Raw genomic sequence first — 55351 nt, 5'->3', positions numbered from 1 at the left:
GGTCTTCGAAGTCGAACGTCCAGATCCCGAAACGCCCCAGTTCCATCTGTCTCTCCTCAGGTCGAGTCTTACATATCGAAGTATCGCAGATTTTCGATATGTTATTCCCGAGAGGCTCAGATGGACCGTCCGAGCAGGTCGACGAGCTGCGCGATCCGCTGCTCGTCACGCCGGTAGTGCGTCCACTTCCCCACCCTGGTGGACTGGACGAGCCCGGCGCGCTGCAGCAGCGCCATGTACGCGGACACCGTGGACTGCGCGAGCCCGAGCTTCGCCTGGAGATGGCTGACGCAGACGCCGACCTCGTTCTGGTCGGCGATCGCCCGCTCCGGCGGGAAATGCCGGTCCGGTTCGCGCAGCCAGCCGAGCACCTGGAGCCGGATCGGATTGGCGAGCGCCTTCAGCACCTCGACCAGATGCTCGGTGTCCTGGACGGGTTCAGCGTGTGCGGTCATGGTCCTTCGAGCTTAAACCCCGCTGAGCCTCGCGGCCCGCCCCTTGGCCCCGCTCGCCCAGCAAGCGCCTCGCGCGCAATCGACCGAGTCGAGGGATCCGGTGTCGAAGGCCTTCCAGTGCCGTCCGCCGTCGGGGCTCACATCGCTCCCGCCCGGGCCGACGGCGATGACGGTGTTCCCGAGCCACGCCAGGCCGGAGCGATAGCCGACGGGGGCTTCCGACGGTGTCCGCCAGGTGCGTCCCTTGTCCGCGCTGAGCGCGACCGCGGGGCCGGGCGCGTTCGGCGCCGCGTAGTCGCCGCCGATGGCCACGCCGTGCCGCGGATCCCGGAACGTCACCGAGAAGACCCCGGCGGAAGCACCACTGGGCAACGGAGTGTCGGCGGCTTCCCAGGTCCGCCCGCCATCGCCGGAATGCAGGACGCGCGCGCTAGCCCCGCCGCCGGTGGCGATCCAGGCGTCGCGCGGACCCGACGTGGTGAGGCACTGGCCGCTGGCGGCGAAACCGAACTCGCCGTCGAGCGCGGGGACCATCCCCTCGGCGGGCACGGGCGCCCAGCTGCGGCCGCCGTCCGAAGTGGACTGCAACCGGAACTTGCCGTCCACCGGGTCGCTCATCGCGAGACCACGCCGGTGGTCGAAGAACGCGACGCAGTCGTAGAAGGCGGCCGGGTCACTGTTCTGGAAGGACAGTCGCCAGCTCTTCCCACCGTCGTCGGTGCGGTAGATCCGGGACGCGTCACCGGGCCCGATGGACAAGGCGACCGCGTGGTCGGCGTCGAAGGCCTCGATGTCACGGAAGTCGAGCGCTTCGGTGCCGGCCGGGGCGACCTGCTTCCAAGTGCGGCCGCGGTCGGTGGTGCGCAGGATGGTGCCCCTGCTGCCGCTGACCCACGCCGTGCGCGAATCCACCGCGGAAAGCCCGCGCAACTGCGCGTCCGTTCCCGTCGGGGTCTCCGTCCACGTCGGCTCGGGGCACTCCGGTGCGGCGTGGGCGACGCCGGTGAACACCATCGGGACGACCGCACCCAGCAAGACCAGCAACGCACGGCGCATCGGCGCACCTCTCCCTCGGTCGAAAATCGCGCGGGCCACCCTAGCGTGGCTGACTGCGACCTGGCGAGACCCGCGTCAGCCAGACTCCCGCGAAAGATGCCTCTGCACCTTCTCGACGGTCGGGAAGAGCAAGCGGTGGGCGACGACGAGGTTGACGATCGTCAGAATCGTGGCGAGCACCGGCAGGAGTGTGTACATCACGATGCCGGGGGTGAATTCAAGGCGATCTTTCGCCTCGTATCGACCGGAACCCGCAACCCCCGAGACATAAAAGATCAAGAAGACCACCGTCGTGAAAAATGCTCCACCGAACATTCCCGCTTCGATGCCACGCAGAAGGATGGCCGTCTTGGTCTCGACGGCACCTGTCCTCACAGAGAACCGCGACAGCATCATGCCAACGCCGGAGAGGAGGAGGAAGGCAGCAGTCAGTGTCGCCATTCCCATGGTGAGGACATTGGCCCCATCAGTCGAAGTAGGAAGAATCCTTCCTTCTATCTGTATCACGACAATGAGCACCAGGCCGACAGCGCTTGTCCCCATCCCGAGACTGGTGGCGATTTCGCGAATGGTTCTGATCATGCCTGGTGGCAGCCACCGGTAAGGCTCCGTCGGCCAGACGGTCGGATATGTCACGACTGCCGCTTCCAGTCCGTCGAATGCGACATCGATTCCGTGTTGGTCCTGGGCCAGGTGTTCCCCAGCGCAGTGACCTTGTCCAGAATCGCGGCCTGTTCCACACCGATGCTGTTGGTAAGCGAATCAACCGCACTGATGGTGGTGAAGATCGAGGCGATACCCGCGCCGATCACTCCGATCAGAATGACGACCGCAGCCGGAATTCCGACCACGGAGATGGCACTGACAACGGCAGCGGCGGTAGCGATCGCCAGCCCCGCGAGGGTTCCGTATATCTGGATCCAGAAGCTCTCGAGACCGTTGGCGAGGTTGACGAGCGAGTTCCGGATCTGCAATCCCAGATCCTTGAGCGAGTTCAGTCCCGCGACTTGAGCGGGCACGGTGGCCTTGTAGGTCTCGGCGGCCTTGCCGCTCCATTCGATGTTCGTCTGGAGCTTGTCGAGGGATACCGAACCGGCGATCTCGCCGATGCTGTTACCGATCCGCTCCGACCACTCGGCCGCCACTTGCCTCAGCTTGGCGGGATCTCCTCGATCCGTGGCGAACCTCTTGCTCGCGTCCCACAGCTCGGTCACTTTCTGGTTGAGCTCGTTCATGACCCGGCGGATGGGTTCGATCAAATCCGAGAGGACGCCGGGCACCCAGCTCATCACGCTGTTCACCTGGTCGAACAACTCGCGGATCTTGTCTTCGATTTCACGAAGCTTTTCCATCGACTGATCGATGACCGGATTCACTCCAGCGGCCGTCATGGCGGATTCCCCTCGCTTCGGTCACTGGCCGCGGCCGGCGCGGTCGATGTCGAGCGCATGCTGGTCTTCGTCGTGTGCGTACCGATCGGCAGCCGTGCGCAAACTGGAAGACAATGCGCGGAAGTTGCTCCCAGCCTGGTCGATCATGTCCTGGATGAGTGCGCGGGCCTGGTTGTATTGCTTGTCGAGACCCTTCGCCGCCGCGTAGGACATGACGTCCCGTGGTGTCAGACCCAAGGGATCGATCGCGGCCCGAGGAGGAGCGAGACCGTCCGCGGCAGCGTCCCATAAGTCCGCATCCGAGCGAAGCGCGTCCAGCGCCAGCGCGATGTCGTAAGCGTCCGCCATCAGACCTGCTCCCCATCGACCGACGGTTCGAGGCCGACACGGCGCGCCATCCGGTGCGGGTCGAAGAGCATTCCCATGATCTCGGCGATCGCGGGGCCTTGTGGACCATCGGCGAGACCCGGTGGAGTACTCGCCTTGCGAAGCTGACGAAGCACGTCGAGTATTTCGCTCTCGATCTCGCCCGTCCGCACCTGCGCCAACCACGACGGGTCGATCTCCATGGCGACGATCTGCCCATTGGTCATCTCGCCGCGGACATGGCCACCGCCGCTCTCAACGGTGATGCGGCGATTGACGACCGTGGCGGCTCGCTGGGTGAACTTCGCCAACTCGGCGGTCGCGGCTTCCACGAGCCGAAGCATGTCTTGGGTACTGAGCCGCGACTCGTCAGCGGCGGACGCGGGTGTCGCGCCGAAGGTGGGCATGGCAGGCGGATTGCCGGCGACATCATCCACCTGCCGCCCCAAAGCGGCGATGGTGGCGGCGTTCGCCGCCCCGGCCACGGCACGGTGCAACCCACGCGGGTCGACCGACTGTTTCCACTCCTGCTCGAGGACCACTGAGAGGACGTCGGCGTTCGGTGACACGACCACGGTGACGACACCGTCCTGATCCTGCCCGCTGATCCGGTCCTCCTCGGGAACCGGCTCAATGGCTGACGACCGTGGTGGATCGTCGTCCTGTTCCAGCTCGGCCTCGAAGGCCCATCGCTCGTCGTCCATCCTCGCCCTCCCCGGCTCAGAACCAACAGCGATCAACACCGTACTCGGAGTGATGGTCGCGTGTCAGCCGGTTCTGAGCCGGGTGTCGATCAGAGCGAGGAGATGAGCCTTTCGACCCGTTCGTCCACCGAGCGGAACGGGTCCTTGCACAGCACTGTCCGCTGCGCCTGGTCGTTCAGCTTGAGGTGCACCCAGTCCACGGTGAAGTCGCGTCCGGCGGCCTGCGCGGCGGCGATGAAGTCACCGCGCAGCTTCGCCCGCGTGGTCTGCGGCGGGGTGTCCTTGGCCAGTTCGATCTCGCCGTCGTCGGTCACCCGGCGCACGAGACCCTTGCGCTGCAGCAGGTCGAAGATCCCGCGGCCGCGCCGGATGTCGTGATAGGCCAGGTCGAGCTGCGCGATCCGCGGGCTCGACAGGTCGAGGTCGTGCTTGGCGCGGTAACGCTCGACCAGCCGGTGCTTGATCGCCCAGTCGATCTCGGTGTCGATCTTGCTGAAGTCCTGCTGCTCCACCGCCTCCAGCGCCCGGCCCCACAGCTCGACGACGCGCTCGGACTGCGGCGAGGAACCGGTCTCCTTGACGTGCTGGACGGCGCGGGCGTGGTACTCCCGCTGGATGTCCAGCGCGGACGCCTCACGACCGCCGGCGAGCCGCACCTGGCGGCGGCCGGTGAGGTCGTGGCTGATCTCTCGGATGGCCCTTATCGGGTTGTCCAGCGTGAAGTCGCGGAACTGGACGCCCGCCTCGATCATCTCCAGCACCAGGTTCGCCGATCCGACCTTGAGCAGCGTGGTCGGTTCGGCCATGTTGGAGTCGCCGACGATCACGTGCAGGCGCCGGTAGCGCTCGGCGTCGGCGTGCGGCTCGTCACGGGTGTTGATGATCGGCCGCGAACGCGTCGTCGCGCTGGAGACGCCCTCCCAGATGTGTTCCGCTCGCTGGGAAAGGCAGTACACCGCGCCGCGCGGCGTCTGCAGCACCTTGCCCGCGCCGCAGATCAGCTGCCGGGTCACGAGGAACGGCAGGAGCACGTCGGCGATGCGGGAGAACTCCCCCGCACGGGTCACCAGATAGTTCTCGTGACAGCCGTACGAGTTGCCCGCCGAGTCGGTGTTGTTTTTGAACAGGAAGATGTCGCCGCCGATGCCCTCGTCCGCCAGCCGACGCTCGGCGTCGACCAGGAGGTCCTCGAGGATCCGCTCGCCCGCCTTGTCATGCGTGACCAGCTGGACGAGGTCGTCGCATTCGGCCGTGGCGTACTCGGGGTGAGAGCCCACGTCGAGGTAGAGCCGCGAGCCGTTCGACAGGAAGACGTTCGACGAACGCCCCCAGGACACGACACGCCGAAACAGGTAACGCGCCACTTCGTCCGGGGAGAGCCTGCGTTGCCCGTGAAAGGTGCACGTCACCCCGAACTCGGTCTCGATGCCAAAGATCCGCCGCTGCATCCCACCAGAGTAGGCGGTGAGGACCCACTGACGGTGCGCCGTTCGGGCGGCGACACGCGGTCGGTACGTTGCATTCGGTGAAAGGTGTGCGGGAAGTCCCGATCGGGTATCACGCACATGACATCCCGGCCCGGAAGTGGGGAAACCGTGTTAAAGCAGCTCAAGCGCCCTTTCCGCAAGGTCGGACGGACCGACCGGCGGCTGATGGCAAGGAGCGCGGCACTGCCGAGGACCAGGGCCGACGACGTGATCACGTCGCTCTCCAAAAGTGCGGACAAATCCAAGCTCTGGTGGTGTGTCGCAGTCTTGCTCGCGGCGAAGAAGGGCCCGACACGCCGAGGCGCGCTCCGCGGCGTGGCCGCCATCGCCGGGGCGAGCGCGGCGGCGAACCTGATCGGCAAGCCGTTGTTCCCCCGCCGTCGCCCCGCGGCCGAGGAGGTGCCGATGCACCGGCGCCTCGTCCGGCGCCCGACCTCGTCGTCGTTCCCGTCCGGACACTCGGCGTCGGCGGCCGCCTTCGTCACGGCCGTCGCGATGGAATCGCCCAAGACGGGCGCGGCCCTGGTGCCGCTGGCCGCCGCCGTGGCCTATTCCCGCGTCCACACCGGCGTCCACTGGCCCAGTGATGTCGGCGTGGGGATCAGCATCGGCGTCGGCGCCGGCCTGCTGACGCGGCACTGGTGGCCCTTGAACCCCGACGTCCCCGGCCGCACCGTGCACACCGCCGAGGCGCCCGAAATGCGCGACGGCGAGGACATGCTCGTCCTGGTCAACCCGCATTCCGGAATCGACGGCCAGGACCCGACCGAGGAAGCCCGCTTCGCCTGGCCCAAGGCCACCATCCTGTACCCGGACTCGAAGCGCGACCTGCGCGATCAGCTCTGCGACGAGATCGCCGCCCGCGACAACACCGTGCGCGCCCTCGGCGTCGCCGGCGGAGACGGGACCGTCGCCGCGGTGGCCGCCGTCGCGGCCGACCACGACCTGCCGCTCGCGCTCATCCCGGCGGGCACGCTCAACCACTTCGCCCGCGACGTCGGCATGCGCTCGATGCCCGACGCGGACGCCGCCACCGAAGCGGGCAACGCCGTCGGCGTCGACCTCGGCGAGGTCGAGATCAACGACGACGATGACCACCGTTACTTCGTCAACACCGCCAGCCTCGGCGGATACCCGGAAATGGTGCGGATCAGGGAAAAGCTGCAGAAGCGGCACCCCAAGTGGCCGTCCGCGGCGATCGCGCTCGCCAGGACGCTGCGTCGCGCGAAGCCGCTGGAAGTGACGCTCAACGGCAAGAGCACCAGCATCTGGCTGCTGTTCGTCGGCAACGGCACCTACTCGCCCAAGGGGTTCGCACCGTCGCACCGTCCGGCACTCGACACCGGCCTTCTCGACGTCCGCTACCTGCGAGCGGACCTGCCCTACTCGCGGGCGCGGTTCATTCTCGCCACGATCACGAACAGCCTCAACGCCAGCCACGTGTACCAGGAACTCGACGTCCCGGAACTGCATGTCCGGCTGCTCAACGGCAATCGCCGGGTCGCCACCGACGGCGAGGTCGGACCGCTCGGCAACGACTTCCTCTTCCGGTCGCGGCCGAGCGCGCTCACGATCTACCGGATCTAGGCGGTGCCTCCGGCAGCGCCTAGGCCTCCAGCAGGGCGCTGCCCAGCGGCGTCAGCGAGTGCAGCACGGCGTTGCGGTCGCGTTCGGTGGTGATGAGCCCCGCGCGCCGCAACACCGTCGCGTGCTTGCTGACCGCCGACGGGGTCACGCCCAGCCTGGCCGCCAGCTCCGAAGTGCTGCACCCGACAGCGAGGACGGCCAGCGCCGCCGCCCGGGTCGGCCCGAGCAGGTCCGCCAGGGCGGTGTCCGGCGATCTCCGCACGTCACGGCCGTACGCGGTCGACGGAGCGGCCTGGCGCACCGACGGATACAGCAGCCGGACCGGTGTCTCGGCCGTCGCCGGGACGATCACCGGGCAAACCGCGAAGTAGGTCGGCGAGAGCACCAGCCCGGTGCCGCCCGCGCCGCAGGAACCGACGATCCCGTCGACGACCTCCAGCACCGGGGACGCCCAGCGCACCAGTGGCCGCAGGCTCGTCAGCACCGCGTCCACCCCGTCGTGCACCAACAGCTGTGCCCGCATCCCGTGGTCCGCGTCGACCTGCGCCCGTGCCGGTTCCCAGCCCGGCGCGAGTGACAGGTCGAAGTAGTCCTGCAACGCCTGGACGAGCTTCGGCAGCCCGGCGGTGTCCCCGTCCGGCAAACCCGCCGCCCAGGCGGGCAGCTCCCGGTTCGCCGGGAGGTCCCGCAGCGCCGACTTCAAACACACCGAATCGGTCCGGGCGATCTCCGCGAGCCCCGCCTCCAAACCGCCTTCGTCCGTGTCCGGAACGAGGAACGGCGGGATCGGCGTGTACGGACGGCACAGCCACAGCAGGACCGAAGCCGACTCCCCGAGCCCGAGCCGGACCCGGTGCCGCCATCGGTTGAACAAGGCCGAGCCCGCGTCCCGCCGCTGCAGGATCTGCAAACTGGAAACCAACTCGGCCAAAGGATCGGCTTCGGACGCGAGCCGGACGCGCGTCAGGTCCTGCAACGTCAGCTCGATACGCACGGATGTCCTCGCCTTGATCCGGGTCTTCGCCGTGAAATCGTGAGCCAGCCCATTCCGTTACATCGCTGAACTGCCTTTTTGCCGCTGCCGGAAATCTCCTCGACGGCCGTGGTTCAGACCTGAATGATGTTCACAGAAGGTCCGCTTCTCGGGGGTTTACGCGGAACCTTCCACGAGGGGGAATCACCGGCAGGCCCAAAGGCCGCGTTCGTCGCGGCTCGACGACGCCTGTCGCTCCCCTTCACCTCACTGGGAGAAAACGCTTTCCACAAAGGGGAAAGAAAATGACCAAAATGAAGCGCCTGGCGGTAATCATCGCCGCCGCGGCCGGTGTCCTGACCCTGGCCACCGCGCCCGCCGCAACCGCGGCCCCGCAGCCTCACGGCGACGGATTCAAGACCGTCACCGTGAACGGCTTCAAGCTCATCCCCGTCAAGCGCACCTCGACCGGCGCGCGCACTCAGGCGGCCGGTGTCGCCGACGCGGACATGTTCCTCATCCCGTCCGGACTGGACGCGAACAAGTGCTGGGACGCCGACCTGGGCACCCTCAACCGCAACGGCACCAAGATGCAGGTCTGGGACTGCAACTTCGACGCGGACCACCAGGCGTTCTACATCACCGACAACCCCGAGGGCTTCACCCGCTTCCAGAACGTAGCCAGCGGCCGCTACCTGGACGCGGACCTCGGCACCATCAACAACAACGGCACCATCGTCCAGCTGTGGGACTACATTCCCGGTGCCAAGAACCAGTGGTGGGGCGGCACCGTCAACCCCGAGGGCTACGTCCGGTTCCAGAGCCCGAGCAGCGGCCGCTACCTGACCGCGGAGGGCAACTCGGCCTCCAACGGCACGCGGCTCCAGCTGTGGAGCTTCATCGCCGGCGGCCGCAGCCAGTGGTGGGGCACCGGCCCGGCCTGACATCAGACCGGCGGCTGAATGTCCGTGAAGGCCTCCTTCCCTACTCTCAAGGTAGGGAAGGAGGCCTTCACGTACTCGAGGCTCAGTCCTTCTTGGACTCGCCCTCGGGCTTGGCGCCCTCGGACTCGTCGTCCTTCTTCGGCTCTTCCGGCTCGGCGGGCAGCAGCGCGTCCAGCGCGGCTCCGGCGACCCGGCGGAACTTACGGCCACGCCGCTCCCGCTCGAGAACGGCCACTTCGAGCTTCACCGGATCCGAGTCACCGTTCGCGGGCGCCGGGGTGTTGTCGCGCAACGCCTTCACGGCGACCCCGAGTGCCACGTCCAGCTCCAGGTCCGGCTCGTAGCTCTCCTTCAGCTTCGTGGTGAGCGTGTCGGCCTGACCGCCCATCACGACGAACTTCGGCTCGTCGAAGATCGAACCGTCGTAGGTCAACCGGTACAACTGGTCATCGGCGGCGGTCGCGCCGACCTCGGCGACGCAGACCTCCACCTCGAACGGCTTCAGCTGTTCGGTGAAGATGCTGCCCAGCGTGGCGGCGTACGCGTTCGCCAGCGCACGCGCGCTGACGTCCCGCCGGTCGTACTGGTAGCCCTTCAGATCCGCGTGCCGGATACCGGCGACGCGGAGGTTTTCGAACTCGCTGTAGCGGCCCACGGCCGCGAAACCGATCCGGTCGTAGATCTCCGACACCTTGTGCAACGTCGCCGAGGGGTTCTCGGCCACGAACAGCACGCCGCCGCGGTATTTCAGCGCGACCACGCTCCGGCCGCGCGCGATGCCCTTGCGCGCGAGCTCCGAACGCTCCCGCATCAACTGCTCGGGAGAGGCGTACAACGGCATCGTCACTGTGGTGCTCCGCTCTTTCTGGCTCTCATCGGAAAGGGACAGGGAGGACGGCTAGCGCCCGCGCTCGGATCGCGCGGCCACGATGGCCTCGGCCACCGCGGTCGTCTGCTCGAGCGGCAACGCCACCGCACCCTGTTCCGCGGTGACCGTCACGATCGTCGGGAAGATCCGGCGCACCAGATCCGGCCCGCCGGTCGCGGTGTCATCGTCCGCCGCGTCGTACAACGCCTCCACCGCCACCCGGATCGCGCCTTCGGCGTCCGCGTCCGGGTCGTGCAGCTTCTTCAGCGAGCCCTTCGCGAACAGCGAACCCGAACCGATGGCGTGGTAACCGGCGCTCTCCTCGTACCGGCCGCCCGTCGCGTCGTACGAGACGATCCGGCCGGCGTGCTTCGCGTCCTCCGCGTCGAGGTCGTATCCGACGAACAGCGGCAGCACGGCCAGGCCCGCCATCGCCATCTCGAGGTTGGACTTCACGAGCCCGGCGAGTTTGTTCGTCTTGCCGTCGAGCGAGAGCGAAACACCCTCGATCTTCTCGTAGTGCGCCAGTTCGACCGCGTACAGCCGCACCATCTCGATCGCCAGCCCGGCCGAACCCGCGATACCCACCGCCGAGTACTCGTCGGTGACGTGCACCTTCTCCATGTCGCGCGAAGCGATCAGGTTGCCCGACGTCGCCCGCCGGTCACCGGCGATCAGCACCCCGCCCGCGAACTTGACCGCGACGATCGTCGTACCGTGCGGCGCGTCCAGCCCGCCCGCCCCGGCCGCGACCCGCCGTTCCGGGAGCAGCTCGGGCGCCTGCGCCCGAAGGAAGTCCGAGAACGACGAGGTCGCCGACGAGAAGTACGCGGCGGGCAGCGCCGACTTACCCGAGGTGTGTTCCATACGTGCTCAAAGTTCCAATCTGTGTGATCCGCCGGCTCCGCACAGGCGGCCGCACGGGGCCGCCGGAAACGAGTTACTCGCCGCCCTTTTGCACGTACGCGCGGACGAAGTCCTCGGCGTTCTCCTCGAGCACGTCGTCGATCTCGTCGAGGATCGTGTCGACGTCCTCACCGAGCTTCTCGCGCCGCTCCTGGCCCGCCGGACCGCCGTCCTCGAACTCTTCGTCCGAGTCGCCGCCGCCGTGCTTTTCGATCTTTTCCTGAGCCATCTCGCCTCCCGGTGTGGCCGATGTTTCCTAGCCTACCCAGCGGTCCCGACATTCCGTGGGATCCGTGATCGCTTAACCCCGATGAAAGGAAATCCCGCTAGTCCGAACCGGTGAGCGCCTCCACCAGCTCCTCGGCGGTCGCGGAGTCGTCCAGCAACTTCCCCACGTGGGCCTTCGTGCCCCGCAACGGCTCCAACGTCGGGATCCGCACCAGCGATTCCCTGCCGACGTCGAAGATGACCGAATCCCAGGAAGCCGCGGCGATGGAGTTGGCGTACTTCTCCAGCGTGCGGCCCCGGAAGTAGGCCCTGGTGTCCGAAGGCGGGGTCGTGATCGCCTCCAGCACCTCCTCCTCGGTCACCAGGCGCTTCATCGAACCCCTGGTGACGAGCCTGTTGTACAGACCCTTGTCCAGCCGGACATCCGAGTACTGCAGGTCGACCAGCCGCAATCGCGGCGCGCCCCAGGCCAGCTGGTCCCGCGCGCGGTAGCCCTCGAGCAACCGCAGCTTCGCCGGCCAGTCCAGCCTGTCCGCGCATTCCTGGGGGTCCCGCGCCAGCGCGTCCAGGATCTCGCCCCAGACCCGCAGGACCTCCTTGGAGGCCTCGTCCGCACCTGTCCGCTCGAGGTTCGCCGAAGCGATCTCGTGGTAGGCGAACTGCAGGTCCAGCCCGGTGTACTTCCGCCCGTTGGCCAGCGACACCTTCGCCTTCAGCGTCGGGTCGTGGCTGATCTGGTGCACCGCCCGCACCGGCTCGTCCAGTTTCAGGTCGTCGAACCGGATACCCGCCTCGATCAGGTCCAGCACCAGCGCCGTCGTCCCGACCTTGAGGTACGTCGAGTACTCGGCCAGGTTCGCGTCGCCGATGATGACGTGCAGGCGGCGGTACTTGTCCGCGTCGGCGTGCGGTTCGTCGCGGGTGTTGATGATCCCGCGCTTGAGCGTCGTCTCCAGGCCGACCTCGACCTCGATGTAGTCCGAGCGCTGCGAAAGCTGGAAGCCGGCTTCCTCGCTCTGCTGCCCGACCCCGACGCGGCCCGAACCCGTCATCACCTGACGCGACACGAAGAACGGCGTCAGCCCCGCGATCACCGCGGTGAACGGGGTCGAGCGCTGCATCAGGTAGTTCTCGTGCGTGCCGTAGCTCGCGCCCTTGCCGTCGACGTTGTTCTTGTACAACTGCAACGGCGGCTGACCGGGGACGGTGGCGGCCTTGCGCGCCGCCTCCTCCATGACCCGCTCGCCCGCCTTGTCCCAGATGACCGCGTCGCGCGCGTTCGTCACCTCGGGCGCCGAGTACTCCGGGTGAGCGTGGTCGACGTACAACCGCGCGCCGTTGGTGAGGATCACGTTCGCCGCGCCGAGGTCCTCGACGTCCGGGTCGTGCCCAGGGCCGCTCGGACCGGTCAGATCGAAACCACGGGCGTCGCGCAGGGGCGATTCCACCTCGTAGTCCCATCGTGCCCGCCGGGCCCGCGGGATGTCCGCCGCGGCCGCGTAGGCCAACACGACCTGGGTCGAGGTAAGTACCGGGTTCGCCGTCGCGTCGCCCGGCACCGCGATGCCGTACTCGACTTCGGTTCCCATGATCCGCCGCATACCCACCACCCTACGGGGTCGAGGCCGTGCGACGATGCCCCCCATGTCAGGCAGTGACGAACTCGTTGCGCTCTATGACCTCGGTGGAACCGAGGTGGGAGAGGCCACTCGCTCCCGGGTCCGAGCCGAAGGGCTCTGGCACGCGGCGGGCGTGGTGTTGGTCCGTTCGAGTGACGGAGGCTCGGTCTACGTGCACCTGCGCACCGCTACGAAGGACGTCTATCCCTCCACTTGGGACTGCTGGGCGGGCGGCATCGTCGCCGCGGGCGAGACCCCGGAGGACTGCGCCCGCCGTGAACTGGCTGAAGAACTGGGTGTTCACGGAGTGGAACTACGGCCGCTTTTCGTCCACGTCACCGACGACGACACGATCCGCTGTCACAACTTCGCCTTCGAAACGCGCTGGGACGGCCCCTTCGTCCATCAAGAGTCCGAAGTGGTCGAAGGACGATGGCTGACGCTGGACGAGTTGCGTTCGTGGCTCGACGATCCGGAAAGCCGGTTCATCCCGGACGGCCGCCTCGGCGCCCTGGAGTGGTTCCGGCGGCAAGCCGCCCGCTAGGCCGAACGGAGGCGTTGCGCGACGACAGGCAACAGCCGCCGGGCCGCGTCGGTCGCCCGCGCTTCGGTCCCGGCGGTCACGCTGAGCGCGGAGACGAGCTTCCCCTTGGCGAGCAACACGGTGCACGTCGTGCCTTCGCACCAAGCCCGCTGGACTTCGACACCGGACTGCTTCGTCAGCGTGAGCTTCTTGCCATCGCAGTCCGCCTGGGCGACGACGTCCGACGCGTCACGGTCGGTGTACTCGGTGACCTGGTGCTCCAGCGTCGAGCCGCTCGCGTAGGACCACGCGGCCGAGCGGCTCGTGCCGCGGGTCAGCCCGGTCAGACAGCCGGACACCTTGCTCTCGCCGGGAACGACCTCTTCCTCAGCGAGGTCCTCGTCGGTCAGCAACGCGGCGGAAACGGCAGCGGGGACCGGTGCCTTGGTCGACGGCTGCGGAACCGGGGCGGCCTGCGGTTTCACCGAAGGTTGGACCGGCTCGACCGTGGGAGTCGGGGTGGGGTCGTCGTAATAGGTGTCCAGGTCGTTGGGGCGATCGGCGCAGCCCGACAAACCGAACAGCGCGACCGTCGCCACCGCGATTACCTGCCGATGACGCACCCTCAAGCCTCCCCGCCGGACGTTTGCCGCGAGACTAGTCCAGCCCCTCAATGCCAGCCGAGGCAGGACCTGTGCCGCCAGTAGGCGACCGGTTCCTCGGCGAGCGCGGCCAGCTCCGCGAGTTCGTCCGCGGTCAGGTTCGCCTTCGTGGCAACGAGATTCTCCGCGAGCTGCGCCGTGCTCGACGGGCCGATGACCGCGACCGGCCGCCAGTCCTGCGCCAGGACCGCCGCGATCGCCACCGCGTCCGGGCCCGCCTCGTGGACCCGGGCGATACGCGCGAGCGTCGGCGGCGGCTCGACCACCAGCCTTCCGTTCGCGACGGTTTCCTTCACCAGAACCTGTTTCCCGGCCGCGCGGGCCTCCGCGAGCGCCGGGCCGACGGAGGGTTCGAGCAGGTTCCACGTCGACTGCACGGCACTGAAAACCGGCGTTCCGGACACTTCCAGTTCGAAGGCCCGCCGGACGGCGTCGGCCTGCGCCGGCCCGGACGTCGAGAACCCCACCGGGACACCGTCGGCGGCGAGCTCGGCCAGCACGCCGACGAGCCGCTCGTCGGTGAACAGCGGACTGTCCACAGTGAGCGAATGGACCTGATAGAGCGAGACCGCTTTCCCCAGCAGCCCAACGGTTTCCGCCCATTGCTCGGCGAACCTTGCCGCGGTGTGCTCCTTGACCTCGTGCACTTCCGCGTCGAGCTTCCACTCCCCCACGTAGCGGTAGCCCCATTTACTCGACACCGTCACGTCCGCGTGGGCGCGATCGGCGAGCCATCCGGCGAGGAACTCCTCCGAAGAACCATACGAACGGGCGACGTCGATCCAGCGGACGCCGGCGCGGTACGCGTCGTCCAGCACGTCGTAGGTCGCCGCGCGCATCGCCTCGATTTCACGGCCGGGTGGCAGCGCGTCGACCCGGCCGAGGTTGATGTACGCGGGCCTGCCGAGTGCCGCCAGCCCGACGGCGATTTCCGAGTCTGTCACCGGACTCCTTCGTTCTTGTGGCGGAGGATGGCGAGCCATTGACTCGAGTTCTGCGCCTGCCGGTGGAGCTTTTCGAGGCGGGCCGCCGGAGCCCGAACGTAACCCTTGCCGAAGACCGGCGCGATCTGGCGGAGGCTGGCGCCCTCTTCCCTGGCGGCGAGCAGCGCCCAGTCGGACGCGTCGGCACAGGCCGCGGAGGCGCGTCGCAGCTCACCCAGGATCTCGATGAGTTCCGGAGCGCTCACCTCCCCGGACTGGACGGCCGCCGCCGTCGTTTCCAGCCACGCCAGGACATCGGCTTCGGTGATCGGCGCGCGCGGGCGCCCGGAAGATTCGCTCACAGCGCGGAAGTATAGGGCGTTATACGCTCCCCAAGGGTGACCACCACGCCGTCGAGACCCGGCCGGTTCCCGGGCACCCGCCCCGCCAGGAGCGACGGCGAGCGCCGCACCGCGCCGAACGGATCTTCGGCCAGCCCCGTCTGCAGCAGGAGGTCGAGCAGCGCACGGCCTTCCCGTCCCGCCACGACCACCTCTCCCCCGGCCGAGATCTCCAGGTCGCCGAGCCAGCCGTAGGACGCTGTCAAGGCACGTCCGGGAGCGGGGATCGTCACCCGGAGGACTTCGACGACCCTGGTCCAGAAGTCCGGATCGCCCGGGACGAAGCATTCGAGCCAGGCGGCAGCGGGGTCGGCCGAACGCTGGAAGCTCTCGGGACTCGCGGGGTCGATGCGTCCCGAACCGCCGGCCAGGGTCCCGTCGGCCAGGACGTGCAGGCTCCAACGCTCACTGGCCCGTTCGTGCCCCGACATGCGCAGCTCACGGCCGGGCGCGGCGATCCGGCCGTCCAAGCCGTCGGGCACCTTCCCGGCCGGAAGCCCCACCCCTTGGGCGGGCAGAAAGACCGGGCCGAGGTCCTCTTCCGGCGACGCGTCACCGTTGACGATCCGGCCTTCGGTGAGACCGCTCAGTTCTTCGCGACCGGCGAGCCATGCGACCGGATCCGATGCCGAGGCGAGGTCGTCCGCCCAGGCCACCGCCGGGCCGATGAGGGTGAGCAGGCCGTAGCGGTCGAGTTCGCATTCCCAAGGCACGCCGTCGATCCGGCCGAGTGCGCTCGCCGCGCCGGCGGGCCAGGCGACGACCCGGCGTTCGACCTCCTGCACGAACCCGGTCCCGCCACCGGTGGTGACCGCCGCCTCGAGCGCGGCGGCCGGATCGGACCACTGTCCGGAGATCCGCCCGCGCCGCGCGGTCGAGAGCACCGTCCCGTCCGGTGCGACACGCACCCACCATGCCTTGCGATCGCCTTCGTAGATCGTCAGCCGCAACTCTCGGCCGGACGGGGTGAACCCGAGCCGGGCGGCCTCGATCCGCTCACGCCGCTGAACGTCGTCGCGGCCGCCGAACCAATCCCAGCGATCCGAGTCGTAAAAACTCTTGCCCATGTGCCGCAACGTAGCCGAGGCGTCGGACACATCGTCCGAAAACCGCTGGAGCACGCGATGGATTCCCGATTCACTGAACTCGAAGTCGAAGGCTCAGGAGAAGGACAATTGGGACGTTTCGGTATCTCGCTACGATTCGCGGCACTCGCGATCGTCTGGGGCGCGAGTTTTCTTTTCATCAAAGTCGGGCTCACCGGCCTGTCGCCCGCCCAGGTGGCGCTCTCCCGCGTCTGCCTCGGCGCGCTCGCGCTGATCGCGATCGCCGCCTGGCGCCGCAAACCACTCCCCCGTGATCCGGCGGTCTGGGGCCATCTCGCGGTCGTCTCGGTGTTGCTGTGCGTCATCCCGTTCCTGTTGTTCTCGTGGGCGGAGCAGTACATCTCCTCCGGGCTGGCCAGCATCTTCAACGCGACGACACCGCTGATCACCATGCTCATCGCCGCCGCGGCGCTGCCGTCCGAACGCTTCACGAAGGCGCGCACGACCGGTCTCGTCCTCGGTTTCCTCGGCGTGCTCACCATCGTCGGGGTCTGGCAAGGGATCGACGTCTCGCACGAGCTGACGGCGCAACTGGCGTGCCTCGGCGCCACGACCTGCTACGGGATCTCGTTCGTCTACGTGCGGCGGTTCATCTCGTGGCGAAACCTCGACGCGCCGACCATCGCGCTCGGACAGGTCTGCTGCGGCGCCGTCGTGATGCTGGTGCTCGCGCCGTTCATCGCGACGACGCCGGTGCGCCTCGACACGACGATCGTCCTCAGCATGATCGCGCTCGGGGCGCTGGGCACCGGGCTCGCCTACGCCTGGAACGCGTCGATCATCGCGGCGTGGGGCGCGTCGAACGCGTCGGCGGTGACCTACCTCACACCCGTTGTGGGAGTACTGCTCGGCGTCCTGGTACTCGACGAGCCGTTGGCGTGGAACCAGCCCGTCGGCGCGCTGCTCGTCGTCCTGGGGATCCTGGCCGCACACGGGCGGCTGAGTCCGCGCAAGAAGGTCGAAGAACCTGTCGCCGCATGAAATACCGAAGGGGCCCTTCGCCGCGTGTGTCGCGGTGAAGGGCCCCTTCGGTTCTCGCCTTACAGGTACTGACCGGTGTTCGTGGCGGTGTCTATGGCCCGCCCCGAATCCTGGTTCTTGCCGGTGACGAGCGTGCGGATGTAGACGATCCGCTCACCCTTCTTGCCGGAGATCCGGGCCCAGTCGTCCGGGTTGGTGGTGTTGGGCAGATCCTCGTTCTCCGCGAACTCGTCGACGATCGCGTCCAGCAGATGCTGCACGCGCAGGCCGGGCTGGTTGGTCTCCAGCACCGACTTGATGGCCGACTTCTTCGCCCGGTCCACGATGTTCTGGATCATCGCGCCCGAGTTGAAGTCACGGAAGTACAGGACCTCCTTGTCACCGTTGGCGTAGGTGACCTCGAGGAACCGGTTCTCGTCCGTCTCCTCGTACATCCGCTCGACCGTGTGCTGGATCATCGCGTCGAACGTCGCCCTGCGGTCACCACCGAACTCGGCGAGGTCGTCCGCGTGGATCGGCAGACCGTCGGACAGGTACTTGGAGAAGATGTCCTTCGCGCCTTCGGCGTCCGGACGCTCGATCTTGATCTTGACGTCGAGCCGGCCCGGCCGCAGGATCGCCGGGTCGATCATGTCTTCACGGTTGGAGGCGCCGATGACGATGACGTTCTCCAGGCCTTCGACACCGTCGATCTCCGAAAGCAGCTGCGGCACGATCGTGGTCTCCACGTCGGAGGACACGCCCGAACCGCGGGTGCGGAAGATCGAGTCCATCTCGTCGAAGAACACGATCACCGGGGTGCCTTCGGAGGCCTTTTCCCGAGCCCGCTGGAAGATCAGGCGGATATGCCGCTCGGTCTCCCCGACGAACTTGTTCAACAGTTCCGGACCCTTGATGTTCAGGAAGTAGGACTTCCCGTCCGCCGCGTCGCCGCGTGCTTCCGCGACCTTCTTGGCGAGCGAGTTGGCCACCGCCTTGGCGATGAGGGTCTTACCGCAGCCAGGAGGCCCGTAGAGCAGCACGCCCTTCGGCGGGCGCAGCTGATACTCCTGGTAGAGATCGGCGTGCAGGAACGGAAGCTCGACGGCGTCGCGGATCTGCTCGATCTGCCGGGTGAGGCCACCGATGTCCTCGTACTGGACGTCGGGCACCTCCTCCAGCACGAGATCCTCGACCTCCGCCTTCGGCACGCGCTCGTAGGCGTAGCCGGCTTTCGAATCGACCAGCAGGGAATCGCCCGGCTTGAGGGGCTGTTCGGCCAGCGGATCGGAGAGCAGGACGACCCGCTCCTCGTCCGCGTGCCCGACCACGAGCGCACGGGGGCTTCCGCCCTCGACGTCCGGGGCCAGCACCTCGCGCAGCGCGCACACCTCGCCGATCCGCTCGAAGTCACCGCCTTCGACGACGGTGAGCGCCTCGTTGAGCCGCAACGCCTGTCCGCGCTGCAGCGACGAGACCTCGACCGCGGGTGAGACCGAAACCCGCATCTTGCGGCCCGCGGTGAACACGTCCACCGTGTTGTCCTCGTATGCGGTCACGAACACGCCGTAACCGCTCGGAGGCTGGGCCAGCCTGTCGACCTCCTCTCGCAACGCGAGCAACTGGCCACGCGCCTCGCGGAGCGTCTCGACCAGTTTCGTGTTGCGTTCCGTGAGTTGGCTCACGCGTTCCGACGCCTCGGCGAGTCGCTGCTCCAGCACTCGGTTCTGACGTGGCGAATCGGTGAGCTTCCGGCGCAGCAGCGCCACTTCCTCCTCGAGGAAGCGGACTTGACGTGCCTGCTCGTCGGACAAGTTTCCAGCTCCGGTCGTTTCTGAAGGGTCGGCCTCCTCGCGCCGACCTCCGGGAAGGTCATGATGCATTGGGCACCTCCTCGGAGTGCTTTTCATTCCACGGTACCGGCGATCACCGACAATAAAAGGCCTTTCCGCATCACAAGATCGGCGCGTCGCGTTCCGGACGACCCGACTGCACGTACGTTCCCGCCGCGCAAGGGGCCATCCCGGTGCCGGGTCCGACACTCCCATGGTCACAATCCGTCCACCTGCCCTGACCTGCGACGGAATACCCGGCTCCGTCCGGGTGCAAACGGGTTCCCGGTATCAGTTCGGCCCTAATCGAGCGGCGATCCGGCTCGGTGGCTAGCATCGGGCCGACGTTCGCCGGGGAGGCGGACCGGCCTGTCGTGTTGAGCATTTTCGCAGAACAGCTAGGGGGCAACAGCCATGACTTACCCGCCGCAGCAGCCCGGCGGCCACGGACAGGATCCGTACGGCCAGCAGGGCGGGTACCCGCAGAGCGGCCCCCAGCCGCAGCAGGGGTACCCGGGTGGCGGCCAGTACGGCCAGCAGCAGCCCGGTCAGTACGGACAGGACCCGTACGGCCAGCAGCAAGGTGGCTACCCGCAGAGCGGCCCCCAGCCCCAGCAGGGATACCCCGGCGCCACGCAGCAGTTCGGCCAGCCGGATCCGTACGGTCAGCAGCAGGGCGGTTACAACGCCTACCCGCAGGAAGGCGGCTACGGTGAGCCGCCCAAGAAAAAGAAGACCGGCCTGATCGTCGGCATCGCGATCGGCGCGGTCGTGCTGGTCGGCGGCGGTGTCACCGCGCTGGTCATCGCGCTGAACTCGGGCGACGACAAGCCGACCGCGGCCCCGCCCGCCGGCTCCAGCAGCGCCGCCCCGACGGGGTCCGCTTCCGCTTCGTCGTCCTCGAAGCCGTCCACTTCCTCCACCCGGAGCAAGTCCAGCTCGCCGAGCACTTCGGCGTCCAAGGGCTCCGGCCCGGCCCCGCTGGGCAAGGCGACGCCGCAGGAAGTGGCCGACGCCGTCATCGCCGCCTACAACGCCGGCGACGGCAAAACCGTCGCGCAGTCGGCCTGCCGCAGCGTGAACACCAAGGACGAGGTGCCGATCGCCAAGGACATCAAGATGGAGAAGACCGGGGAGCTGACGATCAGCGGCGACACCGCGAAGGTCCCGGCCAAGGTCACCCAGAACGGCAAGACCGACTCGGGCAACCTGAACTTCAAGAAGGAGTCCGAGCTCTGGTGCTTCACCGGCGGCAAGGGCTGACCCGGAACCGGTGTCCAGCAGGCTGATCGCCGTTCTCGCCGGATGCGGCGCGGTCGTGGTGGGTGTCGTGGTGGGGCTGCTGCTGGTGGCCCCGTCCGGCTCCGACCCGGTCGCGTCGAGCACCGCGGTGTCCCCGCCGTGGCCGAGTTCGTCGCGTCCGGTCCCGGTGGATCCGGACGTGGCCGCGGTCGAGGTCGTCGGCAAGGCGATCGCCGCGGCCATCGTCAATCACGACGCGACGGCGTTCGGCAAGCTCACCTGCGTCCAGCAGTCGTCGGCCGATCTGGCCGAGCTCAAGCGGAAGTGGGAGGCGGCGGGCAAGGTGTCCGCGACGATCCCGGATCCGCCGACGGTCGGGGGCGATTCCGCCACCGTGACCGTCCACGTCGAAGGCGCCGGCGGCCAGAAGGACACCCCCTTCCCGCTCAAGAAGCGCGATGGGAAATGGTGCGTGCCGTAGCTCACGCCTTCCCCAAGTACATGAAGGCCCCCTTCACTGCGTCTAGCGCAGTGAAGGGGGCCTTCACGTACTTGGTGCGCGGTCAGCCTTTGCCGGAGCGGCGGTGCACCCGCGGCGAGACGGTGCCGTCGGCCAGACGGCGGGCGGTCAGCAGGAACGCGGTGTGCGCGACCATCCGGTGGTCCGGCCGCACCGCGAGGCTCACGACGTGCCAGGGCCGCATGAGCGTCTCGAAGGATTCGGGCTCGGTCCAGCACTGCTGGTCCCGCAAGGCTTCGGTGATCCGCGAAAGCTGTGTGACCGTCGCCACATAGACCGTGAGTACCCCGCCGGGCACCAAGTGCGCGGCGACCGTCTCCAGCTGGTCCCACGGCGCCAGCATGTCGAGCACCACCCGGTCGACCTCACCGGTGTGCGTCGACAGGTCCGCGACCGTCAGCGACCAGTTGTCCGGTTTGTGGCCGAAGAACTTCTCCACGTTCCGTTCGGCGTGTTCGGCGTGGTCGTCCCGGATCTCGTAGGACGAGACGGTGCCCTCCGAGCCGACCGCCCGCAGCAGCGAACAGGTCAGCGCGCCGGAACCGGCGCCCGCCTCGAGCACGCGCGCGCCCGGGAAGATGTCGCCCCACATCACGATCTGCGCGGCGTCCTTCGGGTAGATCACCTGCGCGCCGCGCGGCATCGACAGCACGTAGTCCGGCAGCAGCGGGCGCAGCGCCAGATAGTGGCTGCCGCCCGCCGAAGTGACGACCGAACCCTCCTGCGCCCCGATCACGTCGTCGTGCGCCAGCGCGCCGCGATGGGTGTGATACTGCTGTCCCTCGGCGAGCACCATGGTGTAGTGCCGCCCTTTGGAGTCGGTCAGCTGAACCCGGTCACCAACACGAAACGGCCCACGGACCGACACTGAACCTCCATATGCACACAAAACTCTGAACGACGACCGATCCTCGCAGGTGGCCGGACCGCGCTACGCCGGGGGTCGGCTGCGGGTCATCGCGGCGCGCAGGTCCTCGCGCCGGAGCACGCCCGCGGGCCTGCCTTCCTCGTCCACGACGAGGAACTGCCACGCGGCGGTTTCCCGCACCCGCTCGGCGATCTCCTCCCCCGACTCCGAGGAAAGCAGCACGGTGTCGGCGCGGATCGGCTCCGCGGCCATCTCCGCGGGCGCGTGCGGCGACGTTCCGGCCAGATGCGCCGCGGCCTGCTCGTCGAGCAGCCCGGCCGCGACCCCGTCGGCACGCACCAGGACCACCCCACGGCCGGCCGAAGCGGCCAGCGCGTCCGAGACGGGGCTTTCCGCGGGAAGCTGGAGAACGGGCCGGACGAGTTCGCTCAGCCGCACACCTTCAGGCCAGCCTCGCCGTGCTTCGGCGGCGAGTTCGCTTCGCGCGCCGAGGATCACGAACCACGCTGTCACGACACAGACCCCGAGCCGGAGCCAGCGGTCCCCGCTGCCCGCCGCCAGGCCCCAGAGCGCCCAGACGATCAGTCCGGCCGCGACGATGCCGCCACCCACGACAGCGGCACGGGTGCCCTTGTCCCGGCGGCCGGTGGCCGCCCAGACCCCGGCGCGGACCAGACGGCCGCCGTCGAGCGGGAGTCCGGGCAGGAGGTTGAAGAGCCCGACGGCGAAGTTCGCGACGGCGCATTCGGCGATGAGCAGCCACGCCGCGCTTTCCCGCGGGACGGCGAACATGAGCAGACCGCAGAAAACACCCAGCAGCAACGAAACCGCCGGTCCCGCGGCGGCGACGAGCCCTTCCTGCCGCGGCTGGCGCGGAGTCCTGGCGACCTCGGAGAGGCCGCCGAGGAGGAACAGTCGCAGGCGCCGGACCGGGATGCCGAGGCGCAGCGCCACCAGGCAGTGCCCGAGTTCGTGCGCCAGCACCGAAAGTCCGAGGAGGACCGCGAACGCGGCCGCCAGCAGCCACGAGGTCAGCGTCGTCGCACCGGGCAGGAACCGTTCGACCAGTGGCGTGTAGAGCACCACGATGATCAGGGAGCCGATCCACCACGAAGGAGCGAGCAGCACGGGGATCCCGGAGACGCGGAACAGCAGGAGACCACCCTCTGGTGCCACGCCTCGTCGAGGCGGGCCCTGCTCACCCGTCACCGCCATGTGTCAGAGCGTAGATGCCCAGGTGTGGGGTGCCGGTAACCCGCCCTTCCCGTCCGAGTGGTGTCGGTCATGCCACTCCGGTGCGTCGCGGTCCCGGAACTGTCGGTACCCGGCGCTACCCTCCCTGCATGCCCGACACCGACACGGTCACCGCCGATCCGCCGCCCGGCGCCGAAGTCCCGCGCCGTCGGCCGGCCCTGTCCCCGTCGCGTGCCAGCGACTTCAAGCAGTGCCCGCTGCTCTACCGCTTCCGCGCGGTCGACAGACTCCCCGAGATCCCGACGAAGGCCCAGCTCCGCGGCACGCTGGTGCATTCCGTGCTGGAGCGCCTGTTCTCCCTTCCCCAGGCCGATCGCACCCCTCCGCAGGCCAAGGACCTGCTGGCGCCGGCGTGGGAGGACCTGTCCGCCGAACGTCCGGAGTGGATCGAGCTGTTCGATCAGGACGATCCCGAGGCCGTCACGTCGTGGCTCTCTTCGGCGGAGCAGCTCGTGGACACCTACTTCGGTCTCGAGGATCCGCGTCGGCTGGAGCCGGAAGCGTGCGAGCTGCACGTCGAGATCGAGCTGGGCTCCGGGGTGCTGCTGCGGGGTTACGTCGACAGGCTGGACGTGGCACCGACCGGCGAGATCCGCGTCGTCGACTACAAGACCGGCGCCGCGCCCCGCGAGATCGGCGAGGCCAAGGCGATGTTCCAGATGAAGTTCTACGCCGTGGTCCTCTGGCGGCTTCGCGGAGTCGTGCCGCGTCAGCTGAAGCTGATGTACCTCACTGACGGGCAGTCCCTGGCCTACACGCCCGACGAGGGCGAGCTGGTCCGCTTCGAGCGCACACTCGAGGCGATCTGGCAGGCGATCCTCAAAGCGGGCAAGACCGGCGATTTCCGGCCCAATCCGAGCAAACTCTGCGCGTGGTGCGATCACCAGGCGCTCTGCCCGCAGTACGGCGGCACTCCCCCGCCCTATCCCGGCTGGCCCGAGCCGGATCCCGGCGAAGAGTCCGTATTGGACCGTGCGGATTAGGGTGCGGTTGTGACAGAAGCTTTCTACGTGCCGTCGGGCGATGGTCTCTTCGTCCCGACACCGCACACCGCCGGACCGTGGACCCCGGACGCGCAGCACTTCGGGCCGCCCTCGGCGTTGCTGGTCCGCGCGCTCGAAGAGGTCGAAGCGCCGCACGCGAGCCAGCTCGCGCGGGTGACGATCGAGATCCTCGGGCCCGCGCCGCTGAAGGAACTTTCGGTGCGGGCGTGGGTGGAGCGGCCGGGCCGGTCGGTCGAGTGGCTGGCGGCCGAGCTGTCCCACGGCGAACGCGTCGTCGCCCGCGCCTCGGCGTGGCGCATCGCGACCTCGGACACCACCGCGGTGGCCACGGCGGAAGGTCCCGCCCTGCCGTCGCCGGACGGCCTGCCGACGTCGAACTGGCCGGAGGGCTGGAACGGCGGCTACCTCGACGCCGTCGAATGGCGGCGGGTCGAGGGCGCGCTGGACGAACCCGGTCCGGCGACGGTCTGGGGCCGCCAGCGGGTCGCCCTCGTCGACGGGGAGAAGCCGAGCGCGCTGCAGCGGCTGTTCGTCCTGGCGGACTCCGGCAACGGGATTTCGAACTTCCTCGACCCGCGTGAGTGGTGGTTCATCAACTCGGAGCTGACCGTGCACCTCCTCCGCGTCCCGCTGGGCGATTGGATCGGCGTCGACGCGGCCACCCTGATCGGCCCGCACGGCATCGGCACGGCGAAGACCACGTTGCACGACACGGCCGGGCCGATCGCCTCCGGGACGCAGGCTTTGCTCGTGCGACCGCGACAGGCGGACTGATAGACGCGCTTTCTGAGCTCGTTTCCAATAGCCTTCCCGGAACAACAGACGAGGGAGCGCTCCGGCATGCAGATCACCTCGGTGGTCAACCAGAAAGGCGGGGTCGGCAAGACCTCACTCAGCGTGGGCGCGGCGGCCGCATTGGCCGAACGCGGTCGCCGGGTGCTGCTGATCGACCTCGACCCACAGGGCCACGCGACCACCGAACTCCTCGGCCTGGACGAGGTGGCGCCGGATATGCCCAGCCTGGCGAAAGCCCTGACCAAGGTGTGGAAGGGCCCGATCGAGGAACTCGCCGTGCGGCATCCGCGCAGCAACCTCGGCCGGGGCGGCGCGTTCGACGTCATCCCCACCTCGCCGGGCATGTTCGACCTGATCCGGCGGCTGGACCAGTTCCGCGTCCCGGGCTGGCAGCTGGCCAGGGTCATCCAGTTCGCGAACTACGACCACGTCATCATCGACTGCCCGCCCGCGCTCGACGTGCTGACCAACAACGCGCTGGCCGCCTCGCACGGGATCCTGGTGCCGGTGCAGCCGGACAGGACGAGCATCCGGGCGCTGCGCCTGCTTTCGGACCAGGTGCGCTACGTCGAACAGACCGTCGGCCGTCCGCCGATCGCCTACTACGGCCTCGTTCCCGGGCTGTACCGCCGCCCGATCTCGCATTACGCGGCGGCCGCGCTGCAGGAGCTGTACACGTTCGGGATCCCGATGCTTTCGCACGTCCCGCTCGGCGTGGTGATGAACGAGGCCGCCGCGCACGGCGTGCCCGTGACGACCTACGCGCCGGAAACCCTGCAGGCGCTGTCGTTCCGGGAGATCGCGGAAACGCTGGACGGGTACCTGCGGAACCACCCGGCTCCGGCGATCGTGCCCGCGGACGAGGAGTTCGTCTTCGAGGACTTCATCACCGAGGTCTCGGTCACGCGCAGCGCCAACGACAACGGCGCACGGAAGAAGCTCTACGACCTCATGCCCAAGAAGCCGAACCGGCCTCGGTAAGGCACCTCTAGCGCGTGAAGGCCCCCTTCCCTCGGCTGAGCCGAGGGAAGGGGGCCTTCACGCGCAAACGGATTAGAGCCGGCAGGCCCGGATGTCCGAAGCCAAAACGGCCTTGGCGCCGGTCTCGGCGAGTTCGTCCATGATCCGGTTGACCTCCTTGCGCGGGACCATCGCCCGCACGGCCACCCAGTCTTCGTCCGCCAGCGGCGCGACGGTCGGCGACTCGAGGCCCGGCGTGATCGCGATCGCCGCGTCGAGCAGCGAACGCGGGCAGTCGTAGTCCAGCATCATGTAGTGCTGGGCGAAGACGACACCCTGCAGCCGCGCCTGCAGCTGATCCTTGGGCCGGGTGTGCTCGGTGCCCGCCCGCTGCAACAACACCGCTTCCGAGACACAGATCGGGTCCCCGAAGGCCACGAGGTTGTGCTGGCGCAGCGAACGACCGGACTCGACGACATCGGCGATGGCGTCGGCCACGCCGAGCTGGATCGAGATCTCGACGGCGCCGTCGAGGCGGATGACCTCCGCCTCCACCCCGTGCTGCTTGAGGTTCTCGCGCACGAGCCGCGGGTACGAGGTCGCGAGACGTTTGCCCTGCAGATCCGTGGCCTTCCAGTCCCGGCCCGCCGGGGCGGCGTACCGGAATGTGGAACCGCCGAAGCCGAGGCCGAGGATCTCCTCGACCGGGGCGCCGGAGTCGAGCGCGAGGTCGCGGCCGGTGATGCCGAGATCCAGCTCGCCGGATCCGACGTAGATCGCGATGTCCTTGGGACGCAGGAAGAAGAACTCGACCTCGTTGATCGTGTCCAGCACGGTCAGGTCGCGGGCCTCATGTCGCTTGCGGTAACCGGCCTCTCCGAGCATCTCCGACGCGGCGGCGGCGAGGGCTCCCTTGTTAGGCACGGCGACACGCAACATTGCTTCTCCTTGGTTCTCCGGACGCGAACGCGTCACAGGTACCGGTACACGTCCTCTGTCGACAGTCCACGGCCGAGCATGAGCACCTGCAACCGGTACAGCAGCTGTGAAATCTCCTCCGCGAGCCTCTCGTCGGATTCGTGCTCGGCGGCGATCCACACCTCGCCCGCTTCTTCGAGCACCTTCTTGCCCTGCGCGTGCACTCCCGCGTCCAGAGCGGCGACGGTGCCGGAACCGTCGGGGCGCGTACGGGCGCGGTCGGCAAGCTCGGCGAACAGCTCATCGAAGGTCTTCACAGTCTGGAGATCCTTCCATCCGCGCCCGCGTCGCGCTGCCCCGGGCCGGTGTGATGCCATCGGCGTCACACCTCAGAACAGCGTCGAGCCGCCCCGCTCGAAGTCGAGCAGGTGCCGCTTCCGTTCGACACCACCGCCGTAGCCGGTGAGATCGCCGTTCGAGCCGATCACGCGATGGCACGGCACGATGATGCCGATCGGGTTCTTCCCGTTCGCGAGCCCGACAGCCCGGGACGCGGCGGGCCTGCCGAGCCGGTCGGCCAGTTCGCCGTAGGAGACCGTCTCGCCATATGGGATCCCGAGCAGACCTTGCCAGACCATCCGCTGGAATTCGGTGCCGCCGAAGCTCATCGGCAGAGCGAAGTCCTTCCGCTGGCCCGCGAAGTACTCCTTGAGCTGCCTCTCGGTCTCCACGAAGATCGGCGCGCCCGGATCCGGATGGCCGAAACTCTCCTCGGCCGGACGATGCCGCTGCTGGACCATGTACAGACCGCAGAGGCTTTCGTCGTCCGCGACCAGGGTCAGCCGGTCGTACGGGCTGTCGATGACGGTGTGTGTACGCATGACGCTCCTGCTCAGGCGGCGGGCAGCCGGTTGATCGGGTGATCTCCGGTCGCCCAGAGGTGTTGGACGGCGTAGGCGCGCCACGGGCGCCAGCGTTCGGCGTGTTCGGCGAACGCGGCCGGGCCGAGGCCGAAGCCCTTCGCGGCGACTTTGACGCCGAGATCGGTCGGGAGGAAGGCATCCGGGTCGCCGAGCGAGCGCATCGCGATGCTCTCGACGGTCCACGGGCCGAAGCCGGGCAACGCGTGCAGCCGTTCCCGGGCGCGCTGCCAGTCGCTGCCCGCCCCGAGGTCGAGGTCGCCGTCGATCAGCTCGGCGACGAGACCGAGCAAGGTCCGCTTGCGGCTCTGCGGCATCGCGAGGCTTTCCGGGTCGATGTCCGCGAGTGCGGCGGCGTCCGGGAAGACGTGGGTGAGGCCGCCCTCCGGATCGTCGACGGGCTCACCGTGCGCGACGACCAGCCGGGCCGCGTGCGTGCGGGCGGCGGCGGTGGACACCTGCTGGCCCAGAACGGCGCGGACGGCGAACTCGTCACCGTCGACGGTCCTCGGCACCCGCCTGCCGGGCGCGGCACCCACGAGCGGGCCGAGGAGGCTGTCCGTGGCCAGGGCGTCGTCGACCGCGACAGGGTCCGCGTCGAGGTCGAGCAGGCGGCGGCAGCGGCTGATCGCGGTCGAGAGGTCCCGCAAATCCGACAGGGTGAGACGGCAGCCGATGTGGCCGTCTTCGGGTTTGAGCGCGACGACGGCGGGGCCGTGCGGCAATCGCAGCGTCCGGCGGTAGGCGCCGTCGCGCCACTCCTCGACGCCGGGGACGCCGGTCGCGACCAGATGTCCGAAGAGGTTGTCCGGGAACAACGGCTTCCGGTACGGCAGGCGGAGGTTCAGCGTTCCGGGCGCGGTCGCCGGCGCGGTGCGCACCCGGGCCCGCAACTCGGTCGGGGACAGCGCGAAGACCTCGCGGACGGTGTCGTTGAACGTCCGGACACTGCCGAACCCGGCGGCGAGCGCGACGTCGATCATCGACAGGCCGGTCGTTTCGATCAGCAGCCGCGCCGTTTGCGCCCGTTGTGCCCTGGCGAGGCTGAGCGGGCCCGCTCCGAGTTCGGCGCGGACGTGCCTCTCGACCTGCCGGACGCTGTAGCCCAGCTGGGCGGCCAGACCGCTCACGCCATCGGTGTCGACGACGCCGTCGGCGATCAGCCGCATCGCCCTGGCCACCAGGTCCGCGCGCTCGTTCCACTGCGGCGAACCGGGACTCGCGTCCGGACGGCACCGTTTGCAGGCGCGGAACCCGGCCTCCTGGGCGGCCGCCGCGCTCGGGTAGAACGTCATGTTCTCCGGTTTGGGCGGGACGACCGGGCAGCTCGCCCGGCAGTAGATCCGCGTCGTCAGGACGGCGGTGAAGAACCAGCCGTCGAAACGGTCGTCCTTCGCCTGGACCGCACGGACGCAACGCTCGAAATCCTCATGCACCCAGCCAGCATCACCGACCTCGCGGCCGGGGTCTAGCGGAAATGCGACATGGCTGTCAGGGCAGGAGCGCGGTCAAGGCGGGCACGTCGAGGCCGACGAGCGTCGAGCGGAACACGCGCCGTTCTCCCGGCTCGACGTCGACGTCGTTGGGGATCACCACCACCGTGCACCCCGCCGCAGCCGCGGAAGCCGCGCCCGGCGGCGAATCCTCGAAGGCGACGCACCGGGAAGCCGGGACTCCCAGCAACTCCGCCGCCAGCCGATACGGCCTGGCGTCCGGCTTGTTCAGACCATCGACCTCGTCACCGCAGACGGTGGCGGCGAAGTACTCGCGGCCGATCGTGTTGAGGGCGAGTTCGGTCAGCGACCTTTCGGTGGAGGTGACCAGCGCCATCGGCACGCCTTTGGCGCGCAACAGTTCGAGCAACTCCTGCGCGCCGGGGCGCCAGGGAAGGGGGCCGTCGAAGAGGTTGGCCGTGCGCTTGCGGATCCACTCCCCCATCTCCGCGATCGACTCGGGGGTGACGGGCTTCCCGCACACTTCGAGCAGGAAGGCTGCCGTCTCGTCCATATTGGACCCGACCAGGCTCAACCGCTGTTCCTCGGTCAGCGTGCCGCCGAGGCTCTCGACGGCCTCGTAGAGGGCGACGTCCCACAGCTTCTCCGAGTCGACCAGCGTGCCGTCCATATCCCACAGCACGGCGGCGAGTCCGTCCCTTGTGGACGGTTCGGTCACGGCTCCCCCTCACGATCGGGCCTTGCACGATTCGGCGTTCCGTACCCCACGGTAGCCGAGCGGGGATCACGCCGATCTCGAGGCATCTTGCCCTGAATGTCGCATTACCACGCACCTGGGCGGTTCGCCCTTAGCGAAGGCGATCGGACATGCTCAACGGCGCACGGCCACCTGGTCGTAGGCTGGTCCGGTGAGTGAGCCCGTCGACGAGACCCAGCGGCCCGGCCGCGACCACCCGGATGAGACCAAGCCGATCATGATCGTCGCCTTCGAAGGATGGAACGACGCAGGTGACGCGGCCAGCCGGGCGGTCGAGCATCTGCAGCTCAACTGGGATGCGACACCGCTGACCGAGCTGAGTCCGGACGAGTACTACGACTTCCAGGTGAGCAGACCGACCGTACGCATGGTGGACGGCGTCACCCGAAGGGTCGACTGGCCGACCACGCGGCTCTCGGTTTGCCGCCCGGAAGGCGTCAGCCGGGACATCGTGCTGGTCCAAGGACCCGAACCGAACATGCGCTGGCGTGCCTTCTGCGCCGAACTGCTGGAGCACATCCAGCAACTGGACGTCGCCACCGTCGTCACCCTCGGCGCACTCCTGGCCGACACCGCGCACACCCGGCCCGTCCCGGTCACCGGGACAGCGTACGACAAGGACACCGCTTCACAGTTCGGCTTGGAGCTGAACAACTACCAAGGCCCGACGGGCATCGTCGGTGTCCTGCAGGACTACTGCGTGCAGGCGGGCGTCCCGGCGGTGTCGATCTGGGCGGCCGTGCCGCACTACGTCTCGCATCCGCCGTCGCCCAAGGCCACGCTCGCGCTGCTGCACAAACTCGAGGACGTGCTCGACGTGGAGATCCCGCTCGGCGCGCTTCCCGAGCAGGCCGAGGAGTGGCAGCGGACGGTCACCGAGATGGCCGAAGAGGACGAAGAGATCACCGAGTACGTCCGGGGGCTCGAGGAACGCGGTGACGCGGAGACCGAGTTCACGCTCGACGACGTGAGCGGCGACAAGATCGCGGCCGAGTTCGAGCGGTACCTGCGGCGTCGTCGTCCCGGCCAGGACGGTCCGGGGCGAGGCTGAGCGCACAGTCTCGTGAGTGGTGAGGACGGTTAGAGCCAAGGGTGTCTTAGATACCTACTGGACTCCGGCTTCGGTCGATCCGAAGCCTTCACGGACTTCAAGCGGAGCGAAGAACCGAGGTCGGACCTGTTCAAGGACGACGGGGTCGCGGGGGCACTCCAGTCTCGTACCGGTCACGACACCCCTTGTGGCGGCTGAGCGTGGAGGATTCAGGACGTTCAACGTCCTGAATCCTCCACGCTCGACCATGCCGCCGCGAGAACTCGCCGTCGCGCCGGCCGGTCGGGCGTCGAAGTCGACGATGAAGGAATTGGGACGTTCAGTGTCCTGAATCCTTCACCGTCGCGAGGCATCAAGGTCATGCCAGCATCCAGCACGAGCTTCGCAAGCTGAGCGCACAGCTTCGTGAGTGGTGAGGACGGTTATTGAGGGGTAAGTCAAATGTGGCGTTGTCACGTCTCTCTATGTCGAAGCCTCTGCTTTCACACTTGCCTGCATCACGTACTCGGGGAAGGTGTGAAGGTCGAGTTTCCTCGGCTGAGCCGAGGGAAGGGGGCCTTCATGCGGTCTCGCTGTGACTGCTGGTGCTTCTGAGGTCACGGGTGTGTTCGGGTGTCCGTGACGGGACAGGTTTGACTTACCCCTCAATAGAACCGTCCTCACCACTCACGAGGGCCTAGAAGATGCGCCGCAGCGGAATGGGCCCCCGAGCGCGCTTCCGCCACTCACGCGGATAGCCGAGCGAAACCTCCTCGAACCGCACCCCGTCCGCCTCCGTGGAGCGCGGGATGTGCAGATGTCCGTAGACCGCGACCTCCGCCCGGAAACGCCGGTGCCAGTCCTCGGTCTCGGTCGTCCCGCACCACAGCGCGAACTCCGGGAAGTACAGCGGCGCGGTCGGATGCCGGTGCAGCGGCCAGTGCGACATCAGGATCGTCCCGTGGTCCTCGGGGATCGCCTCAAGCCGCTCCGTGCTGATCTTCACCCGGTCCGCGCACCAGGCCTGCCTGCTGGGGTACGGATCGGGGTGCAGGAAGAACTCGTCCGTGCACAGCACACCCGCCTCGCGCGCCTGGTCGACGGCCGCCAGCAACGGCAGGCCCTCGGCCGCGGGGGTCCGCCAGCTGTAGTCGTACAGCACGAACAGCGGGGCGATCGTCAGCGGTTTCTCCTGGTGCTCCCACACCGGATACGGATCCTCCGGGGTGAGGACGTCGATCTCCTGGCAGCGCTCGACCAGATGCTCGTAGCGCGCCTGGCCCCGCAGCTGGCATTCGTCCTTCTGAGTGGTCCACAGTTCGTGGTTGCCGGGTACCCAGACGACCTTCGCGAAGCGTTCCCGCAAGGTCTTGAGCACCCCGATCACGGATTCGGCGCGTTCGGCGACGTCACCGACCACGAGCAGCCAGTCGTCGGGGGTCCGGGGCACGACCTCGTCGACGAGCGGGGCGTTGCCTTCATGGGTGACGTGGAGATCGCTGGTGGCGAAGAGATGCGGCACTCCACCACCGTAGCTTCACCCGGACCGGGGAACCGCCGAAACCGCATCACGGCGTAACCGGCCCGACGCCGACACGCACAGGACGGTGACCGCCGAGGCGACGTGCAGGCCCGCCTGGACGTTCAGCAGGACACCCGCGCCCAGCACGCTCACCAGCCCGCCCGCCAGGAGCGCGCCCAGCGCGGTGAACCCCGCCATCCCGGCGAACATGGTGCTCAGCACGCGGCCGGACCGCTCGGGGGACGCGGTCGTCTGGACCAGCGAGAGCAGCCCGGATCCGGCCAGCACCCCGGGGGCGCCGACGAGCCCGAAGAGTCCGATGAAGACTCCCAGCGACACGGTCAGCGCGGGCAGGTTCCAGATCACCGCCGACAGCAGGCCGAGCGCGAGGCCGCCCCAGCCGAGCAAGGCGGCGGGCGTGGCCTTCCGGGCGACGGTGGCGACGGCGAACCCCGCGGCCAGTCCGCCGAGCGCCTGAACGCCGCGCAGGAGGCCGACGTCGCCTTCGGTGCCGTCGAGGATGTCGAGTACGAAGACCACGAACAGCACCAGGAACATCCCCTGCGCCAGGGAGGTCAGCACCACGACGACACCCGCGAGACGAAGGCGCCCTTCGCGGCCGATCTCGCGAAGTCCGTCGAGCCAGGCTCTCAGCACCGGCTCGTGCGGCCCTGCCGCCACGGGCGCGGCGACCCGGTGGAAGGGACGCGCCAGCAGGGCCGAACCGACCACCAGCACGCCGAGATAGGCCACCACGACCCAGCCCAGGCCACCGAATCCGAGCAGGAGACCGCCCGCCCAGCCTCCGGCGAGGCGGGCGACGCTGCCGTTGATGCTCATGAGGCCGTTCGCGCCGATCAGCTCGTCGGGCGCGACCAGTTCCGGAACGAGCGCGTTACGCGCGGGCTCGAACAGCGAGGCCAGGCCCGCCTGCGCGGCCATGACCCCGTAGAGCACGTACACCGGGCCGCCGGACGCGACGAACAGCAGCGGCAGCGCCACGAACGCCTGCCCCGCGCACACCACGCACAGCACCAGCCGCCGGTTCCAGCGGTCCGCGACCACGCCGGCGAGCGGGCTGAGCAGTACCGCGGGCAGCAGGCCGAGCACGATGCTCAACGCCGTGGTCGCCGCGGAACCGGTCGTCTGGAAGACGAACACCGGAAGCGCGATCTGCAGCATCCACTCGGCGGTCTCGGAGAAGAAGGCGGCGATCCACAACCGCGCGAAGGCGGGTTCTCTCAACGGTTTCACGCGCTCGGTTTCCCCTCGGCGTCGATACGCGGGAACGCTCGCAGTCCCAGGTGGACCGGCCGGGCCCCCTCAGGTGCGTCTTCGCGGATCGCGCCGACGTAAGGCCGCACGAGCGCGTCGATCTTCCGGACCAGTTCGTCCAGCTCGGCCGCGGTCACCCGCACTGAGTACGTGTTGATCCCGGACGCGTCCCGCCACTCCCCTTCGAGCTGGTCGGCGGCGTCGAAATAGCGCTCGAGAAGTTCTTTCTCCCGCGCCAGGGTGGTGCCCACGACCGCCAGCTGCGCCCCCCGCAGCTCCGGGTCGTCGCCGAGTTCGATGCCGACCTGACAAGCCCGCCAGGGCCGCTCGCGTCCGTCCTCCCGCTCGACCCGCTCCACGAGGCCGTGCTGGGCCAGCTGGCGCAGGTGCCAGCTGCAGTTCGAGGCCGTCGACCCGACCGCCGCCGCGCATTCGCTCGCGGTCCGCGGGCCGACCGCCATCAGGTGGTCCACCAGCGCCGAACGCAGCGGATGCGCCAGCGCCCGCATGAGCTCGACGTCTTCGATCCGCTTGCGCGGCGGCAGCTCGGCCATCGCCTCGATCCAATCTGAAAGAAGTCTTTCGAAAGTTCTCTTTCAGAGTTACAGGTGGCCGCGAGCCTGTCAAGACGCCCCGAATACCCTTGCCGAGACAGTTGCTGTTCACCGCAGTAACTGCCCAAATCAACTACTTCCTGAGGAACGCACATGGCCGACCAGCGAGAACTCGCCACCGCGGCGGCCCTGGAGATCCCCCGCTTCGTCAGCGCGACCGTCCTGTTCCAGACGGCCATGGCGGAACGGCTCGGGATCAGCGCCACCGAACTGCACGGACTCCAGCTGGTCATCAGCGGCGCCGCGACCTCGCCGACCGAGCTGGCGCGCGCCCTCGGCATGACCACCGGGGCGGTCACCCGGATGCTCGACCGGATGGAGACGCAGCGCCTCGTCGAGCGCGTCCCCGATCCCGCCGACCGCCGCCGCCTCGTGGTCCGCCCGCTCCCCGACCGGCTGGACGACGTGGCCGACCTCTACTCCCCCGTGGCCCGGTTCTTCGGCGACCGCCTCGGCAGGCTCGACCGGCGGCAGCTGGCAGCGCTTCTCGGCGTCCTGGCCGACGGGCGCGCCTTCGCCGAACAAGAGGCCGCCAGGCTGCGCTCGGGCAAGCCCGAAAATGGGGCTTGACTAACGCTACACAGGTTGCGTTAGACTGCTCGCATCATGGACAACTGACATCGCGCCTTCCCCGTTCCGAGGCGGCTTCGGTCGAGCACTGCTCCCGCAAGCGACGAGGCCCGGCGGGGCTCCCACATGTCCGAAGAAACGCGGTGCCGTCGTATGTCTCTTTCCCTGATCGCCAAAGACCTCGTCCACTCCTACGGCGCCCGCGTCGTGCTCGACGGCGTGAACCTGACCGCTTCGGCCGGGCAACGGCTCGGCCTGGTCGGCGAGAACGGCGTCGGCAAGTCCACGCTGCTGCGGTTGCTGGCCGGGGTCGAAGAACCCGACGCGGGCGAGGTGCAGCGCGGCGACGACCTCGGGTTCCTCCTGCAGGAACTGCCTTTCCCGCTGACCGCACGGTTCTCCGACGTCATCGACGACGCGCTCGCCGAGATACGGCAAGCGTCGGCGAGGCTCGGCGAACTGACCGAAGCGCTCACCGAACGCCCGGACGACAAGGCGGTGCTCGACGAGTACGGCACCGTCCTCGAATGGGCCCAGGCGCACGATCTCTGGGACGCCGACCGGCGGGCCGAGGTGGTGTGCGCGGGCCTCGGGCTCGCGGGGATCGACCCGGCGCGCGAACTGGGCACCCTGTCGGGTGGGCAGCGGTCGAGGCTCGGCCTCGCCGCGTTGCTGATCCGGCGGCCGGGCACGCTCATCCTGGACGAGCCGACGAACCATCTCGACGACGCCGCGATGGAGTTCCTGGAGCACCATCTCGCTTCGCTGACCGGTGTCCTCGTGCTGTCGTCCCACGATCGCGTGTTCCTCGACGCGGTGTGCACCGACATCGTCGACCTCGACCCGGCGCTCGGCGGCCCGACCAGGTACGGCGGCACGTATTCCGACTACCTCGACCAGAAACGGGCCGAACGGGCGCGCTGGGAACAGCGCTTCGCCGAAGAGCAGGACGAACTCAAGGAACTGCGCGAATCGGTGGCCGTCACCGCGCGCAACGTCGCGCACAACCGGCCGCAGCGCGACAACGCCAAGATGCTCTACGACTTCAAGACCGGGAGGGTCCAGAAGCAGATCTCACGCCGGGTCCGCAACGCGCAACTGCGGTTGGACGAACTGGAACGCGACCAGGTGCGGAAACCACCCGCGCCCCTGCGGTTCCAGGGCGAACTGACCGGTGGACCCGGCGAGGACAAGACGGCGATCTCGGTACGGGACCTCGAGATCCCCGGGCGGCTGCGCTTGGCGACCCTCGACATCACGACGACGTCGAGGCTGCTGATCACCGGCGGGAACGGTGCCGGGAAATCGACGCTGCTGTCCGTCCTCGCCGGCTCGCTGACGCCGGACTCCGGGACCGTCCTTTCCGGACGCGGGGTGCGGATCGGCCTGCTGGCCCAGGATGTCGTGTTCGCCGAGCCGGAGAAGACCGCCCAGCGGACCTACGCCGAAGCCCTCGGCGAGGGCGCTCCGCCGCTGCGTGGCCTCGGCCTGCTGGCTCCGCGTGATCTCGGGACCAGGGTGGGCGCGCTGTCGGTCGGGCAGCGGCGGCGGCTCGCGCTGGCGTTGCTGATCGCCGAACCGCCCGAGGTGCTCCTGCTGGACGAGCCGACGAACCACATCTCGCTCACCTTGGCCGAGGAGTTGTTCGTCGCTCTCGATTCCGCGCCCGGCGCCGTCGTCATCGCCTCTCATGATCGGTGGCTGCGGCGGGACTGGGCGGGTGACCACCTCAGGCTCGAAGCCGGTCGCGTCGCCGTATAGGGCGTTATACACACTGGTCGGGCGGAGGGATTCTCCGCCCGACCAGTGTGTTCAGAGCTCGATGCCGAGCAGCGCGTCGACGGCGTTCCGGATCAGGCCGGGCGCCGCCGGGTCGGTGCCCGAACGGTGCGAAGCCTCCTGCGCCCAGGCGTCCACGGCGGCGAGCGCCTTGGGCGTGTCGAGGTCGTCGGTGAGATGGTCACGCAGACGTGCGACGGTGTCCTCCGCGGCGGGCCCGGTGCCGAGCGAGACGGCGTGACGCCAGCGCGCGAGGCGGTCTTCGGCGTCCGTGCGCAACTGCGCTGTCCACGGCCGGTCCTCGCGGTAGTGGCCGGCGAACAGCGCGAGCCGGATCACGCCCGGGTCGACCTTGTCGGCCCGCAGACGCGAGACGAAGACGAGGTTCCCGCGCGACTTCGACATCTTCTCGCCGTCGAGGCCGATCATCCCGGCGTGCACGTAGTGGCGCGCGAACGGCCGGTCCCCCGCGACGGCCTCCGCGTGCGCGGCGCTGTACTCGTGATGCGGGAAGATCAGGTCCGAGCCGCCGCCCTGGACGTCGAAGCCGAGGCCGAGGCGGTTGACCGCGATCGCGCTGCACTCGATGTGCCAGCCGGGCCGTCCCGCGCCCAGTTCGGACTCCCACGACGGCTCGCCCGGCCGCGCCATCCGCCACAGCAGCGCGTCGAGCGGGTGCTGTTTGCCCGGCCTGTCCGGGTCGCCGCCGCGTTCGGCGAAGAACTTGGCCATGGTCTCGGCGTCGTAGTTCGACTCGGAACCGAAATGCCCGGTCGCGTTGTGGTCGAAGTAGATGTCCGGGTACTCCGCGTCGTCCGCGCGGTACGCGCTGCCGTTCGCCAGCAGCTTGGCGATGACCTCGACGATCTCCGGGATGCTCTCCACGGCCCCGACGAACTGCCTCGGCGGCAGCACCCGCAGCGCTGTCATGTCCTCGCGGAACAACGCCGTCTCGCGCATACCGAGGACGATCCAGTCGTCCTTGTCCCGCTCCGCCCGCTCCAGCAGGGGCTCGTCGATGTCCGTCACGTTCTGCACGTAGTGGACATCGTGCCCGGCGTCGCGCCACAGGCGGTTCACCAGGTCGAATGTCAGATACGTGGCGGCGTGCCCCAGATGTGTGGCGTCGTACGGCGTGATGCCGCAGACGTACATCCGGGCGGTGGACCCGGGCGCCGTGGGGCGGATCTGCCCCGTCGCGGTGTCGTGGAGCCGCAGCGGACGGGGGGTGCCGGGGATACGGGGCACGTCGACCGATGACCAAGTCTGCATACTCCGACTGTAAGCGGAGCCGCCACGCCGTTCCCGTCCGGTGGGAGAGGAACACGGCCGGAGTAACCGAACTCGCTATTTCCCGGCCCGGCGGGCGTTGGCGTGGACGGCGTCGCGGATGTACTCGCCAAGGCCCGGCCGCTGGTCCGGCTCACGCACCAGGAAGCCGAGCTGGACCGGTTCGGTCGCGTACATCGTGGCGATCTCGCGGTGCATCTCGTGACCGCAGTCGCCCATGAACGCGGCCAGCATCCCGCGATGCTCCTCGGCGAGGTCCATCGCCGCGACGCTGTCCGCCGGCGTGCCGGAGCCGAAGACTTCGAGCAGCCGCCGGACCCAGTCCTGCCGGACCTTCTCCGCCTCGATCCACTCCTCCTTGGACAGCGGGACGGCCGCCGACCGCCATTGCGGGGTCTCGCCCCACCGGCGGACGGCTTCCTCCGCGTAGCCTTCCGGTTCGCGGAACTCGCCGAAGACCTCGAACCGCTCTTCAGGCGTCAAAGCATCGCCGACCCGCTTCGCCGCGATCACCCGGTCGACGGATTCGACCATCCGCGTCAGTTCGCCGATCCGCTCCACGAGCAGCGCGCGCTGACGCCGCAGGTGCTCCTGCGCGTCCACTTCCGGATCGTCGACGACCTTCGCGATAGTCTCCAGCCCGAATCCGAGCTCGCGGTAGAACAGGACCCGCTGGAGGCGGTCGAGGTCTTCGTCGCTGTAGCTGCGGTAGCCGGCGGCGGTCCGCCCGCTCGGTGACAACAGGCCGATCTCGTCGTAGTGGTGCAGCGTGCGCACGGTGATCCCCGAAAGCGCCGCGACCTTCCCCACCGGATACCCCATCGGCTCAGCGTAGGTGGACTCCATCCCGGACCGCGCGTAGAAACGGAAGTATGGGGACTGCTGGAACCACCGAGTCGGCCGCACTGCCACCCGGGCCCCCGCTGCCCGGCCTCGTCCAGACGCTCGTCGTCGGCAATCTCCGGCATCGCGTGCTCCCGCTGCTCCAGCGCCGCTACGGATCCGTCGTCCGGATGAGGTTCGCGCCGCACCGCGACGTCGTCATGCTCGCCGATCTCGAGGACATCAGAACCGTGTTCTCCGGCCCGGTCACGACGTTCCACGCGGGCGAAGGCAACATCACCCTGAAACCGTTGATGGGCGACCACTCCATCCTGGTCACCGACGAGGACCGTCATCTGCGCGCGCGGAAACTGCTGATGCCCGCGTTCAACGGCGCGGCGCTGCGCGGCTATCGCGACATGATCACCGAGCTGACCCGGGCCGAACTGGACCGCTGGCCGCAGAACCGTGCCTTCGGCTCGCACGACCGCATGCGCGCGCTGACGCTGGAGATCATCCTGCGGGTGGTATTCGGTGTCGCCGAAGGGCCGCGGCTCGACGAACTCAGGCGGCTGATCGGGCATCTGGTGGAGCTCAGCCTGGTCCAGGTGATCGGCTGGCAGAACCCGCGCTTGCAGCACCGCCGGCCCTGGCGCACCTACGCGGAACGTCAGGCCAGGGTCGACGAACTGCTTTACGCCGAGATCTCCGAGCGGCGCCGGGCCACCGACCTCGGCCAGCGCACCGACGTCCTGTCCCGGCTCCTCACGGTGCCCGCCGACGGGGACGAGCTGACCGATGTCGAACTCCGCGATCAGCTGATCACCCTGCTGCTCGCCGGGCACGAGACCACCGCGACAGCGCTCGCCTGGGCGTTGCACGAGCTTTCCCGCGATCCCGAGCAGGCCGCGTTCACCACGCGCGCGGCGGACGACGGCGACGAGAAGGCACTCGAAGCGGTGATCAAGGAAGCGATGCGGCTGCGGCCGGTGATCGGCGAGGTCGTGCGGCGGCTGACCGAGGACGTCGAGATCGGCGGCTACCGGATCCCGGCCGGATTCGACGTCATGCCGTCGATCATCGTCGTCCACGCCGACGGCGGCCATCACCCCGACTCTCGCCGGTTCCGTCCGCGGCGGTTCCTGGAAGGCTCCCCGCCGGCAGGCAGCTGGCTGCCGTTCGGCGGCGGCGCCCGCCGATGCCTCGGCGCCGGGTTCTCCCTGATGGAGGCCACGATCGTGCTGCGGGAGCTGTTCGGCCGGTTCACCGTCACCCCGGAACACGCGCGTCCGGAACGGATCCGGTCGCGGCCGATCACCCTGGAACCGGCGCGGGGCGCCAGGATCAAGGTGACCGGCCGCTGAGCTAGCGCTTCCTGGTCCGCAGGTAGTCACCGACGACGGCGGCGCCGAGTCCGTCGAGGTCGGGAGCGACGACCCGGCCGCCAGAACGTCGCGCGATGAGGTCGACGAACTCCGTCAAGCGCGGGTCATCCCCGAGCCGGAACACCGTGACCGAGGCGCCCAGTTTCGCCATCCGGTCCACTTCGGACAGTGTCTTGAGAAGTGTCCTCGGCTGGGGCGGGTAGTCGAATTCCGCCGAGCCGTCGGGTTCCAGATGCGCCGTCGGCTCGCCGTCGGTGATCATCAGGACCACCGGCTGCGCGTCGGGGTGCCGTCGCAGATGCCGTCCGGCCAGCAGCAGGGCGTGGTGCGCGTTGGTGCCCTGCTCCCAAGCACCTTCCAGGCCGACCAGCTCGGCCAGCTCGACCGAGGTGGCGTAGCGGCCGAACGTGATCAGCTGGAGCGCGTCGTTGCGGAACCGGGTGCTGATCAGCTGGTGCAGCGCGAGCGCCGTCCGCTTCATCGGGAGCCAGCGGCCCTCCTGCACCATCGACCACGAGGTGTCCACGAGCAACGCCACCGCCGCGCGCGACCGATGTTCGGTCTCGATCACCTCGACGTCGGAGACGTCCATCCGGACGGACCGCTCCCCTACCGAGACCGAACGCAGGACGGAGTTGCGGACCGTTCTGGAGACGTCCCACGGCTGCATGTCCCCGAACCGCCACGGCCTGGTCGCGCCGGTCGGCTCACCCGCGGCACCGGCGGACTCGGTGTCCCGCTGGCCCGCCTTGCCGCGCAACGCGTTCACGACGTCGGCGAGCGCCGTCTCCCCCAGCCGTCGCAAAGCCTTGGGAGACAAGCGGAGGGTGCCGTCGGGTGCCCGTTCGAACAGACCTTGCCGCCGGAGCTCGCGTTCCAGTTCGGACAAGCGCCGCGCGTCGACTCCGGCGTCCGGTCCGAGCTGCCGTTCCAGCGCGTCGACGTCGATGTCCTCGAGCCTCGCACCCGGGTACGACTGGCCGAGCTGTTCGGCGAGCGCGTCCAGTTCGGCGAGATCGGACATCGCCCTGGCGCCTTCGCCGAGCCCGAGCGGATCGTTGCCCCGGAACCGTTCCGACGACGTCCAGTCCTCACCGGGCCGCAATCCGCGCAGCTGGGCGTCCAAAGTGGACAATTGCTGCGCGAGCCGGGGATCGCCGAACGCCTGCTGCGACAGTTCGGCCAGTTCGGCACGCTGCTCCGGGGTCATCGAGTTGAGCATCCGCTGCGCGGCCGCGGCACGCGCGGCGAGGACGTCGATCAGCTCCTCGACGCTCTTCGGGTTCTCCGGGAAGAACTCACCGTGCTCGCGCATGAACTCGGCGAACCGCTCCGGGACATCCTCACGGCCCTGCGCGTGCGCGGCGAGGAGATCGTTGAGGTCGGCGAGCATCTTGTTCGCCCGCTCCACGTCCTCCGGTCCTGCGTTCCGGAGTGCTTCCTTCATCCCCTCGAAGCGGGAATCCAGCAGCTCACGGCCCAGCAGGTCGCGGATCTTCTCGAAGTTCTCCCGGCCCTGCCGCGAACGCCAGTCGTACTGGCCGAGCTCGCGGACGGCCGCCGCCGTTCCCGACGGGAGCGCGTCCAGCTGCGCCTCGCGGAAGCGGGCGTCGTCGTCCGGGTCGGGGAACAGCTCGCGCCGCTCGGCCTCCAGCGCCTCGTCCAGCAGCCGCTGGACCTCCTCGAGCGTGCCGTCCAGCCGGTGCCGCCGCTGGATCTCCGACCGGCGCTGCCAAAGCCGCCTGGTCAGCTCGTCCAGCCCGGCGGTGCGCGGGGTGCCGCGCCGCAACAGTTCTTCCAGCGCGGACCGGGGCGAGGCGCCCGCCATGACGTCCCGGCCGATCTCGTCGAGCGCGTCCCGCAGGTCGGCGGGCGGCGCCAGCGGATCCGGGCCGTCGTGCCACGGCCCGTACGAATACCCCTCCGGGACGGTGCTCATCGGCCGTAGACGGTCGTCGTGTCGTCGGAGTCCTTGGCGAGTTTCCTCGACAGGAACAGGGACTCCAGCGCCAGTTCGACCGCGGCCGCGATCCGGCCCGCCGGTTCGTCCGGGCCGACGCCCGCTCGCGCGGCGACGTCGTGGAGTACCGGCAGTTCGGGCAGGGCGGCGAGGACGTCCTTGCCAGGCACGCGTTCCCCGGTGGCCACCAGGTGCCCGTTCTCGACCGCGTCGGCCAGCGGCACGAGGTCCAGCCCCGCGAACCGCGAGCGGGCCGTCTCCGCGACCGCCCGGCGCAGCAGGTGCACGAGATGCTCGGTCTCGCGGCCCTCCTCGCCCGGCTCGAACTCGAGCTTGCCGCGCAGCACGGCGGGCACCGCGTCGAGGTCGACCGGACGCGCCACGGCGGGCTCTTCCCCGGTGAGCGCGGACCGGCGCAAGGCCGCCGCGCCCACGGTTTCCGCCGCCGCGACGGCGAACCGGGCCGAGACGCCGGACCGCTGGTCGATCACCGGTGATTCCCGCAGGTTCCGCACGAACCGGGCGAGCACCTCCAGCAGCGGCTCGCCGACCTCGGCGACCAGATGCGCCTCCTGCCGGACGACCGCGATCTCCGCGTCGACGTCGAGCGGGTAGTGCGTCCGGATCTCCGCGCCGAACCGGTCCTTGAGCGGGGTGATGATGCGGCCGCGGTTGGTGTAGTCCTCCGGGTTCGCCGTCGACACCAGGAGCACGTCCAGCGGCAGGCGCAGGGTGTACCCGCGCACCTGGATGTCGCGTTCCTCCATCACGTTCAGCAGCGCGACCTGGATGCGCTCGGCGAGGTCGGGCAGCTCGTTGATCGCCACGATGCCGCGGTGGGCGCGCGGGACGAGTCCGAAGTGGATGGTCTCGGGATCGCCGAGGCTGCGGCCTTCGGCGACCTTCACCGGGTCGACGTCGCCGATCAGGTCGCCGACCGAGGTGTCGGGGGTGGCCAGTTTTTCGGTGTAGCGCTGGTCGCGGTGACGCCAGGCCACCGGCAGGGTGTCGCCGAGTTCGGCCGCGCGGCGGCGCGACTCCGGGGTGATCGGGTCGAGCGGGTGCTCGGCCAGTTCGGCTCCCTCGATGACGGGCGTCCACTCGTCGAGGAGGCCGGCGAGTGTGCGCAGGAGCCTGGTCTTGCCCTGGCCGCGTTCACCGAGGAGGACGACGTCGTGCCCGGCCAGCAGGGCGCGTTCCAGCTGGGGCAGGACGGTGCGCGAGAAACCGACGATCCCGGGCCACGGGTCTTCCCCGGTGCGGAGCTTGACGAGGAGGTTGTCGTGCAGTTCTTGTTTGATCGAACGCGGCAGGTGGCCTGCCGCGCGAAGGTCCCCGGCTGTCCGGGGCAGGTTTGCGGGAACATCGTTCACCCGTTCGACGCTACGTCGCGATCATGGCCCCTGTCGACGTGAAGCAACTCCAGGTCTGGATCAACCGAACGGTGGATAAGAGCCTCAAGAGGTCGGTTGATGTGCGACCGGCGGTGATCTGCGATCGTCGTTTCCACGCTGACGAGGAGGTGGTGGATGAGTGTCGAGCCGCAGGCACTGCGGGGTCCGGCGGTGACCGTGCTGCCGTTCGGCCTCCTGGCGATCCTGACCGCTTTCACCTTCGTGGCCGACGGCCCCCTGGTGGAGGAGCTCGTCCTCTGCGGAGTCGCGGCTGTCTGGATGTCGGGCATGCTGGCGGCACCTCGGTCGTGGCGCGCGAGCCTGCCGGTGACGGCCGTCTTCCTCGGTGTGCTGACAGCGATCACGCTGGTCCTCGTGATCGAAGCGCCCTGGTTCGGATGCTTCACGCCCGCGCTGTACGTCTACGCCTTCCGGCTCCTGCCGTGGCCCTGGCTGCTGCCCGGCGTCGCCGCGGTGGCGGTGGTGGCCGGGACAGCGCAGTCCTTCGGCGTGGAGAAGACCACGTTCACCGGCGTGCTGATCTACCTCGCCGTACTCGCCGCCAACATCGGGCCGATGTGCACCTTCGCCTGGTTCGCCTGGCGCGGCGACGAACGGAACCGGCAACGGGAGGAGGCGTTGCGTGAGCTGGCCGAAGCCAACCTGAGACTGGAGGCGAGCCTGGCCGAGAACGCCACCCTGCACGACCAGTTGCTCGTCCGTGCGCGCGAAACCGCCGTACACGACGAGCGCGAGCGGATGGCCAGGGAAATCCACGACACGCTGGCGCAGGGTCTCACCGGGATCATCACGCAGTTGCAGGCGGCCGAGCACGATCCGGGATCCTGGCGACGGCGCACCACGGCGGCGACGGCGCTGGCGAGGGAGAGCCTGACCGAGGCCCGGCGTTCCGTGCACGCGCTGCGGCCCGAGCCCCTGCGGACGTCACGGCTGGGCGAGGCGCTGGGCGGCGTCGCGGACCGGTGGTCGACGCTGCACGGCATCGCGGTGCGGGTCACCACCACCGGGACCGCGGTACCGCTCTCCCCCGAGACCGAGGTCGCGTTGCTGCGGACGGCGCAGGAAGCCCTGGCGAACGTCGCCAGCCATGCCCACGCGACCCGGGCGGGCGTGACGCTGTCATATCTGGAAGGCGAGGTGGCCGTGGACGTACGGGATGACGGCAGGGGGTTCGATCCGCTGAGTCCGCGGGGCGACACCACCGGGGGCGGCTTCGGCCTGACCTCGATGCGGCAGCGGGTGGAAAGTCTCTCGGGGACGCTGCGGATCGAGTCGGAACCGGGTGGCGGCACCGGGATCTCGGCGTGCGTCCCCTTGGGAGCGCTCCATGGCTGAGTCACCGATCCGGCTGCTCATCGCCGACGATCACCCCGTCGTCCGCGATGGCCTGAGCAGCATGTTCGCCCGAGATCCGGGCTTCGAGGTCGTCGGCGAAGCCACCGATGGCGCCGAAGCGGTCCGGCTCGCCGAGGCCTTGCGTCCGGACGTCGTCCTGATGGATCTGCGGATGCCGGGGACGGACGGCGTCACCGCCATCGGTGAGCTGGCCGCGAAGGGCAATCCGGCGCGAGTGCTCGTGCTGACCACCTACGACGCGGACACGCACGTGCTGCCCGCCATCGAAGCCGGCGCGACGGGCTACCTGCTCAAGGACGCACCGCGCGACGATCTGCTCCGTGCTGTCCGCGCGGCCGCCCGAGGCGAGGCCGTGCTGGCGCCGTCGGTCGCGGCCACGCTGATGGACCGGATGCGCACGCCCGCGCCGGGGCCGCTCAGCGAGCGAGAACTGGAGGTCCTGCGGCTGGTCGCGGCCGGGAACACCAACCGGGAGGCCGCCGCGGGGTTGTTCATCACCGAAGCGACGGTGAAGTCCCATCTGCTGAACATCTACGGGAAGCTGGGCGTCGGTGACAGGGCCGCGGCGGTGGCAGAGGCGTTTCACCTGAGACTGCTGAAACCCAAGGGTTAACGCGCCCATTTCCCGGTTTCGTGGAAAGCACGACTAAAATCAGTCCGGTGTGCCGTCCTAGTGCGACCCTCGCGGTCTGGTCTTCGGCGTGGCTGAACGGAGCCGCCGCCTCCGACGACGTCCTTGACGCCCTTCAGGTCTGGGGCGAAGCCCACGACTTCGTCGCCGCGGATGCCGCGGCCGCCGAGGCGTTCGATCTGCCGCTCGCGTTCAACCGCGCCGCGACCCCGGTCCAGTTGCTCCTCGCTTTGCGTTCGCAGGGTGCGAAGAGCATGCAGTTGCTGCTCCCGGTGCCCGGTGACGTGCGCGGGCTGGGTGGTGGCGGGCAGTTCACCGAGGCCGCGTTGCGGACCGGCGATGCCGCCGTGTTGCCGGATCTCGGCTACGGCGTGGTCCCGGAGGCGATCGCCGAGGGCCTGATGCGGTGGACCGTGTACTCGGTGCCCACGCCGGGTGTCCTCGAGTACCGCCCGCTGGGCGAAGCCGAGCACGGCCTGACCGACGCGATCCGCGCGAGCGCGGGCGCGCTGCAGTCACTCGACGTCGCCCGCGACCGGCCGGGCGTCCGGGCGGAGCTCTCGGCACGGCTGCGGTCGGCCACCGACGCGCCCTGGCCCGCCGGGATGCCGAGCCGTTCGCTGCGGGTGCTTCAGCGCGCGGAGGAGATCGCGGCGATCCTCGCGATCGCCGAATCCGACGATCCTGGCGGCGCGCTGTCAGCTTCGGCGGCGGTTCGGCGGGCCGAAGCGTTGCGCCCGTTGAGCGAGGCCGTCCGGGGTGCCCGGTACGCGGCGATCAACGAAGCGGTGCGGGTGTTCGCGGACCAGGCGGACAGGCACCCGTAGTCGCTACGGGGCTCCTTGCCGGATCGCGTCGATCAGCATGTGCACGAGTTGCTCCACGCTGACCTGCCACGTGTCTTTCGCCAGATGACCGCTGAGTTCCATTCCCGCGATGCCGTGTGCGCTCGACATCAGCAGCGCACCGTACCGAGGCGCGTCGGATTCGCCGACCATATCCGCGACAAGGGCCAGGAACACGCCCTCGAGGCGGCCTGCGGCCTCCACGGCGGCAGGCGTGTCCGCCGGAACACTGAACATCAGCGCGTACCGGTGCGGCCGTCGGCGAGCGACGTCGATCAACGCCAGAATGGCCCGCTCCAGCCGTATGTCCGAAGTGGACCCGAGGTTCGCGCGAAGGTGCTCGACGTCGTCCGCCAGTGAATTCCAAGCGTTGATGGCGAGCTGGGCCAGCAGGTGTTCTTTGTTCTCGAAGTGCCCGTAGGGCGCGCCTCGTGAGACTCCGGCCCGGGCTCCGACCGCACGCAGCGTCACGGCGTCGGGACCGCCCTGGTCGAGCAGCTCGGAAGCGGCGCGGACCAGTGCTTGCCGCGTGGCCTCGGCGGTCTCGGTGCGTGTCACACCGGCCACTCTAGTTGACAGTGTCATCCGAACTGGGCAGGCTGTTCCATATGACAGTGTCATATGAGTTACCCGACCTGACGGGCCGCACCATCGTCGTCACCGGGACGACCTCCGGCCTGGGACTGGCCCTCTCCTGCGCGTTGGCGGCGGCCGGTGCCCGGATCCTGATGACCGTTCGCGACGCCGAGCGCGGAGCGGCGGCCGTCGACCAGGTGCGAGCCGGGATCGACGGCGCCGGATCGGCCGAACCCGTTCTGCTCGACCTGGCCGACCTCTCCTCGGTACGGGCCGCCGCCACGGAGATCCGGGAACGCGCCGGGGACCGGATCGACGTGCTGATCAACAACGCCGCGGTATCGCTGGGGCCGCACAGCCGGACCAAGGACGGGTTCGAGCTGCAGATCGGCACCAATCACCTCGGTCCGGCCGCGCTGACCTGGCTGCTGATGCCCGCGCTGCGGGCCGCCGGAGACCGCGGGCGACCCGCCCGGGTCGTGACGACGTCCAGCCTCGGCCACCGCACCGGCGGACTCGACCTCGCCGACCTGCATTGGGAGCGCCGGCGTTACTCGCCGACCCGCGCCTACGGAGCCTCCAAGCTCGCGAACCTCCTGTTCGCCGCGGAGCTCGATCGGCGACTGCGCGCCGCCGGCGACCCGGTGTCATCGATCGCCGCTCACCCGGGACTGACGACGTCACAGCTGCTGACCAACGCCCTGGCCCGCGGGAGCACGTGGAGGTCCCGTCTTCTCGTGCTGCCGGATCGGTACCTCTCGCAGCCGGTCACCGCCGGTATCGCACCCCAGCTCGTCGCCGCCACGGGGCCGGTCGATGGCGGCGACTACCTGGGCCCGAACGGACCGTTCGAGATCCGCGGCCCGGCCGGTCCGGCACGCCGCTCGGCGGCCGCCAAGGACCAGAGGCTCGCGAGCGAACTGTGGCAGATCACGAGCGCCGCCACCGGCGTCACTCCAGACCCCTGACCGCTACAGGCTTTCGTGACTCGTGTGCCTGTCCAGAACTTTCCCGGCATACCGGACCGACCACAGCGAAAGCCCGCCGATGACGGCCATGAGCAGGACCACGCTGACCCCGTTCATCACGTCGGCCGACAGGGTGCAGACCAGCGGGACCCGCACCACGGCCTCCAGGAGCAGGGCCACTCCCCACACCGCGGACATCCGGGTGAACGCGCGGCGGAAAGCGGGCACCTCGTCTCCGAGCCTGTCGATCTCGGCGCGCTTGGCCTCGCTGGAACCGGCGCGGACGGCGACGAGCACCATCGGCGTGCGACCGAAACAGCTCATCAGCAGCACGATCCCCGCGGTCGCGGTACCGAAGGATTCCTTCAGCAGCAAGAACCTCGCGTCACCTGTGAACAGCGAAAGCACGAGCCCGACACCGAGGATTCCGGCCAGCAACGCCGCGAAGCCGTCGAACGACCTGTCCCGGACGGCGACCCAGGCGATCCGGAACGCGGCCATCGCGGCCCCAGCCAGCAACGAGACCTGCTCGCTCTGCCCGGCGATCCGGAGCCCGTAGTAGGCGGCCAAGGGCAGCGCGACGTCCCAGAGCAGGAGTGCGAGCGTCGGGTTCCGGCCACCGCGCGCGGTCACGTTGGCGTCTTCCCGATGGCGTCACAGTCCGCCAAGAAGGCCAGCACCCGCGTGTTGACCTCCCCCGCCGCTTCTCCCGCGATGGCGTGGGTCGCCGACGGCCACAGTTCGACCTGTCCCTCGGGCAGGAGGTCGCGGGCGCGCGCGGCCGCACGCTCCGGGTGGTGGATGACGCTGCGCCCGGCCACCAGGGCCAGTACGGGCATCCTCAGCGAACGCAGCTGATCGTCGGTGATCAACCTGGGTGACGGCAGGGCGATGCGGTAGGTCCGCATCCCCTCGTCGATCACCCGCGCGACCGGATCCGTGGCATCGACTTCCGCACCGCCGGAAATCCAGCGGAGGAACGACGGGCGAGCCCAGCGGTTGACGAAGGGGATCGCGGAGAGCGTCGCACGGACGACCAATCCCGCGGTCAAACCGCCGAACGTCAGCACGGGATCGATCAGCGTGACCGACTTCAGCCGTTCCGGCGCCCGAGCGGCGAGGTTGGCCGCGAGCCAGCCGCCGAACGAGTACCCGATCAGGTGCACGGTCGCCAGGTCGAGTTCCGCGAGCACCGTATCGAGCCAGGCGGCTTGATCCGCACCGTCGCGGATGGGGACCGTCTGCTCGCTGCGGCCGGGCTCGCCGATGAGGTCCACCGCGTAGACCTCGCCGCGCCGGAGCAGCGCCGCCAGATTGGGTTGCCACATCACCGCGGTACCCGCGCGCCCGGGCAGCAGCACGACCGGCGTGCCACCCGGCCGTCCGAACCGGTACACACGCGCCACCCCGAACGCCGTCGGGACGTCGTGGATCGCGACCGGCGCCGGCAAGGCCGCCAGACCTCGTTCGTAGACGACCTCGTACTCGGCTCGCGCCTCCGGCGAGGAGAAACCGCCCACCTTCATTCGCACCCCTCCTTTTACGGTACGATCGGATTGTAAAGCAGTTGGTGACAAGTTTGCAATCCGATCGGACTGTCAAGGGAGGCATAGGTGCCCAAACGAGTCGATCACGAGGAACGGCGGTGGCAGATCGCCGCGGCCGTCCGCCGGATCGCGGCCGACCGGGGACTCGAAGGGGTCAGCCTGAACGAAGTCGCGGCCGAAGCGGGTATCTCGAAAGGGTTCGTCCAGCACTACTTCGCGTCGAGGGACGACATGCTGCGCTACGCGGCGACCACCTTGCGGGGCGGAGTCGAGGAGCGCATCGCCTCGGCAGGCGAACCCGGCGTCCGGGATCTGCTCGTCGCCCTGCTCCCCCTCGACGACGCCGCCCGGGACGACGCGCTGGTGGCCAACGCCTTCCTGGTACGCGCGCTCAAGGATCCGGCGATCGCCGGCCACTTCCGAACCGGGCACGGCCAGCTCCGCGACGCGGTGGCGGCCATGCTCGCGGCCGCACGGGACGACGGCACCCTCGTGTCCACTGTGGACCCGCCCGCCGAAGCCGCCTCCCTCCTGGCCCTGGTGTCCGGCCTGGGAGACGCGGTGCTGCTCGGCTATCAGTCCGGCGAAGAAGCCATCGCCCTGATCGACCTGCACCTGTCCCGGATCGCCACCACGCAAGGGAAAACCCGATGACTCGCCGCGCCGTCCCAGCCCTCGCCGCCGCATCGATCGCCCTGCTCAGCGCATGCGGGCCGACCTACGACGAGGCCAGCACGGAACTCGTACCGAGTCCGGCCCCCACCTCGGCGGCCGACCGCGGGGAGTCCCCGCGAGATCTCGCGGGCAAAGTCCAGTTCGAAATCAAGGAGCGGGCGGAGGGCATGATCGGCGGACCGAATCCCGGCCTCGCCCTCCAGTGCGGCGAGTTCTCCGGCAGCTCCCTGAGTTGCACTGCGCGCTTCAAGGACCAGACCGTCCAGATCGACGCCCGGATCTACGACTACTACCCCGGCAAGGCCATGGACACCTACAAGCAGGACATCACCGCGAAGGCCCGTTTGCTCGTCCGGGAAGAGGTGCACCGGGAGTTCCACGAATCGATCATGGCCTTCCAGAACGGCGACCCGCTCGACGCCGACGACGTGCTCCGCTGCGACAAGATCCCGGAGGTCACGACGGTGCGGCTGGGCGTCGACGACGAACTGGTCGACACCGGGATCCAGTGCTACCACTACGGCGGGACGCTGACCAAGACGAAGAAGCTGAAGGTCTCGTCGCGGAGCATCGGTTTCCACGACTGATCGCCTCGCGGCGCGAACTCCCGCGCGACGCCAGAACCAGGACACCGCCTATGTGGATTTCGGTGCGTTGGATGACCAGAAATCCACAGCTTCGCGTGATCGGTCCGGTCGCGACGGCCGACAGCCGGCGAGGAGGCCCCTTCGGCCCTTGCAGGCGCGGGGCCGTGAGTACCGATGCCCCCAATGCCACATTGGAGACGCTGAGCGTCTCCAATGTGGCATTGGGGGCATCGGTCGCGGAGCGATCGCGCGAGGATCGGGGCGGTTCCGGTGTTCTGAAGGAGTAGCGGCGGGCTACGGGCGCGCGGGGCGCTTCGCAGGCTCGCAGCATCCGACAGCACAGGGCATCCCGTTGACCGTGCACCCGGCGGCCGGGAACGGCGACAGCTTCCGCGCCGGCACACCCTCCGTGTGCTCACGAACCAGCTCGACGACCAACTCCGCGAACCGCGGGTCCGTGTCCGGGGTCGCGGCGCGCGCGAAGCCCATGCCGTGTTCGGCGGCCCGCTCGGCGGCCTCGTTGTCGAGGTCCCAGATCACTTCGAGGTGATCGGACACGAAGCCCACGGGGCAGACCACCACCGAGGTGACGCCGTCCGCGTGCAGCGCGTCGATGTGGTCGACGATGTCCGGCTCCAGCCACGGCACCTGAGGCGGGCCGGAGCGCGACTGCCACACGACGTCGTAGGTCTCGATGCCCGCTTCGGCCGCGACGAGGCGGGCGGCTTCGGCGATCTGGCGCGAGTAGCGGTGACCGCCTTCCGAGGGCGGACCGGACGCGGCGTCGGCCGAGTCCGGCACCGAGTGGGCACAGAAGACCGTACGGGTGCCGGGCGGGTTCCCCAGCTTCGCGTGGGCGGCGCGAACGGCGTCGGCGAAGGCGGCGATGAACAGCGGGTGGTCGAAGAACTGCCGCAGCTTCACCAGTTCCGGCGCGCCGTCGCCGACCGACGCGCGGGCGCGCTCGATGTCCTCGTCGTACTGACGGCAGGCGGAATAGCCGCCGTACGCGCTCGTGGGGAAGACCAGCACGCGCTGAGCACCCGCCTTGGTGATCTCGGCGAGGGTCTCCTCGACCATCGGCCGCCAGTTGCGGTTGCCGAAGTGGACGGGCAGGTCGATCCCGGCCGCCGCGAGCTGTTTCTCCACCGCGGAGATCGCGTCCCGGTTCAGGCGGTTGATCGGCGAGACCCCGCCGAAATGCTGGTAGTGCTCGGAGACCTCGAGCAGCCGTTCCCTCGGGACCCCCCGGCCCCGCGTGACGTTCTCCAGGAACGGCATCACCTCGTCGGGCCCCTCGGGACCCCCGAACGAAAGCCAAAGCAGCGCGTCGTAACCCACCCCGTCATCTTGCCGTTGTGGCGCCCCGCACGCTGACCCGGCCCGTTTTGAACCGACCGATCCAAAACCTGGTACGGTCGCTTCCATGGCCAGGCCGAAGGAATTCGATGAGCGCGCGGCGATCGGGCGCGCCATGGACGCGTTCTGGGCTCGCGGCTACGAGGGCACGTCGACACAGGCTCTCTGCGAAGCCACCGGCCTGGGCCGCAGCAGCATCTACAACACCTTCACCAGCAAGCACGAACTGTTCATGCGCGCGCTCGATCACTACGCCGAGCGCGGAATCGTGCTCAGAACCGCCTTACTGGAGGAGTCCGGGACCGGCGCCGAGCGGTTCCGGGCCCTGTTCTCCTACACGATCGAGGAGGAAGTCGCGCACCGCGGCCGGGGCTGCCTCGTGGTCAACACCGTGGCCGAGTTCGGCGATCGCGATCCCGAGATCAAGGCGCGGATCGACGCCGACACCAAACGACACCTCGCCCTTCTCGCGGCCTGCGCCAGGGAGGGTCAGGCCGACGGGAGCGTCGACGGCGCCCGCGAGCCCGGAGACCTGGCCGAATTCGCCCACAGCACCGTCGCCGGACTCCGGCTGATGTCCCGGCGCGGCGCCGACCGGACGGCGATGGAAGCGGTCGCGAGCATCGCCCTGGACGCGATCGCCGCGAAGTAACCGAAACAAGCCTCGTGCGCAACGCTGCCCACATTTTAGACCGATCGATACAAAACTGGAGGGATCACCCGTGCCTTTGGCAGTCTGCGTACTCGGACTGAGCGTGTTCGCGCTCGGCACGTCCGAGTTCATGATCACCGGCCTGCTGCCGGGGATGGCGGCCGATCTGAACGTCGGCATCCCGGAGGCCGGGCTGCTCATCTCCGCTTTCGCGATCGGCATGGTCGTCGGCGCTCCCCTGCTCGCGATCGCGACGCTGAGGGTGCCCAGGCGCGCCACATTGATGGCCCTGCTCGTCGTGTTCGGACTCTCGCACGTCGTGGGGGCACTGGGCACGGGGTACGCGCTCCTCTTCGCGACCCGTGTCGTCAGCGCCGTCGCCTGCGCCGGGTTCTGGGCAGTCGCCGCCGCCACCGCGGTCGCGCTGGTTCCGGTGGAACGCCGCGGCCGCGCACTGGCCTTCCTGGTCGGCGGGCTCACCATCGCGAACATCGCCGGCGTGCCCGCCGGGACCTTCCTCGGCCAGCACGCGGGCTGGCGGGCGGCCTTCTGGGCGGTCACGGCACTGACCGTCGTCGCGCTGATCGGCGTCTTCGCCCTCGTCCCGGAAACCCAGAACGGCGAGGAGAAAACCGACGTCGCGACCGAGCTCCGTCTCTACCGTGGTGGCCGGTTCTGGCTGGCACTCGGCGTGATCGCCTTCGCCCAGGCGATGATCTTCGCGACCTTCAGCTACCTCGCTCCCCTGTTGACCGAAGTCGCCGGACTGCCGGAAAGCTGGGTGCCGGGAGTGCTCTCCCTGTTCGGGCTCGGCGCGTTGATCGGCATCACCGTCGGCGGGCGGCTCGCCGACGCGAGGCCCTTCGCGACGCTCTACGGTGGCCTCGCCCTCGCCCTGCTCGCCCTGGTGCTGCTCGCGCTGTCCGGCCCGGAAACCCCGGTCGCGATCTTCGCCGTGTTCCTGTTCGGCGTCGCGGGCTTCGGGGTCAACCCCGCCTTGAACGTCCGCGCCTTCGCCGTCGCGGGCAACGCGCCCACGCTCGTCGGCGCCAGCACGACAGCCGCGTTCAACGTCGGCAACACCGTCGGGCCGTGGCTCGGCGGCGAGTCCATCGACGCCGGTCTCGGCTATCCCAGCGTCGCGTGGGTGAGCGTCGGACTCGGGGTCGCCACGGTCCTCACACTCACCTTCGCCGCCGGTGTCCAGCGGACCGACGACACCCGCCTGCTCCGTGAAACCGTTACCCAGTAAGGAGAAAAACATGACCGACCGAACACGATCCACTTTGGACGAGTTCTTCCGCCGGATGTCCACAGGGGACACTGACAGCGTCATCGAACTCTTCGCCGACAACGTCGAGTGGGACATCCCCGGCGCGACCGAGCTCGTCCCGTGGATCGGCCCGCGCCGGAACCGGGCGGGAGTCCGCGAGTTCTACGACCTGCTCGACAAGGGCATCATCAAGGACCGGTTCGACATCGAACGCGTGCTGGTGGACGGACCACACGCGGTCGCGATCGGGCGCCTGCGCTCGATCATCCGCACCACCGGCAAGGTGATCGACTCGCCCTTCACCATCCAGTTCGAAGTGGACAATGACGGCCGGATCGCCAAGTACCTGCTGCTCGAGGACTCCTGGCACGTCGCCAACGCCATCCTCCCCTGAGGTACATAAGGCCCCTTCCTTGCGCCTAGCGCAAGGAAGGGGGCCTTCATGTACCTACGAAATCAGAAGCCGGTCGCGTGCAGACCGCCGTCGACCATGATCATCGAGCCGGTGGTCGCGGGCAGCCAGTCCGACAGCACGGCGCAGACGGACTTCGCCGTCGGGTCCGGGTCGGAGCTGTCCCAGCCGAGCGGAGCGCGGTCGCCCCAGCCGTTCTCCAGATCGGCGAACCCGGGGATCGACTTCGCGGCCATGGTCTTCATCGGGCCGGCGCTGACCAGGTTGACCCGGATGCCCTGCGGGCCCAGGTCACGGGCCAGATACCGGTTGACCGACTCCAGCGCCGCCTTCGCCACGCCCATCCAGTTGTAGGCGGGCCAAGCGACGCGCGCGTCGAAGTCCATGCCGACGATCGACGAGCCGCGCGAGAGCAGCGGCAGGGTCGCGACCGCGAGGGACTTGAAGGAGTACGCCGAAACGTCGACGGCCACCTTCACGTCCTCACTGGGGGCGTCCAGGAACGGCGCGCCGAGGCAGGACTGCGGGGCGAATCCGATCGAGTGCAGCACACCGTCGAGGCCGTCGACGTGCTCACGGACCCGGTCGGCGAGCGAGTCGAGGTGCTCCTGGTTGGTGACGTCCAGCTCCAGCACCGGCGCCGCCTCGGGGAGACGCTTGGCGATGCGCTCGACGAGCGACAGCCTGCCGAAGCCGGTGAGCACGACCTTCGCGCCCTCCTGCTGCGCGATCTTGGCCGCGTGGAACGCGAGCGAGGCGTCGGTGATGACGCCGGTGATCAGCAGGCGCTTGCCTTCGAGCAGTCCTGGCACGGGACCTCCAGTCCGAAGTGGGGTTGTTTCAGTGCGGGAATACGGGGGACGTCAGTGGCCCATGCCGAGGCCGCCGTCGACCGGCAGCACCGCGCCGTTGACGTAACCGGCCTCTTCGGAGGCGAGGTAGCGGACGGCGGCGGCGATCTCCGACGGCTCGGCGTACCGGCCGGAGGGAACCTGGGCGAGGATCTCCTTCTTGCGGTCCTCACCGAGCTCGTCGGTCATGTCCGTGGCGACGAAGCCGGGGGCGATGACGTTCGAGGTGATGTTGCGCGAGCCCAGCTCACGCGCGAGCGAGCGGGCGAGACCG

60 protein-coding genes (2 of these 60 cut by a window edge) are annotated in these 55351 nt (G+C 69.0%); 22 read left to right on the top strand and 38 right to left on the bottom strand.

Going from position 1 to position 55351, the window contains the following annotated elements; all coding sequences use genetic code 11:
- The 8 genes from HDA45_RS40685 to pafA all read right to left on the bottom strand — a co-directional run.
- On the bottom strand, nt 1-46 hold the beginning of the coding sequence (locus HDA45_RS40685) for a TIGR03620 family F420-dependent LLM class oxidoreductase (protein WP_184904692.1). 818 nt of this gene lie to the left of the window's left edge; only the first 46 of its 864 coding nucleotides appear in the window; the start codon lies at nt 44-46; its stop codon lies off the left edge, out of view.
- 70 nt (nt 47-116) lie between these two features.
- Nucleotides 117-455 carry an ArsR/SmtB family transcription factor gene (locus tag HDA45_RS40680; RefSeq protein WP_184904690.1) on the bottom strand — a complete coding sequence of 113 codons (339 nt, stop codon included), beginning with the start codon at nt 453-455 and terminating at the stop codon, nt 117-119.
- A gap of 12 nt (nt 456-467) precedes the next feature.
- Nucleotides 468-1511 carry a WD40/YVTN/BNR-like repeat-containing protein gene (locus HDA45_RS40675; protein WP_184904688.1) on the bottom strand — a complete coding sequence of 348 codons (1044 nt, stop codon included), beginning with the start codon at nt 1509-1511 and terminating at the stop codon, nt 468-470.
- 75 nt (nt 1512-1586) lie between these two features.
- Entirely contained in the window at nt 1587-2147 is a 561-nt protein-coding gene (locus tag HDA45_RS40670; protein ID WP_343072267.1) for a hypothetical protein, read from the bottom strand.
- On the bottom strand, nt 2144-2902 hold the full coding sequence (locus HDA45_RS40665) for a hypothetical protein (RefSeq protein WP_184904686.1): 759 nt from the start codon (nt 2900-2902) through the stop codon (nt 2144-2146). The genes HDA45_RS40670 and HDA45_RS40665 overlap by 4 nt, the downstream gene beginning before the upstream one ends.
- Before the next feature lie 21 nt (nt 2903-2923).
- Nucleotides 2924-3250, bottom strand: a complete 327-nt coding sequence (locus HDA45_RS40660) for a hypothetical protein (protein ID WP_184904684.1) — start codon at nt 3248-3250, stop codon at nt 2924-2926.
- Nucleotides 3250-3972 carry a YbaB/EbfC family nucleoid-associated protein gene (locus HDA45_RS40655; RefSeq protein WP_184904682.1) on the bottom strand — a complete coding sequence of 241 codons (723 nt, stop codon included), beginning with the start codon at nt 3970-3972 and terminating at the stop codon, nt 3250-3252. The genes HDA45_RS40660 and HDA45_RS40655 overlap by 1 nt, the downstream gene beginning before the upstream one ends.
- Nucleotides 3973-4061: 89 nt before the next feature.
- The gene (gene pafA / locus HDA45_RS40650; RefSeq protein ID WP_101607686.1) at nt 4062-5420 is read right to left on the bottom strand and encodes a Pup--protein ligase; all 1359 of its coding nucleotides are present in this window, start codon (nt 5418-5420) and stop codon (nt 4062-4064) included.
- Nucleotides 5421-5567: 147 nt separating this feature from the next.
- Here pafA and HDA45_RS40645 point away from each other — a divergent pair, with 147 nt between their 5' ends.
- Nucleotides 5568-7046, top strand: a complete 1479-nt coding sequence (locus tag HDA45_RS40645; RefSeq protein WP_184904680.1) for a phosphatase PAP2 family protein — start codon at nt 5568-5570, stop codon at nt 7044-7046.
- A 19-nt stretch (nt 7047-7065) separates the two neighbouring features.
- Here HDA45_RS40645 and HDA45_RS40640 read toward each other — a convergent pair whose 3' ends face one another.
- A complete protein-coding gene (locus HDA45_RS40640) occupies nt 7066-8040 on the bottom strand; it encodes a MarR family transcriptional regulator (protein ID WP_184904678.1) in 975 nt (324 codons plus the stop codon).
- A gap of 284 nt (nt 8041-8324) precedes the next feature.
- On the opposite strand from HDA45_RS40640, the gene HDA45_RS40635 reads away from it, so the two are divergent.
- Nucleotides 8325-8963: an RICIN domain-containing protein gene (locus HDA45_RS40635; protein WP_184904676.1), complete on the top strand. Its 639-nt coding sequence runs from the start codon at nt 8325-8327 to the stop codon at nt 8961-8963.
- Nucleotides 8964-9045: 82 nt separating this feature from the next.
- On the opposite strand, the gene prcA is transcribed toward HDA45_RS40635, so the two are convergent.
- The 4 genes from prcA to dop form a co-directional block, all read right to left on the bottom strand.
- Complete coding sequence (prcA, locus tag HDA45_RS40630) at nt 9046-9810, bottom strand: proteasome subunit alpha (protein ID WP_184904674.1); 765 nt, start codon at nt 9808-9810, stop codon at nt 9046-9048.
- A 51-nt stretch (nt 9811-9861) separates the two neighbouring features.
- Nucleotides 9862-10698, bottom strand: a complete 837-nt coding sequence (gene prcB, locus HDA45_RS40625; RefSeq protein WP_184904672.1) for a proteasome subunit beta — start codon at nt 10696-10698, stop codon at nt 9862-9864.
- A gap of 73 nt (nt 10699-10771) precedes the next feature.
- Entirely contained in the window at nt 10772-10966 is a 195-nt protein-coding gene (locus HDA45_RS40620; RefSeq protein WP_037319666.1) for a ubiquitin-like protein Pup, read from the bottom strand.
- A gap of 97 nt (nt 10967-11063) precedes the next feature.
- Nucleotides 11064-12566, bottom strand: a complete 1503-nt coding sequence (gene dop / locus HDA45_RS40615) for a depupylase/deamidase Dop (RefSeq protein WP_184904670.1) — start codon at nt 12564-12566, stop codon at nt 11064-11066.
- A gap of 43 nt (nt 12567-12609) precedes the next feature.
- On the opposite strand from dop, the gene HDA45_RS40610 reads away from it, so the two are divergent.
- Complete coding sequence (locus HDA45_RS40610) at nt 12610-13128, top strand: NUDIX domain-containing protein (RefSeq protein WP_184904668.1); 519 nt, start codon at nt 12610-12612, stop codon at nt 13126-13128.
- Here HDA45_RS40610 and HDA45_RS40605 read toward each other — a convergent pair.
- Genes HDA45_RS40605 through HDA45_RS40590 form a run of 4 tightly spaced genes read right to left on the bottom strand, consistent with a single transcriptional unit; the run spans nt 13125 to nt 16160 of the window.
- Nucleotides 13125-13730 (bottom strand): hypothetical protein, encoded by a 606-nt coding sequence (locus HDA45_RS40605; protein ID WP_184904666.1) that lies wholly within the window; start codon nt 13728-13730, stop codon nt 13125-13127. The two genes, HDA45_RS40610 and HDA45_RS40605, sit on opposite strands and share 4 nt — an antisense overlap.
- Nucleotides 13731-13777: 47 nt before the next feature.
- Complete coding sequence (locus HDA45_RS40600) at nt 13778-14752, bottom strand: aldo/keto reductase (RefSeq protein ID WP_221471379.1); 975 nt, start codon at nt 14750-14752, stop codon at nt 13778-13780.
- Complete coding sequence (locus HDA45_RS40595) at nt 14710-15054, bottom strand: hypothetical protein (protein ID WP_184904662.1); 345 nt, start codon at nt 15052-15054, stop codon at nt 14710-14712. Before HDA45_RS40595 ends, HDA45_RS40600 begins: the two co-directional genes overlap by 43 nt.
- Nucleotides 15051-16160 (bottom strand): hypothetical protein, encoded by a 1110-nt coding sequence (locus HDA45_RS40590; protein WP_184904660.1) that lies wholly within the window; start codon nt 16158-16160, stop codon nt 15051-15053. The genes HDA45_RS40595 and HDA45_RS40590 overlap by 4 nt, the downstream gene beginning before the upstream one ends.
- A gap of 108 nt (nt 16161-16268) precedes the next feature.
- Between HDA45_RS40590 and HDA45_RS40585 the strand changes: the two genes are divergently transcribed.
- Entirely contained in the window at nt 16269-17180 is a 912-nt protein-coding gene (locus HDA45_RS40585) for a DMT family transporter (protein WP_184904658.1), read from the top strand.
- A 59-nt stretch (nt 17181-17239) separates the two neighbouring features.
- Here the strand turns inward: HDA45_RS40585 and arc are convergent, their stop codons facing one another.
- Nucleotides 17240-19042, bottom strand: coding sequence for a proteasome ATPase (gene arc, locus HDA45_RS40580; protein ID WP_184904656.1), 1803 nt, complete (start codon nt 19040-19042; stop codon nt 17240-17242).
- 363 nt (nt 19043-19405) lie between these two features.
- Here arc and HDA45_RS40575 point away from each other — a divergent pair, with 363 nt between their 5' ends.
- On the top strand, nt 19406-20254 hold the full coding sequence (locus HDA45_RS40575) for a nuclear transport factor 2 family protein (RefSeq protein ID WP_184904654.1): 849 nt from the start codon (nt 19406-19408) through the stop codon (nt 20252-20254).
- Between the two features lie 10 nt (nt 20255-20264).
- The gene (locus tag HDA45_RS40570; RefSeq protein ID WP_184904652.1) at nt 20265-20714 is read left to right on the top strand and encodes an MTB12 C-terminal domain-containing protein; all 450 of its coding nucleotides are present in this window, start codon (nt 20265-20267) and stop codon (nt 20712-20714) included.
- An 82-nt stretch (nt 20715-20796) separates the two neighbouring features.
- Here HDA45_RS40570 and HDA45_RS40565 read toward each other — a convergent pair whose 3' ends face one another.
- The gene (locus HDA45_RS40565; protein WP_184904650.1) at nt 20797-21621 is read right to left on the bottom strand and encodes a tRNA (adenine-N1)-methyltransferase; all 825 of its coding nucleotides are present in this window, start codon (nt 21619-21621) and stop codon (nt 20797-20799) included.
- Nucleotides 21622-21684: 63 nt separating this feature from the next.
- On the bottom strand, nt 21685-22836 hold the full coding sequence (locus HDA45_RS40560; RefSeq protein WP_184904648.1) for a M50 family metallopeptidase: 1152 nt from the start codon (nt 22834-22836) through the stop codon (nt 21685-21687).
- A gap of 128 nt (nt 22837-22964) precedes the next feature.
- Between HDA45_RS40560 and HDA45_RS40555 the strand changes: the two genes are divergently transcribed.
- From HDA45_RS40555 to HDA45_RS40545, 3 genes are all read left to right on the top strand, one after another.
- Nucleotides 22965-23858: a RecB family exonuclease gene (locus HDA45_RS40555; protein WP_184904646.1), complete on the top strand. Its 894-nt coding sequence runs from the start codon at nt 22965-22967 to the stop codon at nt 23856-23858.
- Nucleotides 23859-23867: 9 nt separating this feature from the next.
- Nucleotides 23868-24653 carry an acyl-CoA thioesterase domain-containing protein gene (locus tag HDA45_RS40550; RefSeq protein ID WP_184904644.1) on the top strand — a complete coding sequence of 262 codons (786 nt, stop codon included), beginning with the start codon at nt 23868-23870 and terminating at the stop codon, nt 24651-24653.
- Nucleotides 24654-24719: 66 nt separating this feature from the next.
- Complete coding sequence (locus tag HDA45_RS40545; protein WP_184904642.1) at nt 24720-25655, top strand: ParA family protein; 936 nt, start codon at nt 24720-24722, stop codon at nt 25653-25655.
- A gap of 72 nt (nt 25656-25727) precedes the next feature.
- Here the strand turns inward: HDA45_RS40545 and hisG are convergent, their stop codons facing one another.
- From hisG to HDA45_RS40520, 5 genes are all read right to left on the bottom strand, one after another.
- A complete protein-coding gene (hisG, locus tag HDA45_RS40540; protein ID WP_184904640.1) occupies nt 25728-26573 on the bottom strand; it encodes an ATP phosphoribosyltransferase in 846 nt (281 codons plus the stop codon).
- 32 nt (nt 26574-26605) lie between these two features.
- Complete coding sequence (locus HDA45_RS40535; RefSeq protein ID WP_101607665.1) at nt 26606-26869, bottom strand: phosphoribosyl-ATP diphosphatase; 264 nt, start codon at nt 26867-26869, stop codon at nt 26606-26608.
- 72 nt (nt 26870-26941) lie between these two features.
- Nucleotides 26942-27433, bottom strand: coding sequence for a methylated-DNA--[protein]-cysteine S-methyltransferase (locus HDA45_RS40530; RefSeq protein ID WP_184904638.1), 492 nt, complete (start codon nt 27431-27433; stop codon nt 26942-26944).
- 11 nt (nt 27434-27444) lie between these two features.
- Complete coding sequence (locus HDA45_RS40525; protein ID WP_184904636.1) at nt 27445-28908, bottom strand: AlkA N-terminal domain-containing protein; 1464 nt, start codon at nt 28906-28908, stop codon at nt 27445-27447.
- Between the two features lie 55 nt (nt 28909-28963).
- A complete protein-coding gene (locus tag HDA45_RS40520) occupies nt 28964-29644 on the bottom strand; it encodes an HAD-IA family hydrolase (RefSeq protein WP_184904634.1) in 681 nt (226 codons plus the stop codon).
- A 190-nt stretch (nt 29645-29834) separates the two neighbouring features.
- Here HDA45_RS40520 and HDA45_RS40515 point away from each other — a divergent pair, with 190 nt between their 5' ends.
- Nucleotides 29835-30734 carry a PAC2 family protein gene (locus HDA45_RS40515; RefSeq protein ID WP_184904631.1) on the top strand — a complete coding sequence of 300 codons (900 nt, stop codon included), beginning with the start codon at nt 29835-29837 and terminating at the stop codon, nt 30732-30734.
- 676 nt (nt 30735-31410) lie between these two features.
- Here the strand turns inward: HDA45_RS40515 and HDA45_RS40510 are convergent.
- From HDA45_RS40510 to HDA45_RS40500, 3 genes are read right to left on the bottom strand one after another with little or no spacing between them, the layout of a single operon-like run.
- Nucleotides 31411-32235, bottom strand: coding sequence for a metallophosphoesterase (locus tag HDA45_RS40510; protein ID WP_184904629.1), 825 nt, complete (start codon nt 32233-32235; stop codon nt 31411-31413).
- A 15-nt stretch (nt 32236-32250) separates the two neighbouring features.
- Nucleotides 32251-33489, bottom strand: a complete 1239-nt coding sequence (locus HDA45_RS40505) for an MFS transporter (protein WP_184904627.1) — start codon at nt 33487-33489, stop codon at nt 32251-32253.
- Nucleotides 33486-34064 (bottom strand): ArsR/SmtB family transcription factor, encoded by a 579-nt coding sequence (locus HDA45_RS40500; RefSeq protein WP_184904625.1) that lies wholly within the window; start codon nt 34062-34064, stop codon nt 33486-33488. The genes HDA45_RS40505 and HDA45_RS40500 overlap by 4 nt, the downstream gene beginning before the upstream one ends.
- Nucleotides 34065-34217: 153 nt before the next feature.
- Between HDA45_RS40500 and HDA45_RS40495 the strand changes: the two genes are divergently transcribed.
- Both HDA45_RS40495 and HDA45_RS40490 read left to right on the top strand, forming a co-directional pair.
- Nucleotides 34218-34694, top strand: coding sequence for a MarR family winged helix-turn-helix transcriptional regulator (locus HDA45_RS40495; protein WP_184904622.1), 477 nt, complete (start codon nt 34218-34220; stop codon nt 34692-34694).
- 153 nt (nt 34695-34847) lie between these two features.
- Nucleotides 34848-36455: an ABC-F family ATP-binding cassette domain-containing protein gene (locus tag HDA45_RS40490; RefSeq protein WP_184904620.1), complete on the top strand. Its 1608-nt coding sequence runs from the start codon at nt 34848-34850 to the stop codon at nt 36453-36455.
- Between the two features lie 51 nt (nt 36456-36506).
- Here the strand turns inward: HDA45_RS40490 and mshC are convergent, their stop codons facing one another.
- Both mshC and HDA45_RS40480 read right to left on the bottom strand, forming a co-directional pair.
- Complete coding sequence (mshC, locus tag HDA45_RS40485; RefSeq protein ID WP_184904618.1) at nt 36507-37745, bottom strand: cysteine--1-D-myo-inosityl 2-amino-2-deoxy-alpha-D-glucopyranoside ligase; 1239 nt, start codon at nt 37743-37745, stop codon at nt 36507-36509.
- Nucleotides 37746-37820: 75 nt separating this feature from the next.
- A complete protein-coding gene (locus HDA45_RS40480; RefSeq protein WP_184904616.1) occupies nt 37821-38585 on the bottom strand; it encodes a MerR family transcriptional regulator in 765 nt (254 codons plus the stop codon).
- A gap of 50 nt (nt 38586-38635) precedes the next feature.
- Between HDA45_RS40480 and HDA45_RS40475 the strand changes: the two genes are divergently transcribed.
- Nucleotides 38636-39949, top strand: a complete 1314-nt coding sequence (locus tag HDA45_RS40475) for a cytochrome P450 (RefSeq protein WP_184904614.1) — start codon at nt 38636-38638, stop codon at nt 39947-39949.
- Nucleotide 39950: 1 nt separating this feature from the next.
- Here HDA45_RS40475 and HDA45_RS40470 read toward each other — a convergent pair whose 3' ends face one another.
- Together HDA45_RS40470 and HDA45_RS40465 are read right to left on the bottom strand one after the other, a co-directional pair.
- Nucleotides 39951-41909 (bottom strand): vWA domain-containing protein, encoded by a 1959-nt coding sequence (locus HDA45_RS40470; protein ID WP_184904612.1) that lies wholly within the window; start codon nt 41907-41909, stop codon nt 39951-39953.
- Entirely contained in the window at nt 41906-43303 is a 1398-nt protein-coding gene (locus tag HDA45_RS40465) for a sigma 54-interacting transcriptional regulator (RefSeq protein WP_184904610.1), read from the bottom strand. The genes HDA45_RS40470 and HDA45_RS40465 overlap by 4 nt, the downstream gene beginning before the upstream one ends.
- Nucleotides 43304-43459: 156 nt before the next feature.
- Between HDA45_RS40465 and HDA45_RS40460 the strand changes: the two genes are divergently transcribed.
- From HDA45_RS40460 to HDA45_RS40450, 3 genes are read left to right on the top strand one after another with little or no spacing between them, the layout of a single operon-like run.
- Nucleotides 43460-44680, top strand: coding sequence for a sensor histidine kinase (locus tag HDA45_RS40460; RefSeq protein WP_184904608.1), 1221 nt, complete (start codon nt 43460-43462; stop codon nt 44678-44680).
- Nucleotides 44673-45314, top strand: coding sequence for a response regulator (locus tag HDA45_RS40455; RefSeq protein WP_184904606.1), 642 nt, complete (start codon nt 44673-44675; stop codon nt 45312-45314). Before HDA45_RS40460 ends, HDA45_RS40455 begins: the two co-directional genes overlap by 8 nt.
- 47 nt (nt 45315-45361) lie before the next feature.
- Nucleotides 45362-46159 (top strand): hypothetical protein, encoded by a 798-nt coding sequence (locus HDA45_RS40450; RefSeq protein ID WP_184904604.1) that lies wholly within the window; start codon nt 45362-45364, stop codon nt 46157-46159.
- Nucleotides 46160-46162: 3 nt separating this feature from the next.
- Here the strand turns inward: HDA45_RS40450 and HDA45_RS40445 are convergent, their stop codons facing one another.
- Complete coding sequence (locus HDA45_RS40445) at nt 46163-46735, bottom strand: WHG domain-containing protein (RefSeq protein WP_184904602.1); 573 nt, start codon at nt 46733-46735, stop codon at nt 46163-46165.
- A gap of 50 nt (nt 46736-46785) precedes the next feature.
- Here HDA45_RS40445 and HDA45_RS40440 point away from each other — a divergent pair, with 50 nt between their 5' ends.
- A complete protein-coding gene (locus HDA45_RS40440; RefSeq protein WP_184904599.1) occupies nt 46786-47721 on the top strand; it encodes an SDR family NAD(P)-dependent oxidoreductase in 936 nt (311 codons plus the stop codon).
- 3 nt (nt 47722-47724) lie between these two features.
- On the opposite strand, the gene HDA45_RS40435 is transcribed toward HDA45_RS40440, so the two are convergent.
- Together HDA45_RS40435 and HDA45_RS40430 are read right to left on the bottom strand one after the other, a co-directional pair.
- Nucleotides 47725-48354 (bottom strand): VC0807 family protein, encoded by a 630-nt coding sequence (locus HDA45_RS40435; protein ID WP_184904597.1) that lies wholly within the window; start codon nt 48352-48354, stop codon nt 47725-47727.
- The gene (locus HDA45_RS40430; protein WP_184904595.1) at nt 48351-49247 is read right to left on the bottom strand and encodes an alpha/beta fold hydrolase; all 897 of its coding nucleotides are present in this window, start codon (nt 49245-49247) and stop codon (nt 48351-48353) included. Before HDA45_RS40430 ends, HDA45_RS40435 begins: the two co-directional genes overlap by 4 nt.
- An 87-nt stretch (nt 49248-49334) precedes the next feature.
- Here HDA45_RS40430 and HDA45_RS40425 point away from each other — a divergent pair, with 87 nt between their 5' ends.
- Both HDA45_RS40425 and HDA45_RS40420 read left to right on the top strand, forming a co-directional pair.
- Nucleotides 49335-49922 (top strand): TetR family transcriptional regulator C-terminal domain-containing protein, encoded by a 588-nt coding sequence (locus HDA45_RS40425; RefSeq protein WP_184904593.1) that lies wholly within the window; start codon nt 49335-49337, stop codon nt 49920-49922.
- Entirely contained in the window at nt 49919-50530 is a 612-nt protein-coding gene (locus HDA45_RS40420; RefSeq protein WP_184904591.1) for a hypothetical protein, read from the top strand. The genes HDA45_RS40425 and HDA45_RS40420 overlap by 4 nt, the downstream gene beginning before the upstream one ends.
- A 294-nt stretch (nt 50531-50824) precedes the next feature.
- Here HDA45_RS40420 and HDA45_RS40415 read toward each other — a convergent pair whose 3' ends face one another.
- On the bottom strand, nt 50825-51871 hold the full coding sequence (locus HDA45_RS40415; protein ID WP_184904589.1) for a ferrochelatase: 1047 nt from the start codon (nt 51869-51871) through the stop codon (nt 50825-50827).
- Between the two features lie 85 nt (nt 51872-51956).
- On the opposite strand from HDA45_RS40415, the gene HDA45_RS40410 reads away from it, so the two are divergent.
- From HDA45_RS40410 to HDA45_RS40400, 3 genes are all read left to right on the top strand, one after another.
- Entirely contained in the window at nt 51957-52541 is a 585-nt protein-coding gene (locus tag HDA45_RS40410; protein WP_184904587.1) for a TetR/AcrR family transcriptional regulator, read from the top strand.
- 70 nt (nt 52542-52611) lie between these two features.
- Nucleotides 52612-53793: a Cmx/CmrA family chloramphenicol efflux MFS transporter gene (locus HDA45_RS40405; protein ID WP_184904585.1), complete on the top strand. Its 1182-nt coding sequence runs from the start codon at nt 52612-52614 to the stop codon at nt 53791-53793.
- Nucleotides 53794-53803: 10 nt separating this feature from the next.
- Nucleotides 53804-54208: a nuclear transport factor 2 family protein gene (locus HDA45_RS40400; RefSeq protein ID WP_184904583.1), complete on the top strand. Its 405-nt coding sequence runs from the start codon at nt 53804-53806 to the stop codon at nt 54206-54208.
- 62 nt (nt 54209-54270) lie between these two features.
- Here HDA45_RS40400 and fabI read toward each other — a convergent pair whose 3' ends face one another.
- Together fabI and fabG are read right to left on the bottom strand one after the other, a co-directional pair.
- The gene (gene fabI, locus HDA45_RS40395; protein ID WP_184904581.1) at nt 54271-55038 is read right to left on the bottom strand and encodes an enoyl-ACP reductase FabI; all 768 of its coding nucleotides are present in this window, start codon (nt 55036-55038) and stop codon (nt 54271-54273) included.
- A 51-nt stretch (nt 55039-55089) separates the two neighbouring features.
- Nucleotides 55090-55351 carry the final stretch of a beta-ketoacyl-ACP reductase gene (gene fabG / locus HDA45_RS40390; RefSeq protein ID WP_016334125.1) on the bottom strand. It continues 443 nt past the right edge of the window, so only the last 262 of its 705 coding nucleotides appear in the window; the start codon falls outside the window, past its right edge; its stop codon occupies nt 55090-55092.

Origin of the sequence: Amycolatopsis umgeniensis (genome assembly GCF_014205155.1) — a bacterium.
GTDB classification, from domain to species: Bacteria; Actinomycetota; Actinomycetes; order Mycobacteriales; family Pseudonocardiaceae; genus Amycolatopsis; species Amycolatopsis umgeniensis.
The sequence above is the reverse complement of the archived record's forward strand: the minus strand, read 5'-3'. Positions and strand labels throughout refer to the sequence as shown.

Bases quoted from the DNA above. Each gene is read 5' to 3' on its own strand.
- HDA45_RS40680 (WP_184904690.1), bottom strand. From the start codon at position 455: ATGACCGCACACGCTGAACCCGTCCAGGACACCGAGCATCTGGTCGAG.
- HDA45_RS40675 (WP_184904688.1), bottom strand. From the start codon at position 1,511: ATGCGCCGTGCGTTGCTGGTCTTGCTGGGTGCGGTCGTCCCGATGGTG.
- HDA45_RS40665 (WP_184904686.1), bottom strand. From the start codon at position 2,902: ATGACGGCCGCTGGAGTGAATCCGGTCATCGATCAGTCGATGGAAAAG.
- HDA45_RS40660 (WP_184904684.1), bottom strand. From the start codon at position 3,250: ATGGCGGACGCTTACGACATCGCGCTGGCGCTGGACGCGCTTCGCTCG.
- HDA45_RS40655 (WP_184904682.1), bottom strand. From the start codon at position 3,972: ATGGACGACGAGCGATGGGCCTTCGAGGCCGAGCTGGAACAGGACGAC.
- pafA (WP_101607686.1), bottom strand. From the start codon at position 5,420: ATGCAGCGGCGGATCTTTGGCATCGAGACCGAGTTCGGGGTGACGTGC.
- HDA45_RS40635 (WP_184904676.1), top strand. From the start codon at position 8,325: ATGACCAAAATGAAGCGCCTGGCGGTAATCATCGCCGCCGCGGCCGGT.
- prcB (WP_184904672.1), bottom strand. From the start codon at position 10,698: ATGGAACACACCTCGGGTAAGTCGGCGCTGCCCGCCGCGTACTTCTCG.
- HDA45_RS40620 (WP_037319666.1), bottom strand. From the start codon at position 10,966: ATGGCTCAGGAAAAGATCGAAAAGCACGGCGGCGGCGACTCGGACGAA.
- dop (WP_184904670.1), bottom strand. From the start codon at position 12,566: ATGCGGCGGATCATGGGAACCGAAGTCGAGTACGGCATCGCGGTGCCG.
- HDA45_RS40610 (WP_184904668.1), top strand. From the start codon at position 12,610: ATGTCAGGCAGTGACGAACTCGTTGCGCTCTATGACCTCGGTGGAACC.
- HDA45_RS40600 (WP_221471379.1), bottom strand. From the start codon at position 14,752: ATGGCTCGCCATCCTCCGCCACAAGAACGAAGGAGTCCGGTGACAGAC.
- HDA45_RS40590 (WP_184904660.1), bottom strand. From the start codon at position 16,160: ATGGGCAAGAGTTTTTACGACTCGGATCGCTGGGATTGGTTCGGCGGC.
- arc (WP_184904656.1), bottom strand. From the start codon at position 19,042: ATGCATCATGACCTTCCCGGAGGTCGGCGCGAGGAGGCCGACCCTTCA.
- HDA45_RS40575 (WP_184904654.1), top strand. From the start codon at position 19,406: ATGACTTACCCGCCGCAGCAGCCCGGCGGCCACGGACAGGATCCGTAC.
- HDA45_RS40560 (WP_184904648.1), bottom strand. From the start codon at position 22,836: ATGGCGGTGACGGGTGAGCAGGGCCCGCCTCGACGAGGCGTGGCACCA.
- HDA45_RS40555 (WP_184904646.1), top strand. From the start codon at position 22,965: ATGCCCGACACCGACACGGTCACCGCCGATCCGCCGCCCGGCGCCGAA.
- HDA45_RS40545 (WP_184904642.1), top strand. From the start codon at position 24,720: ATGCAGATCACCTCGGTGGTCAACCAGAAAGGCGGGGTCGGCAAGACC.
- hisG (WP_184904640.1), bottom strand. From the start codon at position 26,573: ATGTTGCGTGTCGCCGTGCCTAACAAGGGAGCCCTCGCCGCCGCCGCG.
- HDA45_RS40530 (WP_184904638.1), bottom strand. From the start codon at position 27,433: ATGCGTACACACACCGTCATCGACAGCCCGTACGACCGGCTGACCCTG.
- HDA45_RS40500 (WP_184904625.1), bottom strand. From the start codon at position 34,064: ATGGCCGAGCTGCCGCCGCGCAAGCGGATCGAAGACGTCGAGCTCATG.
- HDA45_RS40495 (WP_184904622.1), top strand. From the start codon at position 34,218: ATGGCCGACCAGCGAGAACTCGCCACCGCGGCGGCCCTGGAGATCCCC.
- HDA45_RS40490 (WP_184904620.1), top strand. From the start codon at position 34,848: ATGTCTCTTTCCCTGATCGCCAAAGACCTCGTCCACTCCTACGGCGCC.
- mshC (WP_184904618.1), bottom strand. From the start codon at position 37,745: ATGCAGACTTGGTCATCGGTCGACGTGCCCCGTATCCCCGGCACCCCC.
- HDA45_RS40480 (WP_184904616.1), bottom strand. From the start codon at position 38,585: ATGGGGTATCCGGTGGGGAAGGTCGCGGCGCTTTCGGGGATCACCGTG.
- HDA45_RS40475 (WP_184904614.1), top strand. From the start codon at position 38,636: ATGGGGACTGCTGGAACCACCGAGTCGGCCGCACTGCCACCCGGGCCC.
- HDA45_RS40470 (WP_184904612.1), bottom strand. From the start codon at position 41,909: ATGAGCACCGTCCCGGAGGGGTATTCGTACGGGCCGTGGCACGACGGC.
- HDA45_RS40460 (WP_184904608.1), top strand. From the start codon at position 43,460: ATGAGTGTCGAGCCGCAGGCACTGCGGGGTCCGGCGGTGACCGTGCTG.
- HDA45_RS40455 (WP_184904606.1), top strand. From the start codon at position 44,673: ATGGCTGAGTCACCGATCCGGCTGCTCATCGCCGACGATCACCCCGTC.
- HDA45_RS40440 (WP_184904599.1), top strand. From the start codon at position 46,786: ATGACAGTGTCATATGAGTTACCCGACCTGACGGGCCGCACCATCGTC.
- HDA45_RS40430 (WP_184904595.1), bottom strand. From the start codon at position 49,247: ATGAAGGTGGGCGGTTTCTCCTCGCCGGAGGCGCGAGCCGAGTACGAG.
- HDA45_RS40420 (WP_184904591.1), top strand. From the start codon at position 49,919: ATGACTCGCCGCGCCGTCCCAGCCCTCGCCGCCGCATCGATCGCCCTG.
- HDA45_RS40410 (WP_184904587.1), top strand. From the start codon at position 51,957: ATGGCCAGGCCGAAGGAATTCGATGAGCGCGCGGCGATCGGGCGCGCC.
- HDA45_RS40400 (WP_184904583.1), top strand. From the start codon at position 53,804: ATGACCGACCGAACACGATCCACTTTGGACGAGTTCTTCCGCCGGATG.